A 45,237-nucleotide genomic window follows, 5' to 3' on the forward strand; every position below is an offset into this window, starting at 1 on the left:
TCGGACACATCCGCCCATAGTGCGAGGGGTGGACGTCACGGACCTCCATGCCCGCCCGCTCACGGGAAAGGCCGCCGGGGCCCAGGGCGTTCAGCCGCCGCTTGTGCGTCAGCCCGGCCAGCGGGTTGGTCTGGTCCATGAACTGGGAGAGCTGGCTGGTGCCGAAGAACTCCTTGATGGAGGCCACGACCGGCCGGATGTTGATCAGGGTCTGCGGCGTGATCGCCTCGACGTCCTGAGTGGTCATCCGCTCCCGGACCACCCGCTCCATCCGCGCCAGGCCGAGCCGGACCTGGTTCTGGATCAGCTCACCGACCGTGCGCAGCCGCCGGTTGCCGAAGTGGTCGATGTCGTCCACCTCGATCGGGACCGGTACCGCGCCGAGGGTGCCCTCCTCCTCGCCGGCGTGCAACCGCACCAGGTACTCGATGGTGGCGACGATGTCGTCCTCGGTCATCGTGCCCTGGTTCATCTCCAGGTCCAGACCGAGCTTCTTGTTCACCTTGTAACGCCCGACCTTGGCCATGTCGTAGCGCTTGGGGTTGAAGTACAGGTTCTCCAGCAGCGTCTGCGCCGACTCCTTGGTCGGCGGCTCACCCGGACGCAGCTTGCGGTAGATGTCCAGCAGCGCGTCGTCCTGGCCGGAGGTGTGGTCCTTCTCCAGCGTCACATTGATCGACTCGTAGGCGCCGAAGTGCTCGCGGATGCGCTCCTCGGTCCAGCCCAGCGCCTTGAGCAGCACGGTGACCGGCTGCTTGCGCTTGCGGTCGATACGCACGCCGACGTTGTCGCGCTTGTCGATCTCGAACTCGAGCCAGGCGCCGCGGCTCGGGATGACCTTGCAGCCGTAGATGTCCTTGTCCGAGGCCTTGTCGAGCGCGCGGTCGAAGTAGACGCCGGGCGAGCGGACCAACTGCGAGACCACGACCCGCTCGGTGCCGTTGATGATGAAGGTGCCCTTGGGACTCATGAGCGGGAAGTCGCCCATGAACACCGTCTGGCTCTTGATCTCACCGGTGGTGTTGTTGATGAACTCCGCCGTGACGAACATCGGGGCGGAGTAGGTCATGTCCTTGTCCTTGCACTCCTCAACGGAGTACTTGGGCGGCTCGAACCGATGATCCCGGAACGACAACGACATGGTTCCGGAGAAGTCCTCGATGGGACTGATCTCCTCAAAGATCTCTTCCAGGCCCGACTGGGTCGGGGCCTTGTCTCCGGCCTTCTGGGCCGCCTCGACCCGGGACTTCCACCTCTCGTTGCCCAGCAGCCAGTCAAAGGAGTTGGTCTGCAGCGCAAGGAGGTCCGGGACTTCGAGCGGCTCCTTGATGCGCGCGAAGGAGACGCGGTTCGGACCGGTTGCGGTATTCGAGGCGTTGCGCGAGGCTGCCAAGAGTGGTCCTTCCGAGGGCTCGCGGCGTAACTGACGACACGCACGCCAGACGATCCAGGTGCCGAGATCCGGCCAAAGAGCCCCAAAAAGGACAGGGCCGAGGGTCTCTCACACGTGGATAGTCAGAGGGCAGCGCAAAGGGGCAGTGTAGCCGACCACCACACCGCTCGCAACTCTAGCGCGTCAGTATGCATCACAGTTGCCATGGAGCATCGCCCCTGAACGCCGCCGAGTCAAGAGCGGACTTGGACTTTTCGGGCTCTGACCTGCAGTGAGGAAGGCCATAGTTTAGGATTCGGGCCCCCTACCCGCCGGTAGGCACTCCGAGACGCCCTGGCAAGGGCCCTGAAAGCCCCTGGAGAACGCGGATCCGGAGTCCCGACAGACCCCTGAAGAGGTGTGTGGTGGACGTGATTTTCGTGGAGGCGCTCCTGCGGCCTCCAGGGTCTACAACAGCCGGGCGGCCACCCTTTGTTCCAGGGTGGCGTGGCCTCCGCCCGGTCGCTCGTCCGCCCTCTCAGAGCCGCTGAGAGCCGCTGGGACGCCCTGAGAGCCGGCCGACTAGACCACCTCGACCTTGGAGACGAGCCAGCGATCGCCGACCTTGGTCATGGCCAACCGCAGCGTGAACTGGCTCGGCAGCCGCTGCGCCTCGCCCTTCTCGGAGTTCTTGACCGTCTGCTGGTTGAGGAACACCAGGACCGTCCCGGACTCGGGCGAGATGTCCTCGACGGCCGTCTTCACCGCCGTGCCGGTGACCATCGCCTGCTGCTGCGGCGCCAGCGTGCGCACGCGCTCGGCCTGGGTCTCGAACTGCTTGCGGAAGCCGCCGGTGGCGTACGCGGTGGCCTTGCGCATGTCCGCGTCGACCGTGCGGTAGTCGTATGAGGAGATGCTCTGGGCCGCTTGCGTCGCCGCGTACGTCGCCTGCCGGGTCGCGGTCTCGGTGGCGTCCATCTCGGACTTCTTCATCCACATCCAGCCCACGCCGGTCGCCGCGAGGACGGCCACCAGGCCCAGCGGCACAAGGCCGCGGAGCCCGCCTCCGGGCACCGAGACCCGGGGACGCCCGAACGCCCTCCTGCCCGCACCGACCTTCGCCGCCTTTTTCTTGACCGCCTTCCCGTCGTCGTCCGCGCCGTCCGCGTCCTTCTCGGAGCCGTCCTCCGCCTCGGCCTCGTCCTCAAGCTCGGCCTCGTCCTCGGCGCCGTCCTCGGTCTCAGGCTCGGCGTCGGACTCGGTCCCAGCCTTGCTGTCGAGGTCAGTGTCGGGCTCGGACTCGGGGTCAGGCACAGGCTCGGCCTTGGCCTTGGTCTCGGGCTCAGGTTCGGCGTCGGGCTCGGGCTCGGGCTTGACGAGCTCGGGCTTGGCGGCGGCGCGTGAGACGACCGACTTGGTCTTCTCGGCCGTCGGCTCGTCGTCCTCGGGCTCGGGCTCGTCGGTCTCGAGGGCGGCGGCGGCCTCGGCGGCTTCCTTGGCCGCCTGTTCGGCCAGTTCGGCCAGTTCGGCGGCCCTGCGGGCCTTCTCCTTGGCCTCGGCCGCGCGCCGTTCGGCGTTATCGGCGTTCGTTCTGCCGCGGGTCATGGGACCACCCCAAGCTTGGAGACGAGCCAGCGATCGCCGTCCAGGGTGAGCTCGAAGTCCCAGCGTCCCGTCATCGGCATGCCCTGCGGCACCTTCTCATTGGTGGAGATCGCCGACACCCACACGATGACCTCGGCGGAGTCGCGGTCCATGGAGACCAGGCCCGCCCGCGCCGTCTGCACCGACGAGGCGGTCTTGGTCTTGCTGACGGTGTCGGCGAGGGTCTTGGCCAGCGTGGCCCACTGGTCCTTGGCGGTGCCGGTCATCCCACCGGTGACCCGGTCGATGTCCTGCCGCAGGTTCTTGTGGTCCAGCGTCTGCATATTGATCGCGGTCTGCTTGGCGGACTGGAGCGCGGCGGCCCGCCTGCCCTCGTCCCGGTCCGCCGACCAGATCTGCTGGCCCAGCACGCCCGCGGCCACCGCCAGGGCGGCGATCACGGCGCCGAGCGTCCACACCCCGATCCGGCCGCGTGAGTTCGCGTCCGACTTCACTATCGCGCTGTTCCCTTCACCGCATCAGCGGGTCGAGTAGGAGCATCTTCCACGAGGCGTCTCCCAGCAGACGCTGCTGGCTGCCGGTGGCGCCCATCCGGTAGCGCTTGCCGTCCGGTCCGTAGACCACACCGGTCGATGGATCGTATCCGGCCAGTTCCACGGATTTGGATGGGAAAGGGATGTAGACGTTGTTGCCGGACTGCAGCGTGACCTGCCGTCCCGACAGCGACGAGGTCTGCCCGCCCGTCCCCTGCGCGCCGGGCTTCTGGGCGCCCTTGTCCGGCGACTTGCCGTTCGCGCCGCCCGGGGGGAACCCGGCGCCGTCGGTCGCGCCCGGCGGCACGGCGGGCGGCGGCTGGATCGCGTCCTTGGGGTGGTTGCGGGCGCCGCGGACGACCCGGCCGGAGTCCTTGGGCTCGGTGCAGCCGCGGTTCAGGTCCGGTTCCTTGCTCCCGGTGGACTGCGGCCAGCGCTGGTCCTTCTTGGGACGGAAGCCCTTGGTGCACGGCGGCGGCGAGTCCAGGTTGAGCGCCAGGCCGATGTGCTGGGTGCCGTCGCCGGGCGTCACGGTGTACCCGAGGCCCAGGCTGAGCGGGTACAGGACGAAGATCGACCGTAGCCCGTCCTTGTGGGATGCGATGACCTGGCCCGTCGTGGTCAGGTTGGCCAGCAGCACCGGCAGCGTCGGCGCGAGGCCGTCGATGGTCTTGTCGATCTCGGTCACCGCGCCCGGGGTGGCGTCGATCGCGGCGCGCAGTGCCGGGTCGTCGCGGCGCAGCTGCGTGGTCAGCACGTTCAGGTTGCGGGCGAAGCCGCGGATGTTGGCGGCCTGGGAGCGCTGGGTGTTCAGCACGGTCGCGCCGTCGTCCAGCAGCCGCTTGGTGTCGGGGTAGGCCTGGTCGGCGGTCTGGATGAGCCGGTCGGTGTCGTCCAGGATCGCCTGCAGGTCGGAGGCCGAGCCGGAGAACGCCTGGTCCAGTTCGTTCACGATGGTGCCCAGGTGCCGCGGGTCCACCGACGAGACCAGGCTGTCGACGTTGCGCAGCAGTTCGGCGGTGGACACCGGGAGCTTGGTGAGGTGCCGCGGGATGGTGTACGGCTTGCCCTCGTCCAGGTACGGCCCGGTCGCCTTGGCGGGCTGCAGGTCGATGTACTGCTCGCCGACCGCGGACCGGTTGGCGACGGTCGCGGAGGTGCCCTCGCGGGGGATCCGCTTGCCCCGTTCGAGCCGGAGTTCGACCTTGATGCCGTTGGGGGTGAGCCGGATCGGGCCGACCCGTCCGACGGGCACCCCGCGGTAGGTCACCTCGGCGTTGGTGAACACCCCGCCGGAGTCGCTCAGGTCCACGAAGGCGGTGTACTGGCGGCCGAGCAGGCCGCGGCCGACGCCGATGTAGTTCACCGAGACGATGGTGACGCCGATGACCGTGATGAGGGCGAACACCAGCAGCTGGAACTTGACGCCGCGCTTGAGGATCAAGACAGGCCCCCCGTCATCAGCGTGGACAGATCGCTGGAGCCGGACGGTGGAGCCAGGGAGCGCGGCTTGTTCGTGCCGTTCTGGGTGCCGTTCAGGCCCGGCAGCCCGCCGCCGCCCGGGGCGGGCAGTCCTGGCAGGCCCCCGCCGCCCCCGCCGGTGCCGCCGGTGCCGCCGGGCATCTCCGGAAGCACGCCCAGCGGTGTCTGCGGCAGGGTCACGTTCGGGACGGTCAGCATGTTGCGCATCTGCTGCCCGCCGCCCAGCAGCCCTTCCAGCGCGGTGCCGCCGAACAGGTTCTGCGCGACGTTCTGGAGGTCCAGGTCGAGGGTGACCCGCACGTTGGCGTAGTCACCCTTGATCACGTTGGTGAACGTGGGCGGGAACGGGTAGGTCAGCAGGCCCTCCAGTGCCTTGGGCAGATCGGCGCCGGCCCTGTTGAGGTTGCGCAGGATCGTGTCGAGGTCCTTGAGGTTGGCCAGCAGGTCGGCCTTGGACTTGTTGATCACATCGGTGGTGGTGCGGCTGAGCCGCTCCATCGCCTGCAGCATCTTGGTCAGGTCGGCCCGGTTGCGGTTGAGCACGGTCAGCGCCGGGCCGGTCTCGTCGACGGTGTCGGCGATGGTGCGCCGCTCGGCCGCCAGCTTGCCGGTCAGCCGGTCGATGCTGTCGATCGCCCGGGTGATGTCGTTGCGGTTGCGGTCCAGGGTGCCCACGAAGGTGTTCACCCGGTTCAGCACCGACTTGATCGTCGCGGTGCGGCCGTCCATCGTGGTGTTGAGCTCGCGGGTGATGGTGGAGACCTGTTCGAGGCCGCCGTGGTTCAGCAGCAGCGACATCGCCGACAGCACCTCTTCGACCTCGGTGCCGCGGGTGGTGCGGGCGAGCGGGATCAGGTCGCCGGACGCCAGTTCGCCCTGCGGGCGCTCGCCCGGCGGCGGGTTGCCCAGTGCCACGTACTTCTCGCCCAGCAGGCTGGTCTGGCCGATGGTGGCGACGGCGTTGTCGGGGAGCCGGGTGTCGCGGCGCACCTTCAGGGTGACCAGCGCGTGCCAGCCGCTCCGCCCGCCGGCCAGCTCGATCTTGTCGACCTTGCCGACGGAGACGTCGTTGACCTTGACCACCGACTGCGGCACGAGATCGAGCACGTTGCCGAACTCGACCTTGATCGTCTTCGGGGCGTCGCCCAGGTCGGGGCCGCCGGGGAGCGGGACGGAGTCGACGCCGCGGAACGAGCAGCCCGACAGGGCCGTCACGCCGGCCAGTGCGAGGGCGCCGAGCCGTCCCAGCCGCTTCACCGGGGATCTCACTGGCCACCTCCAGGGAGCAGCGCGCCGATGTCCCGGGGCTTGGACGACGGCCTGGCGGCGCCGTTGCCGCGCTTGCCGTTCGGCCCGTAGGCGTCCGGCGGGATCGGCTGGGGGTTGTAGTGCGTGGTCAGCGCGGTGATCCAGGACAGGTCCAGGCTCAGCCCGGTCAGCACCTTGCCGATCCCGTTGACCGGGGAGACGAAGTTCAGGCACTGCTTGGCGGGTGTGCCGACCGAGTAGGCCAGCGAGCAGACCCAGTCCGCCAGGTCGTTGAACTGCCGCAGGTCGGCCCGGTCGTGGATGGTGCCGCTGATCGGGTCGTAGGCCCGCGTCAGGTTGGACAGGCCCATCGGTGCCGTCTCCAGCAGCTCGCCGAGCTTGTCCTTCTCCTTCACCAGCACACCGGTGATCTGCGCCAGCTGCCGCACGTTGTCCGACAGTTGGCCGCGGTTGTCCTTGATGAACCGCTGGACGTTGCGCAGCGTAGGGCCGAGGGTGTTGAGCGCCGCGCTCAGCTCTTCCTTCTCCCCCGCCAGCTGCGCCGACACGCCGTTGAGGTCGCCGCTGAACCGCCGGATCTGCTGGTCGTTGGCCTTCATCGTGGCGGTGATGATCCGCAGGTTCTCGATCGTCTTGGCCACGTCGCCGCGGTCGGCGCTGAGCGTGCTCAGCATCCGGGAGGTGTCGGCGATGGTCTGCCGGATGTCGGTGCCCTGCCCCTCCAGCGTGCCTGCGCCGACCTGCAGCAGCCGCGAAAGCGCGCCCTCCTGGCCGTTCGGGCCGGGCGCGTTGGCGCCGTCGGGGCCGAGCGCCTTGCTGAGCTCGTTCAGGCCGGAGCCGACCTGGTCCACCTCGACCGGGATCTCGGTGCGGTTGACCGCGAGGGTCTGCCCGTCGGGCATCACCGGGCCGCCCTTGTAGACGGGGGCCAGCTGGATGTACCGGTCGGCGACCAGGGTCTGGTTGACGAGCATCGCCTTGGCGGTCGCGGGGACCTTGTACTTGGCGTCGTACTGCAGCCGGACCCGGACCGCGCCGCCGACGGGGGTGACGTCGGTGACCTTGCCCACCGGGATGCCGAGGATGCGCACGTCCGCGCCCGCGTAGAGGCCGACGGCCTTGGGGAAGTACGCCGTCATGTGCCGCTGCTCGGGCTCCCGCAGCAGCACCACGAGCGCGGTCGCCAGCAGGGCGACCGCGAGGGTCGCGCCTCCCAGGCGGAGGACGCCACCGGTTTTAACACTGCGCACTATGACCTGCCTGCTGCTACGGGAGGAACGGGAGCGGGTTGCCGTTGCCCGGCTGTCCGGGCCGGCCGCCCTGCCCCGGCCGCCCTTGGCCGTTGCCGGTCTGGCCGTTCTGGGACTGGCCGCCCTGCGCCGGCGGGTTCTGGATCGAGGCGGGGATCGGGATCAGGTTCTGGATGTAGCTGTCGAACCACCGCCCGGACCCGGTGACGTCGGTGAACTGGCGGGTGAACGGCGCGAACAGCTGGAGCAGCCGGTCCAGGTTCTGCTGGTTCCGCAGCAGCACCCCGTTGACCTTCTCCAGGTTGTCCAGCATCGGCCGCAGCTGCGCCTGGTTCTCCTTGATCAGCGCGTTCACCTGCTGCGAGAACACCACCGTGTTGATCAGCAGCTGGTGGATCACCTGCCGCCGCGCCCGGATCGCCTGCAGGATCCGGTCGCCGTCCTCGATCAGCTTGGCGAAGTCCTGGTTGCGGTCGGCCAGCAGCTGCGAGACGTCGCGGGCCCGGCCCGAGAGCTCGTGCAGCTGCTCGTCCCGGGAGGCGACGGTGTCCGACAGCCGGCGCAGCCCCTGCAGCGAGCCGCGGATCTCCTCCGGGGAGTTGCGGAAGGTGTCGGACAGCACGTCGAACGACTGCGCCACCCGCCTGTGGTCGATCTTGTCGACCCGCTCGGTCAGCTCGCTGATCGCCGGGACGATCTCGAACGGCACCGACGTCCGCTCCAGCGGGATCTGCTCGCCGAGCCGGCCCTTGCCGCGCGGGCTCAGCGCGACGTAGTGCGCGCCCAGCACCGTCTTGATCTTGATGTCGGCGCGGGTGGTGTCGCCCAGCCGCACGTCGTCGTTCACCCGGAAGGTGACCTTGACGTGGTCGCCCTCCAGCTCCAGGCCGGTGACCTGGCCGACCTTGACCCCGGCGACGCGCACCTCCTCGTCCGCCTTCAGCCCGGCGGCCTCGCGGAACGCGGCGCTGTACTCGCGTCCGCCGGCCAGGAACGGGATGCTCTGCAGGTTCATCGCCGCCAGCAGCGCGACGGCGATGAGGGCGAACGCGGTGATGCCGATGGGGACCGGGTTGCGCTCCCGGAACGGGACCCTCATCTACTTGCACCTCGCGTTCTCGTTCACGATCGCGGGTGTCTGGTAGACGGGACCGCCGGGCAGCCGCACGCGGGCGTCCATGCCGCAGATGTACATGTTGAACCAGGAGCCGTAGGAGGAGATGTTGATCAGCCCCTCCATCCGCTTCGGCGCCTCGCGCAGCGCCCTGTCGACGTCCTCGTCGTTCTCGTTGAGGGTGGCGGTCAGCTTCCGCAGCCCGGCGATGTCGTCCCGGATCGCGGGCCGGGAGTCGTTGAGCAGGTCCGCGGTGGTGCCGGTGAGCCGGTTGATCGCCTCGACCGACTGGAAGATCGCCTCCCGGTCGCCGGAGACCCCGCTCACGAACCCGCGCAGATCGGTGATCAGCCGGTTCACCTCGCCGTGCCGCTGGTCGATGGTGCCCAGCACGCTGTTCAGGTTGGTGATCACCTGGCCGATGACCTTGTCTCGGTCGGCCAGCGTGTTGGTCAGCGACGCCACGTGCGCCAGCAGGCTGTTGACCGTCCCGGCCTCGCCCTGCAGCGTCTGCACGATCTGGAAGGCCAGCTTGTTGACCTCGCCCGGCTGCAGCGCGACGAACAGCGGGCGGAAGCCGTTGAAAAGCGCGGTCAGGTCGAGCGCCGGCTGGGTCTGCGTGATCGGGATGGTGCCGCCCGGCCGCACGTAGGAGTTGGCCGACCCGGCCTTCTCGGTCAGCGCCAGGTACCGCTGGCCCATCAGGTTCCGGTAGCGGACGTTGACGTGCGTGGACGCGGGCAGCCCGGCCTCGAAGACGCCCTCCCGGGTCAGGCTGAAGGTGACCTTGGCCCGGTTGCCGGAGTACAGCCGGATCTTCTCCACCTGCCCGACCCGGACGCCGGCCACGCGGACGTCGTCGTTCTCCAGCAGCCCGGCCACATCGCTGAAGATCGCGTTGTAGTCGCGGGTGTCGGCGAACCGCATGTTGGAGATCGTCATCGCCAGCACGCCGGTGGCCAGCGACGTGGCCAGCACGAAGGCGAGCAGCTTGATCCCGGCACTGGTGGTCTTCACTGGACGTTCACCACCGATCCCTCCAGCAGCGGCCCGAACAGCAGCTGGGCCACGTCCGACACCTCGCCGGCGGGGGTCCGGGTCATCGGGCCCACCACGTTCTTGATCTTGTCGCGCTCGCTCATGCCGGGTCCGGGGTCGATGAACACGCCCGACGCCGCCCGGCCGCGGCCGCCCGCGGGCGCGGCGCCGCGCGGGTCACCGCCACCGGGCTTGCCCGGGGTCTTCCACCACTGGTCGTCCTGGGTGCCGTCCAGCGTCGGGTAGTCGGGAAACGGCACCTTGGGATTCGGCAGGTTGTAGCAGCGCGGGCCGCGCTGGTCCTTCAGCTCGGGCAGGTCCTGCGGGTACTTGTACGGCGGCCGCGGCTTGACGATCTCGACCGTGAGGTTGAACGTCGGCGTCTTGCCGCCGCCCGCCTCCTCCGCCAGCGGCTTGATCTTGAGCATGCCGTCGAACACGCAGGGCAGCTCCGGGGAGTAGCGGGCGACCACCGACAGGCCGTCCCGGTTCGCCACGTTCACCCCGATGATCTTCGGGGCGTTGGCGCGGACGAACCCCTCGCCCTTGGTGCTCACCCCGGTCACCATCGGGATCACCTGATCCTCGATGGCGGTCCGCCTGTCGTTGATCGTCTTGCTGGTCACGTTGAGGTTGCGCAGGGTGTTCAGCAGGTCGGGGGCCGCGGCGTTGTAGACGTCGGCCACGTCCGACAGCGCGCGCAGGTCGTACACGAGCGTGTCCAGCTCGGGATTGATCTTCCGCAGCAGCGCGTCGGCCTGCTCCAGGTTGCGGCCGATCTGGCCGCCGCGGCCCTGCAGCGCGGTGGCGATCGCGTTCAGCGTGGCGTTCAGCTTGTCCGGCCGGACCTCCCGCAGCAGCGGCAGCAGGTTGCCGAGCAGCTGGTCGATCTCGACCGCGGCCTGCGACCGGTCCTGCTGGATCACCTGGCCCTTGCGCAGCCCGAGCGGCCCGGGGTCGTCCGCCGGGATCCCCAGGTCGACGTACTTCTCCCCGAACAGCGTCTTGGGCAGCAGCCGGGCCTTCACCTTGCTGGGGATCTGCCCGGCCTTGTCGGGGTCCAGCGCCAGGTCGATGACGGCGCCGTTCGCGGTCGCCCGGGTGCCCCGGACCTCGCCCACGATCAGGCCGCGCACCTTGACGTCCGAGCGCGGCAGCAGTTGCAGCCCGGCCCGCTCGGCCTGGACCGTCACCTTCGTCACCGGGGTCAGCGCCTTGTTGAACAGCGCGACCGTCAGGGCCAGCAGCAGCGCGATGACGAGCACCATGGACAGGCCGAGCACGCGATAACGGATCCGCTGGGTCATGGCCGCCTCACCCCGCGATCCGTACGGTCGTGGTGGCTCCCCAGATCGCCATGCCGAGCATCAGGTCCGTCACGTTGATGACCACGATGCTGGTGCGCACCGCGCGGCCCACCGCCACGCCGACGCCCGCCGGGCCGCCGCTGGCGTGGTAGCCGTAGTAGCAGTGGATCAGCATCACCAATAGCGCGAAGATGATCACTTTGCCGAACGACCAGAGGATGTCGTACGGCGGTAGGAACAGCTCGAAATAGTGGTCGTAGGTGCCGGTCGACTGCTCGTAGAACATCGTCACGATCAGCCGGGTCGCGCCGTAGGACGCCAGCAGGCCCACGATGTACAGCGGGATCACCGCGACCATCCCGGCGATCATCCGGGTGGTGACCAGGAACGGCATCGACGGGACCGCCATGACCTCCAGCGCGTCGATCTCGTCGGAGATCCGCATCGCGCCGAGCTGGGCGGTGAACCCGCAGCCCACCGTGGCCGACAGCGCCAGCGCCGACACCAGCGGGGCGATCTCCCGGGTGTTGAAGTAGGACGCGACGAACCCGGTGAACGCCGCGGTGCCGATCTGGTTCAGCGAGTTGTAGCCCTGCAGGCCGACCTGGCTGCCGGTGAAGAAGGTCATGAAGCCGACGATCACCACGCTGCCGCCGATCACCGCCAGCCCGCCGGTGCCCAGGCTGACCTCGGCCAGCAGCCGCAGCACCTCGGTCCGGTAGCGGCGCAGCACCCGGAAGACCCAGGCGAAGGCACGCGCGTAGAACGACAGCTGGTGGCCGAAGTCCTCCAGCCGCTGGAGCGGGGCGTTCACCGCCTTGGCGACGGGCTTACCCGACTTGCCGGGAGCCGCCATGCCCTACATGCCCTTCTGCGGGACGAACTGGAAGTACAGCGTGGAAATCAGGAAGTTCTCCAGGAAGAGCAGCATGAAGGTGATGACCACGGTCTGGTTGACGGCGTCGCCCACGCCCTTGGGGCCGCCCTTGGCGTTCAGCCCCTTGTACGCCGCGACCAGACCGGCCGTGATACCGAAAATGAACGCCTTGATCTCGGCCTGCACCAGGTCGGGCAGCTGCGCGATCGCGTTGAACGAGGCCAGGTAGGCGCCGGGGGTGCCGTCCTGCAGCATCACGTTGAAGAAGTAGCCCCCCATCAGGCCGACCACCGACACCAGGCCGTTCAGGAACAGCGCGACGAACGCGCAGGCCAGCATGCGCGGCACCACCAGGCGGTGCAGGGGGTTGATGCCCAGCACCTCCATGGCGTCGATCTCCTCGCGGATCTTGCGGGAGCCGATGTCGGCGCACATCGCCGACCCGGCCGCCCCCGCCACCAGCAGCGAGGTCACCAGCGGGCTGGCCTCGCGGACGATCGCCACCACCGCGGTCGCGCCGGTGAACGACTGCGCGCCCAGCTGCCGGATCAGCCCGCCGACCTGCAGCGACAGGATGCCGCCGAACGGGATCGCGACCAGCATCGTGGGCACCACCGTGACGCTCACGATGAACCACGCCTGCTGGATGAACTCGCGCCACTGGAACGGCCAGACGAACATCGCCCGGAAGGTGTCCAGGCACAGCGCGAAGAAGCGGCCCGGCTCGCGGATCGCCACATTGGCCGCACCGTCGGAGATCTTTCGGAACCTGGTGGAACCTCCGTCGCCCTCTCGCTGGTCCGCGCCGATACCAGGAGTGGACATCAGGGTGCCGCACCCGCCCCCGGGCGGCCGCCGCCGGCCTGCCCGAAACCACCCGGGGCGGGCCCGCCGCCCACCGGGCTCATCGCGGCGACGTACCGCGGCCACTCCTCGACCCAGTTGCGGCCCAGATCGTCGATGAACGACCCGGGCGGCGGCACGACACCGTGCGCCGCGCACCACCCGCCGGGCGCGTGCTGGGTCGGACGGACCCGGCCGTCGCTCGGCATCAGCTGCGGCGGGATCGGCGGCAGCCGGCCCGGATCGTGGCCCATCTTCGCCTCGGCCTCCAGCTCGGAGACGTCCTTCTCCTCCGACATCCCGATCGGGCCGACCTTGCGGGCGTTGAGGAACTGCCGGACCACCGGCTCCTCGCTGGACAGCAGCATCTCGCGCGGGCCGAACATGACCAGCTCGCGGCGGAACAGCAGCCCGATGTTGTCCGGGACGGTCCGCGCGGTGTTGATGTCGTGGGTGACGATCAGGAACGTGGCGTTGATCTGCGAGTTCAGATCGACGATCAGCTGGTTGAGGTAGGCGGTGCGGACCGGGTCGAGGCCGGAGTCGGGCTCGTCGACCAGGAGGATCTCCGGGTCGAGCACCAGCGCGCGGGCCAGCCCGGCGCGCTTCTTCATACCGCCGGAGATCTCGCCGGGAAGCTTCTTCTCGGCGCCGAGGAGACCGACCATCTCCATCTTCTCCATGACGATCCGCTTGACCTCGCCCTCGGACTTCTTGGTGTGCTCGCGCAGCGGGAAGGCGATGTTGTCGTAGAGGTTCATGGAGCCGAACAGCGCGCCGTCCTGGAACAGCACGCCGAACAGCTTCCGGGTGTCGTACAGCTGCGCCTCGGGCAGGCGGGGAAGGTCCCGGTCGCCGACCCAGATGTGCCCGCGGTCCGGCTTCAGCAGCCCGACCAGGGACTTCAGGAAGACCGACTTGCCCGTTCCGGAGGGTCCGAGGAGAACACTGATCTCTCCCGCGGGAAGCGTTAGCGACACGTCCTGCCAGATGGTCTGGCGGCCGAAGGACTTGGTCAGGCCTTCGACCCTGATCTCGACGCCCACTCGTCACCTTTCGTCCAGGCCGGGGGTTCCGGACCAATGAGCGAGTAGCACACACTCAGGCCGCAGTGGCACCGTCACACCGGGTGTCGAGCCCGTTACTACCGTCCGGTAGCCATAGCGGGTGTCACTACCGTAGCGGCCCACCTGGGAATTGGAAGGGACGGAGGCTCAGATCAGTAGCAAAACCACGACGGTGTAAGACAATCGTTACTTACAACGCCGGAGACACTACTGCGAGCGAACCTGTCCCTCAAGTCAGGGGGGTCGGGGCCACGGCCGCGACGGGACGGACCCGTGTGGTCACGTCCCGAGAGGGGACGCTACGCGCAGCGCTCACCGCCGCACAACCCGCTCCCGCGCCCAGTCCGCGGCCGCGGTTTATCACCAGCGGACAAATCCCGGGAACGCGAGAAGGCGGCCACCTCACCTGAGTGAGGGGCCGCCTTCCACAACACCGTCACGCCCCGGAACCGATCCCGCGAGGCCGCTCCCGCGGGGACGTCCCGGAGGCCGCGCGGGCGATGCTCGCCCGACGCCGCGTGCCGGAGGGTCGTGCCCGTCCTGCCGGACGTGCCGGTACTACTTGACGGTCACCGAAGCGCCGGCCTTCTCCAGGGCCTCCTTGGCCTTGTCGGCGGTCTCCTTGTTGACCTTCTCCAGCAGCGCCTTGGGCGCGCCGTCCACCAGGTCCTTGGCCTCCTTCAGGCCGAGGCTGGTCAGGGCGCGCACCTCCTTGATGACCTGGATCTTCTTGTCGCCGGCACCCTCGAGGATGACGTCGAACTCGTCCTGCGCCGCGGCCTCCTCGCCGCCGCCGGCCGGGGCGCCCGGGACGGCCGCGACGGCGGCGACCGGAGCGGCGGCCTTGACGTCGAAGACCTCCTCGAACTGCTTCACGAACTCGGAGAGCTCGAGAAGGGTCATCTCCTTGAACGCGTCGAGCAGGTCGTCCGTGCTGAGCTTCGCCATGATGTGTTCCTCCGCTATGGCTGTGTGTCTGGGGTCTTACTGGAACCGCGGGTCCCGGGCCGCAGGGGCCGGGACTACTCGGCGGGCGCCTCGTCGGCGGCGGGTGCCGGCGCCTCGGCCGTCTCCCCGCCCTCCTCGCGCTTGGCGCGCAGGGCCTCGGCGAGCTGGGCGGCCTGGGTCGGCAGCGCGTTGAAGAGCGCGGCGGCGTTGGCCATGGAGCCCTTCATCGCACCGGCCAGCTTCGCCAGCAGGACCTCGCGGGATTCGAGGTCCGCGAGCTTGCCGATCTCGGTGGCGTCCATCGACTGACCGTCGATGAAGCCGCCCTTGATCACCAGCGGCGGGTTGGCCTTGGCGAAGTCACGCAGCCCCTTGGCGGCCTCGACCACGTCGCCCTTGACGAAGGCGATCGCGGACGGGCCCTCCAGCAGTTCACGGAACTGCTCGTCGACGCCCGCGTCGGTCGCGGCGATCTTGGTCAGCGTGTTCTTCACCACGGCGAACCTGGCGTTCTCGCCGAGGTTGGTGCGCAGCTCCTTCAGCTGCGCCACCGTGAGCCCGCGGTACTCGGTCAGCACGGCGCCACTCGAACTCTCGAACTCGTTCTTGAGGTCGGCGATCGCCGCGGCCTTCTCGGCCTTTGCCATGGGCCTCCTTCCGATTACCTGGGTGGTCGCGATCAGCGCCCGCCCGTACGGGCGAGCACCGATCCCTCGTTGGAAGCCGCCGGGGCGAGATCGCCCAGAAACAACGAACGCCCCGGCGCAGGCGCACGGGGCGGGGCACGACACTCGACAACGGAGGTCGCACGGAAGCTCTCGTCACACCTACGCGGGCCGCCCGAATCTCTTCGGGTCCTTCGGCCGCCCTCACGGGCGGCGACCGGCGGTCTTCGGCAGACAACAGAGTACGCGGTGGCGCCTCCCCGCGCCAACTCAATTGACGCGGAGAGACGCCAGAGGCCGGGAAAGCCCCTAGAACGGCGGAATGGACCCGACCCGGTCAGTTGCCGCCGAGGAAGCCGCGCAGGGACAGCTCGCCCACCTGGTCGGCGGGCGGCGGGTTCACGCTGAACGACTTGCCGTAGTCGCTGTAGACGACCGTCACCTCACCGGAACGGTTCTGGCCCCCGCTGCCCTTGGACGACAGCTTGCGCGGCAGCTGGTCCTTGTCGACCCACAGATCGAAGTTGATCTTCTCGCCGGTCGCACCCTGCGGGAACCACTTGCGGACGTTCTCGCGCGCCTGCGGGTCGAGCCGGTTCAGCGCGTCCTGCGCGGTCACCGTGCCGGTGTAGTGGGTGGTCTGGACACCGTCGATGCTCTCCGTGCCGACCCGCCGCACGTCCTTGGAGCCGGTGAACATCTTGGTCTGCTCGGCCGGGTTCACCTTGTTCACCTGGTCGACCAGCTGCTTGACGTCCACCCCGTACTGCCGCCCGGCCTGGTTGACGTCGACCTTCACCCACGGCTTGCCGCCGCTGACGAACTGCGCGAACTGCGGGATCTTCGCGTACAGCACGTTGTCGGTGAAGACCGCCTGGCCCTTGACGCCCGGCACAGCGCTCCCGCCCCGGCCGAACTCGTCCAGCCGCGCGCTGAAGGTCAGCTCGGGCTTGAGCCGGAACTGCCCGCTCGCCTTCAGCCGGCCGCCGCCGTTCGCGGTGTCGGTCACGGTGAGGTCGGCCTTGAAGGTGTCCGCCCGCGCGGTCTTGTTCGACGTCTTGATCAGCGCCTCGGCGGCGGTGAGCTTCATGGTGCCGGTCGTGGCGTCCGAGCCGGAGCCCGAACACCCCGACAGGACCAGCGCGGTGCCCATGGCGGTGCCGCCGGCGGCCACGACGAGTCGACGCTTCATGAGAGTGATGCCTCCCTTTCGCCTGATGCGTTCCAGTCTCGTGACACGCGCCGCGGGCCACATCCCCCGGAGGTACGAATGGGATAAACCGTAGTACGACTCAGGAGGTACTTCCGGAACGCCCGAACGGCGGGTGCGTCGACGCCTCGCAGCGGTCCGAGCGGAACTCCATCGAGCCGGCGAACCGCGAATCCGGGCCCGTTCACACAACGCCCCCGGATATGCGAAAAGGGGCGCCCCGTGGGGCGCCCCTGACAAATCGCGACGATCAGGCCTCGTCGAGCTCCTCGGTGAGGTTGCGGACCGCGTTGGGGTCGACCGGAATGCTCGGCCCCATCGAGGTCGTCACCACGGCCTTCTTGACGTAGCGGCCCTTGGCGGCGGACGGCTTGAGCCGCTGCACCTCGTCGATCGCGGCGGCGTAGTTCTCCACCAGCTGCCGCTCGCTGAAGGACGCCTTGCCGACGATGAAGTGCAGGTTCGCGTGCCGGTCAACCCGGAACTCGATCTTGCCGCCCTTGATGTCGGTGACCGCCTTGGCCACGTCCATGGTCACCGTGCCGGTCTTGGGGTTGGGCATCAGGCCGCGCGGGCCCAGCACCCGGCCCAGCCGGCCGACCTTGCCCATCTGGTCCGGGGTCGCCACGACCGCGTCGAAGTCCAGGAAACCGCCCTGGATCCTCTCGATCATGTCGTCCGAGCCGACCAGGTCGGCACCGGCCTCGCGGGCCTCCTCGGCCTTGGCGCCGCCGGCGAACACCAGCACCCTGGCCGTCTTGCCGGTGCCGTTGGGCAGGTTGACGGTGCCGCGGACCATCTGGTCGGCCTTGCGCGGGTCGACGCCCAGCCGCAGGGCGACCTCGACGGTCGCGTCGAACTTGCTGACCGAGGTCTGCTTGGCCAGCTTCATGGCCTCGGCCGGGCTGTAGAACCGCTCGCGGTCGATCTGCTCGGCCGCGCCGCGGTAAGCCTTGCTGCGCTTCATGACTGCTCCTCGATATGCCGGGAGTTCGTGGTACGGGCCGCGCCGGCCCTGCCACGCTGACGGAACGGTGCTTACTTGACCTCGATGCCCATGGACCGGGCGGTGCCGGCGACGATCTTCTCGGCGGCGTCCAGGTCCTTGGCGTTGAGGTCGGGCATCTTGGTGGTGGCGATCTCCCGGACCTGGTCGCGGGTGACCGAGCCCACCTTGGTCTTGTGCGGCTCGCCGCTGCCCTTCTCCACCCCGGCGGCCTTCAGGATGAGCTGCGCGGCCGGCGGCGTCTTGGTGACGAAGCTGAACGAGCGGTCCTCGTAGATGGTGATCTCTACGGGGATGACGTTGCCGCGCTGGGCCTCCGTGGCAGCGTTGTACTGCTTGCAGAAGTCCATGATGTTGACGCCGTGCGGACCGAGCGCGGTACCGACCGGCGGCGCCGGAGTCGCCTGCCCGGCCTGCAGCTGCACCTTGACGACCGCGCTGATCTTCTTCTTCGGAGGCATCTATACCCCTATGTCCCATTTGAGGTTGACCCCGACTCCCGGTCACCGGGCAACACGGCGGCGGGACTCGTCCACCGTGTAGGGATCACTGAAAACTCATACCCCCGCTCACGCGGGGAAGACCGGAGTCTCGCGACCGAAGATCGACACCAAGACCGGCTCACCCCCGCGCACGCGGGGACCCACCCAGGTTACGCGCTGATCCGAGCGGACTTGCTCAGATCTTCGAGACCTGGTTGAACGACAGCTCGACGGGCGTTTCCCTGCCGAAGATCGAGACCAGAACCTTAAGTTTCTGCTGCTCGGCGTTGATCTCGTTGACCGTGGCGGGCAGCGTGGCGAACGGGCCGTCCATGACGGTGACCGACTCGCCGACCTCGAAGTCGACGGCGGGCGCGGCGGCCTTGGCCTGCTCCTTGGTCTTGACCTGCTCCTCCGGCTCGGGGGCCAGCAGGTTGGCGACCTCGTCCAGGCTCAGCGGGGACGGCTTGTTCAGCAGCCCCACGAAACCGGTGACGCCCGGGGTGTTGCGGACCGCGGCCCACGACTCGTCGGTCAGCTCCATCCGGACCAGGATGTAGCCCGGCAGGACCTTCTCGTTGACCTTCTGGCGCTTGCCGCCCTTGATCTCGGTCACCTCGTGCTGGGGGACCTCGATCTGGAAGATGAAGTCCTCCATGTTCAGGGTCTGCGTCCGGGTCTCGATGTTGGTCTTGACCCGGTTCTCGTACCCCGCGTAGGAGTGCACGACGTACCAGTCGCCCGGCTGGAGCCGCAGCTGCATCTTGAAGTCGGCGTAGGGGTCGGACGGGGGCTCGGCGGCGGCCTCTTCGGCCTCTTCGGCCTCCTCGGCCTCTTCGCCGCCGGTCTCCTCGGCGTCCTCCCCGGTCACGGTGTCGGCGATCTCCGCGCCTGGGATCTCGGTGTCGGAGACCTCCGCGCCGTCCGGGGCCGCGCCGGCGGCGACCTCGTCCGCCTGGCCGGCGGGCCGGTCGGCCTGCCCGGCAGCGTCAGCCGCAGCGGACTGGGCCTCGTCGATGGCCTCGTCGTGGGGCTGTGAGGGCTCGGACACGGTGTCTCTTTCTCTCGAACGGACTGCGGTGATGGTCTTCAATGGCGACGACATCGCGCCGCCTGTGTCGGTACGGCCGCGGCTCGGCCCACCGGCGGAGCCGATCGCTCCCGCCGGCCTGCCTCGGCCGGACGCACCGGCCGGGACGGCTCAGCCGAAGAGCCAGAAGACGCCCCTCTGCAGGCCCCAGTCGAGGCCCGCGACGAGCGCCACCATGACCAGCACGAACACCAGTGAGACGGCGGTGTAGGTGATGAGCTCCCGCCGGGTCGGCCAGATGACCTTGCGAAGTTCGGCGATCACCTGGCGCACGAAAAGGACCGGAGAGGTCCGCTTGCGCGGTGACTTCCCCTTGCCTTCGTCCTTCGCCGCGGCCTCGCCGCGCGTCTCAGTCGCCATTGTGCCGCCGTTCACCTCATAGGTCGTGTTCAACCACCATGTGGTTGCCGCGCGTGCCCGCGCCGACGCCTGCCATGACGGCGCGCCATGACGTAACCGGTACGGGTGCGCGCACCGCACCTCGCAGGGCAGGAGGGACTCGAACCCCCAACCGCCGGTTTTGGAGACCGGAGCTCTGCCAATTGAGCCACTGCCCTTCGCCTGTGACGGCTCCAGCTTATCGGCCCTCCGCGGACATGGCCTTATACCGGGGCGCGTCACTAGGAAGGTGAGTCTACGTTGCCGACAGCCCCCGCGTCGAACCAGAACGCCGCGCGTCCGCGCACGAGTCCCGGGCCGATCGCACGGCTCCGGCCTCCAGCTGGGCGAATACCGCTGAAGTCACGCGGTGGTGTCTGTAACGATAGGGGTATGAACAACGACCGACCTCGCATCTCCAAGCGCATCGCCGCGATCTCCGAATCCGCCACGCTGGCCGTCGACGCCAAGGCCAAGGCGCTGAAGGCTGCGGGCCGTCCGGTCATCGGCTTCGGCGCGGGCGAGCCCGACTTCCCGACGCCGGGCTACATCGTGGAGGCGGCGGTCACCGCCTGCCGCGTGCCGCGCTTCCACAAGTACACCCCGGCGGGCGGGCTGCCCGAGCTGCGCACCGCGATCGCCGAGAAGACCGCGCGCGACTCCGGCTTCGCGGTCGAGGCGTCCCAGGTGCTGGTGACCAACGGCGGCAAGCAGGCCGTGTACGAGGCGTTCGCGGCGCTGCTGGACCCGGGTGACGAGGTCCTGGTCCCGACGCCCTACTGGACGACCTACCCCGAGTCGATCAAGCTGGCCGGCGGCGTCCCGGTGGACGTGGTGGCCGACGAGACCACCGGCTACCGGGTGAGCGTGGAGCAGCTGGAGGCGGCGCGCACCGACCGCACCAAGGTGCTGCTGTTCGTGTCGCCGTCCAACCCGACCGGCGCGGTGTACTCCCGCGACGAGATCGAGGCGATCGGCCGCTGGGCCGACGGGCACGGCCTGTGGGTGATCACCGACGAGATCTACGAGCACCTGGTCTACGGCGCCGCCGAGTTCCACTCGATGCCGGTGGTGGTGCCGGAGCTGGCCGACCGCACGCTGGTGCTGAACGGGGTCGCCAAGACCTACGCGATGACAGGCTGGCGGGTGGGCTGGATGGTCGGCCCGCAGGACGTGGTCAAGGCCGCCGCGAACCTGCAGTCGCACGCCACGTCCAACGTCGCGAACGTGTCGCAGGCCGCGGCGCTGGCCGCGGTGACCGGCGACCTGGAGGCCGTGGCGGAGATGCGCAAGGCGTTCGACCGGCGCCGCCAGACGATCGTGCGGATGCTGAACGAGATCCCCGGCATGGTCTGCCCCGAGCCGGAGGGCGCGTTCTACGCCTACCCGTCGGTCAAGGGGCTGCTCGGCAAGGAGATCCGGGGGAAGCGCCCGGAGACGTCGGTGGAGCTGGCCTCGCTGATCCTGGAGGAGGCCGAGGTGGCGCTGGTGCCGGGCGAGGCGTTCGGCACGCCGGGCTACTTCCGGCTCTCGTACGCGCTGGGCGACGACGACCTGGTCGAGGGCGTCTCCCGGGTCGCCAAGCTGCTCTCCGAGGCGAGCTGATCGAGGCGGGCTGATCGGGGGCGGCTGAGCCGTCCCGTGACACACCACGGCGGGGGCACCTATACGGGGTGCCCCCGCCGGAGTGGGTCGTGCGCGCAGCGCGCAGAGACGGAACAAGCGGACGATCAGGCGAAGCGAAAGCGGAACCGCTCAGGGGCGGACGCCCTCGGCGATGCGCATCAGCTGGTCGCGCGCGCCGCCGCCCGCGGCCACGATGACGCCCACGCCGGGACGTTCCATCCACGCGATCTGGCTGCCCGAATCGGGCCCCTCGGTGGTGATCGCGCGCATGCCCCGGACCGTCGACGGCTTGGGCACCCCGGGAGCCTTGATCATGTCCTCCGGCCCGCTCATCCCGGGTCCGCGCACGACCTTGATCTCCACCCAGCGGTCCCCGCCGCGCCACCGGCACCCGGTCACCCGGTTCTCGCCGTCGCGCGCGGTCGCGCACGGCTTCTCCACCTTGAGGCCGGACGGCAGGAACTTCACCCAGCCGGGCAGTTCGACCGCGCCGCCCCCGCCTCCGGACGGCTCGCGGCCGGGCTCGGCGTCATCGCGGCCGGCGGGCTTCTTCGGCCGGCCCGCCCCGGACGCGCCCGGCTTCACCGACGCCTCAGGAGGCCCTGGAGCCGCCGTCGTGGTGGGCGGCTGGGACGCGGCCGCGCCCCCTTTTCCCGCCGGCTCTCCTTTGGATCCGACCGTGCCCGCGCGAAAGGACTGGTAGCCGGGCGCCACCGCCGCGACGGCCACCGCGGCGGCCGCCACGCCCACCGTCACCCTGATGCGGGTCACGCGGCGGCGGTGCCGGCGGCGCACGTCAGTGACGAGCGTGGGCGGAGCCGCCGCCTCGGCCACCTGTTCTTCCATGGCCTTCCGCAGTTCACTCTCCAGGTCCATCGCTCATCTCCCCAGTGGTGCCAGATTGCTGTCGAGACGTTCCCGGAGTCTGGCGAGCCCCCGGGAGGCCTGGCTCTTGACGGTGCCGACCGAACAGCCGAGCACCCGCGCGGTCTCCGCTTCCGAGAGGTCCTCCCAGAAGCGCAGCACCAGTACCGCCCGCTGCCGCGGACCCAGCTTGCGCAGCTCCTCCATGAGGGCGCCGCGCAGCTCCACCGTGTGGGTCGCCGACGTGGTCGTCGGCCGCTCGGGCGGTCTGGCCATGTTGATCTCCCGCAGCACCTTCCACCGCCGGGACCGGCTGATCACCAGATTGACCAGGATCCGGCGGACGTAGGGCTCGGGATCGGAGTCGGGATCGATCCGTCCCCAATGCCGGTATGCCTTCTCCAGGGCGCTCTGCAGGATGTCCTCCGCGTCCTGGTTGGCACCGCACAGCAACGCCGCGGTCCGCAACAAGGCGTTGCCACGTGCCGTAACGAACTCGGCGAAGGACTGGTCGTCTCGACGGCCCACTGTGCTCCGTCCGGCTGTGAGGTTGTCGGCTTGAGGGTCGGCGGGTGGCCCCCCGCGCGGGGCCACCCCGCCACGTTGCTACTTCGGGCGCCGCTCTCAGCGAGCGATCTTGGTCGCCTCAGCGATCTTGGTGGCCACGTCCTGGAGGCCGGGGGCCACGACCGGGTTGCCGTTGACGAACAGCGCGTTACCCGCCGGGTCGATCATCAGCACGCCGTTCTGGCCGGCCGGGGCCTGCCACATGACGATGCCGTTGACGGTGCTGGTCCGGCCGCCCTCGGGCAGCTTGAGGGCCTGCCGCACCTGCTGGTGGGTGGTGTGCGCCGGGGTCTTGATGCGCTCGACCGTGATCCAGGAGCCGGTGCCGGCCCTGGAGACCCACTTCTGCGTCACCGAGCAGAGCTGCTGCTTGGCGCCCAGGGGCTTGGCGGCGACCTGGCTGGAGGCGTACTTCAGGCCCTTGGGCAGCATGATGGCGCGCTCGGCCGCACCGCCGACCGGGAGGGCCGGGGACAGCTTGTCGCAGTCGAGCTGGGGCACCGCGGGGACGGCCGGGGCCTGCGGCGCCTGGGGGGCCTTAGCGTCGGGCTTGGGCAGGGTCTTCGCGCCGGGGGTGGGCGGGCACTGGGGCAGGTTGGCCTGCGGCACGCCCGGCTTGGCCGGAACCTGGGACTGGACCTTGCCGGCGGGCGCGGTCTGGATGCCGGTGCCCGGCTTGGCCTCGGCGGGCAGCTTGTCCTTGACGTCGGGCGCCTGGCGCTGGGCGTCGGCGACGGCGCCCGAGCCCTGCGAGACGGTCTTCTCGCCCTTCTTGGTGACCTCCGAGGCCTTCTTCTTCAGGTCGGTGGAGGGCAGGCAGGTCGGGGCTGCCTTGGGGGCGTCCTTGGCCTTCTGCACGGCGGCGGGGAGCTTGCCGTGCGCGGAGGTCGGGGTCGCCTCGGGCTGGGCGACCGAGGCCCACGTGACGCCACCGGCGGCGACGGCCCCCACCGCGGAGAAGGCGAGCACTGCGGCCTTGAGCGAAATCATCTCTGAATCCCTTCTGCCCTTCTGAACTCTTGCGCCCCCCATATACGCGCGGCCCCCGAGGGGGGTTGCACGGGTTCCCAGAAGTTTTTTCAGACTCTTCGCGAGGGGTCCGACGCGCCGCGTGACGGCCCGTGCGGGAGTGCGCGTCCGTGCCGAAGGTTACGGACGTCCCGAACGGGCTGGGCGCGTACCCATGGGAGGACATGGCCGCCGCGTGCCATCGCGCATAGTCCGGACTGATGATCCTGGTGAGCCGGTGGTTCCGCGGACGGGCCGATCCGGCAACATTGGGTCATGGAGGCCCGTCTCGCATCACCCCGTCACGTTCACGACCATCCACGGCACGCCGCCCTCGACGGCCTCGACGCGCGAGGCGCCGCGCGCGACCTCGCCGCCCTCCCCAAGGCGCACCTGCACCTGCACTTCACCGGTTCGATGCGGCACTCCACGCTGGTGGAACTGGCCGCCCGGCACGAGGTGCACCTGCCGGACGCGCTGGTGGAGGACTGGCCGCCCAGCCTGCACGCCACCGACGAGCGCGGCTGGTTCCGGTTCCAGCGGCTGTACGACATCGCCAGGTCCGTCCTGCGCACCCCCGAGGACCTGCGCCGGCTGGTGCGGGAGACCGCCGAGGACGAGGCCGCGGAAGGGTCGGGCTGGCTGGAGATCCAGGTCGATCCGAGCGGGTACGCGGCCCGCTTCGGCGGCCTGACCCCGACCGTCGAGCTGGTGCTGGACGCCGTCCGCGAGGCGGAGCAGGCCACCGGCGTGGGCATCGGCGTGGTGATCGCGGCCAACCGCACCAGGCACCCGCTGGACGCCAAGACGCTTGCCCGGCTGGCCGTGCGCTACGCCGGGCGGGGCGTGGTCGGGTTCGGGCTGTCCAACGACGAGCGGCGGGGGCGGGCCTACGACTTCGAGGGCGCGTTCCGGATCGCGCGGCGCGGCGGGCTGCTGTCGGTGCCGCACGGCGGCGAGCTGCTCGGCGCCGGCAGCGTCCGGGAGTGCCTGGAGACGCTGTCGGCCGACCGGCTCGGGCACGGCGTGCGGGCCGTGGAGGATCCGCGGCTCCTGGAGCGGATCGCGGACCGCGAGGTGACGCTGGAGGTCTGCCCGGCGTCCAATGTGAGCCTGGGGGTGGCGGCCACGGCCGCCGACGTGCCGCTGCGCACGCTGTACGAGGCGGGTGCGCGGATGGCGCTGGGCGCCGACGACCCGCTGCTGTTCGGGTCGCGGCTGGTGCGGCAGTACGAGCTGGCCCGTACCGAGCACGGCTTCGGGGACGCCGAGCTGGCCGAGCTGGCCCGCCAGTCGATCCGCGGCTCCGCCGCCCCTGACGCGGTGCGGCGGAAGCTGCTGTCGGACGTGGACGCCTGGGAGCGCGGGACCCCGGCCGGAAGGTGACGGGCCCGGGCTCAGAGCTCGACGCCGACGAACACCGGCTCGTTGACCAGCTCGACGCCGAACGCGTCCCGCACGCCGTCGCGGACCTCGCGGGCCAGCGCGAGCAGGTCGGCGGTACGGGCGCCGCCCGGATTGGTCAGCGCCAGGGTGTGCTTGCCGGAAATCCGGACCGGGCCGAGCGTATGCCCCTTCGCGAACCCGGCCTTGTCGATCAGCCAGGCCGCCGAGGTCTTGGTGCGCGGCCGCCCGTCCGGCCCGGGACTCTCCGGATACCGGGGGAAGGCGGTGTCGGGGCCGAGTCGCTCGGCGACGCGGTGTTCCAGATCGGCCAGCCGCGCCGCGTCCAGGATCGGGTTGGTGAAGAACGAGCCCGCGCTGCGCGTGTCGGGATCGGCCGGGTCGAGCACCATGCCCTTGACGCGCCGCAGCTCCAGTACCGCGTCGCGGGCCTCCTTCAGCGGAACCGTCGCGCCCGGCTGGACGCCGAGCTTGCGGGCCAGTTCCCCGTACGCGATCGGCTGGGACTCCTCCGCCTCCCGCAGCTCGTAGGTCACCTCCAGCACCACGTACCGGTCGTGGCCCTTGAACGCGCTGTGGCGGTAGGTGAACCGGCAGGCCTCGCGGTCCAGCGACACCACCTTGCGGGCCTGCCTGTCGTAGGCGCGGACCTGCACGATCGTCTCGCTGACGTCCTGGCCGTAGGCGCCGACGTTCTGGATCGGGGTGGCGCCGACGCGGCCCGGTATGCCCGACAGGCACTCCACTCCGGCCAGGCCGTCCTCCACGCAGCGCTCGACGAACGGCTCCCACTCCTCGCCCGCCTGCACCCGCACGTACGTCCGGCCGCCCTCACCGGAGGAACGCTCGACGCCGCGCGTGCCGATCCGCACCACGGTGCCGGAGAAGCCGTCGTCGGAGACCACCAGGTTGCTGCCGCCGCCGAGCACCAGCACCGGCTCGCCCTCGTCGTCGGCGCGGCGGATCGCCGCGACCAGCTCCGCCTCGGTCGTGGCCTCGACGAACCGGCGGGCCGGGCCGCCCAGCCGCAGCGTCGTGTACCCGGCCAGGTTCACCTCTTCAGCGAACACCGCCACGTGGTCTTCCCTCCCGTGCGCGCGGACCGCGTGCGCCGCGGGGAGGGCCGGCCCGCCCGTCCCCGCGGCCCACGCGATCGGGGCCTGCCGCCCTCAGGCGAGCCGGACGACGGCCTTGGCGCGCGTGAGGACCTTCTGCTCGTTGGACCGGGCGGTGAGCGCGACGACGACCTTGTTGTCGTCGAGCTTGGCCTCCACCTGGCCGCTGATCTCCAAGGTCGCGCCGCCCTCGTCGGGCACCACGACCGGCGAGGAGAACCGTACCCCGTAGTCGACCACGGCGCCCGGGTCGCCCACCCAGTCGGTGACGAACCGGCCGCCCTGCGCCATCGTGAACATGCCGTGCGCGATCACGTCCGGCAGCCCGACCGACTTGGCGAACCGCTCGCGCCAGTGGATCGGGTTGAAGTCCCCGGACGCGCCCGCGTACATCACCAGGTTGGCGCGGTCGACCGCGAACGTCCGCGCCGGGATCTCGGTGCCGACCTCGACGTCGGCGTACTGCACCTTGGCGGTCATCAGGCCCCCCGCTCCACGATCGTGTTGTAGGTCTTGCAGACCAGCTCGCCCTCGACCGTCGTGACGTCGGTCTCGACGACCATCTTCTCGTTGTTCCCGATCGACCGGATCTCGGTGATCGTGGAGGTGCACGTCACCACGTCCCCGGCGCGCAGCGGTCGGGTGTACTCGAACCGCTGCTCGCCGTGCACGACCATCGCGTAGTTGAGCCCGAGGTCGGGGTCGGCCAGCCCCGGGTTGCCCAGCGACACCACGATCGGGAAGGTCGGGGGGGCGATCACGTCGGGGTGCCCGGCGGCCTTGGCGGCCTCGGCGTCACGGTAGATCGGGTTGTCGTCACCGATCGCCACCGCGAACTCGCGGATCTTCACCCGGCTGACCTCATAGGGCTCGCTGGGCGGGAAGCTCCGCCCGATGAAATCACGGTTGAGTGCCATGCGGTCCTGTCCCTCCACGGTCGAACGGGGCCGGTGCCGGGGCCGGCCGCGGCGGTGCCCCGCCGCGTCCGCGCCCGGCCCGTCGTTCCAGTCTGGGTCGGACGGTAACAGAATGACGTTCAGCCCGCCCTCGCCGGGTCTGTGCGAGAACGGGCTGAATTAAGAGGCAAGCCGAGATTCGACCACTTTCACCTACCGGAGCTACCGCTGACCAGCGGGCTGTGTTAATTGCAATCCCGGCCCAGGGCGCTCGCCTGGGCTCGCACCCTGACCGTGCTTGGTGCGAGCGCGACATCGCTTCGCGATCTGGCCGGTGACGCTCGCCTCCGGCATCGCCCCACCGGCCAGGTAGCGCGCTCGCGCGGTGCCTTGGGCAACGTCGAGACAGGCCATAGGGCGCACCGTCACACAGGAGACCGGCTACCCAGCGGGCCGGAGGGGGAAGTACTGCTCGCTGCGCTTTCACGCAGGGCGGACTCCCGGCGAACCAGGGTCCGGACCGGGGAAGCGCTGCTTCAACGCGTCGCAGGCAGTACTTCGCCGTCCAAGGCTCTGGTTAGCGGGTTTCCTTGTGTGCGCGGTGGGTCCGGCAGTTGGGGCAGTACTTCTTGATCTCGAGCCGGTCGGGGTCGTTGCGCCGGTTCTTCCGCGTGATGTAGTTGCGGTGCTTGCACTCCTGGCAGGCCAGCGTGATCTTCGGCCGGACGTCGGTGGCAGCCACGATGGAGTGCCTTTCTGACTAGGGACTGGGACAGACGTACGATCCTCGGCCGCCCGGTGAAGGAGGGCCGCGAATTCGAGCACCGGCCAGCCCGCCCCGGAGGGGCGAGTGGTCGGATAGTAGCGAGGGCCGGACTTGAACCGGCGACACAGCGATTATGAGCCGCTTGCTCTGCCTGACTGAGCTACCCCGCCGTGATGGTCGGTGTCGACCGGAATGCAAGGATACCGGATGTACACCGGGGCCTGGAAACGCGAAGATCGGGATCGAAGCGTCGAGGCCGGTCGCGCGCACCGCACCCCAGGCCGTCGACCGGGTCGATGACCTGGGAAGTCCGCTGGGACCGGTGGGACCGTATCACAGGCCCACGCACGGTGCGAATCCGGCCGCGAACGGCTTCGACCCGTGTCCCGGAGGACCGCGGGCCACGCGTGGTGGCCGGAAACGATCGAAGGCCGCTCCGAAGATCCTTCAGAACGGCCTTCTCGCTACCGAGCCCCTTTACGGAATCGAACCGTAGACCTTCTCCTTACCATGGAGACGCTCTGCCGACTGAGCTAAAGGGGCTTGCGTCGTTCGCGCAGTGAAACCATACACGGCTCGGGCACCACATGCGAAATCGTTTGGCGGCGCCCACGCGGGCCGCTTCGCCGGGGTTCGCACGGCGGGACGACGGCGCTGGTCAGCGCAGCGATTGGCGGGCGATGACGAGCTGCTGGACCTGGCTGGTTCCCGCGTAGATGCGGAAGAGCCGGACGTCGCGATAGAAGCGCCCCGTGAGTCCAGGCGGAGATTCTAGAATCCAATTCTAGGAATGTGTCCGATCTGCCCGCTTGTGCCAGGGTGATCCCCCATGAGCGACACCTTCCTCCAGCGCGTCGACGCCATGGTCCGGGCCGCCACCGCCGAGGACCAGGCGTTCAGCGACCTGATGCCCCAGATCATGAGCGAGTCCCAGGGGCTGCCCCCGGTCGTGCTGAACATGGCGATGATGAAAATGGGCGAGGGCATCGCGGCCGCCCCGCCCAACCTCGGCTGCTGGCTCGCGATCATGGCGGGCGCCTGGGTCGAGAACGGCGCCACCACCTTCGGCGTGGCCGAACCCGTGCTCGCCAAGACGATCGAGGTCGCCACCGCCTCCGGCGAGTTCGCCGACGCCTGGCGCACCGCCACCGGGAACGAGCCGCCGGGCCCCGACGGGCAGCCGTCCCAGGAGATCGTCGACACCGTCGGCCCGCACCTGCGCGACCCGGTGGGCGCGATGATGGCGTGGTTCTCCATGGAACGCTTCGCCCTCAGCGCCAACACGATGCTGTCCAAGACGCCCGACCTGCGCGCGGGCGTCACCGACCGCGAGCACAAGGCGAAGGTCATCGACCGGCTGGCCGGCCACTGCGAGCAGATGGGCTGGGTGGGGCTGCTGCTGCGCGTCCTGGACGGCGAGCGGCTGCTGGTCCTGGAGCGGGAGAGCCGGCGCGGCTGGACGGTCACCATCGGCGGCATCGGCGACAACTTCCAGCTGCACACCCTGCTGGCCGGCGCGCTGATCGGCCGTCCCGGCGGCCTGCCCGGCACCCCGCCTTCGCCCGAGGTCATCGCCTGCTTCCAGGACGCCGACACCCCGCCCGACCGCCCGGTCATCTCCAGCCCGTGGAACCTGGTCGACGCGCACGGCGAATGGATCTACAACGAGGGCGTGCCCTACGACATCCCGGCCGTCAACGGCACCCGCGTCGTCGTGCTGGACCCGCCGTCCTACACCCGGCACTTCCCGGCCGGACGCAAGCACCCCTTGATGACGGGCAGCCTCACCCTCGACGGGATGCACGAGCCCGAGGACCTGGCGGGCTGGTGGCCGCACATCGCCCCCGCTCGGAACCCCGTCGGCGCCTAACCGGAGAAGTCGACGAACACGGCCGTGGCGTCGTCGAACCGCTTGCCGCGCCCGTCGGCGCGGATCTCGCGCTCCGCCACCCGGGTTCGCCGGATGACCCCGCCGGGGCCTTCGGTGCCCAGGAGATCGAGAAGACCGTCCCATTCCAGGAGACCGAACCGTTCGACCAGGCGGGCCGCGCCATCGCTGAGCAGGGCGGCCCGCCTCACCCCCTGGGCCTCCCCGGCCAGTGCCTCGTACGCCGCCTCGGGCTTGGTACTCGCCACCCAGAACCCGCCCGGACTGTTGCGCGCCGCCCGCACCGCCTCGATCGTGTAGCTCGGGAGGTGCTCGACGCGGTCGTCCCGTATGGCGTGCACTTCGTCCCCCGTATCGAGCAGCACGGGCGAGTCCGCCAGCACCAGCCACTGCACCGTCCGGCCCCAGCGCAGCATCGCCACAGTCGCCGATGGGCTGTCCCGGTTGTCCAGGTCGCACTCCCCCGAGTGCGCCCCGGCGACGCTCTTGATGGACTCCGCCAGCAGATCGGCCAGCGGACGGCCGTCCTCCGATGCGAGCCGCCCCGCCAGCGCCCCGCCCAGCCGCCGGACGAGCCACCCGGGCCCATGCGCACAACCGCTGTCCACACCGGGCCTGGACGTCGCCCCGTCGAGCACCACCGCCCAACCCGGCCCCGCGACGACGTGATCCTCGTTCACCAGGCCAGGCGTGGCCTCGGTCGCATAGCTCACCCGCACGCAGAAAGGTCTACCCCAGCGGAACCCCCGGCGGTGCCCACGAGTCCAAAGCCGGTATCCCGATCAAGATAGGAGAACGATGACCCCCGACATCATCGGCGACGCGCTGGTCCAGGCCTTCGCGGAACGGGGATACGAGGCCAGGCTCGCAGCCCCCGAAGCGCTCGTCGTGACGCTCCCCAGCGGCCCCACCGACGCCCTCGACATCGGCGAATGGCGCGCCTTCGCCGGCCGCAACTCCCGGGCCGAGCTGCCCGAGCACGCCGCGGCCTTCGTCCGGGGCTTCCTCCGCAAGGTCGAGCCCTTCCAGCGCATCGAGGAGCACTCGGAGATCGGCCGCCTGATCTCCGAGGAGCGGCTCCGGATACGGCTCTACACCGAGGAAGAGCTCGACTCCGTCCCCGGCATGCGCGAAGCCCTGCTCAACCGCCCGCTGGCGCCCGGCCTGCTCCAGAGCGTCGTCGTCGACTACCCGGACTCGATCATGCCGCTCAACCGGTCCTCGATCGGCGACGCCCCGGAGAACGAGATCTTCGCCGCGGCCCTGCGCGCCTCCATCGAGAAGGAACCGCACTACACCAAGACCGACACCGTCTGGGACGTCCCGATCCTGCACGTCGGGGAGACGCACCGCTACGTCGGCTCCCATGCGCACGTCCTCAAGCGGTACGTCGGCGCCGTCCCCTACGGCGCCCTGGTCTCCTTCCCCATCCCGGAGTACGTGATCGTCCACGAGATCGGCGACACCCACCTCTTCGCCGCGATGGAGACCATGCAGGCCCTCGCCCGCACGCACGTGGAGCAGGGCGAGAAGCCCCTCACCTCGAAGGTCTACTGGTGGCGCCCCGGCGCGTACGAGAACCTGCCCGAGCAGGAGGCCCTCGGCAGCGGCCTGGTGCCCGACCTGCGCCCCGTCGGGATCGAGGTCGACCACGAGGAGAAGAGCGTCGCCGCCCTCACCGCCGAGAGCGACGAGCTCATCAACCTGTGGATGCGCGACCACAGCTGAGACCGCGGCGCCCTGGCGCCCGTCCGGCGGGACGGGCGTCAAGCCGGGCGCAGCGGGCTCTCCACCTCGGAGACCTCCCGCTTCACCAGCGAGAAACGCCGCGTCCCGAGCCCGAAGACGTCCTTCTCGAGCCGGAGCACGGTCACGCCCACGTCGTAACCGGTCACCACCGTCTGCTCCGCCAGGACGATCTCCAGCATCCCCGGCTCCGTGCCGCGCCAGGTGAACCCCATCGCCTCCGACCCGGCCGCGTTCGCCCACTCCCACCAGCCGCCCCCGTCCGGCAGGAAGGCGAGCCACTCCCCTTCCATCGCACCGAACGGGGCGTCCTCCCAGTAGCCGACCGGCGTCACGACCCCACCTCGTCCGGCGTCGCCTCATGCCCGGGACGCCCCTTGCTGCGCCGCTGCTCCTTGAGCCGCGCCTCGTACAGATGCCGCCGCCCACCGGCGAGATCGTCCCGCACCCGCTGTTCGAGCCGCCGGAACGCCTCGTAGTAGAGGTCGTCGAACTCCTCCACCACCTGGTACGTCCACCGGCCCGGCAGCACGTTCCGGCCGACCAGCTCCCGCTGCAGCTCCTCGGCCCACGCGCGGTGCCCCGCCTCGGCGAGATGGTCGGCCGCGTCCCCGAGCGTGAAGTCCGCCGTCCCGATGAGCTGGTGAAACGCGTACAGGTGACCGCGCGCCCGCTCCACCGTCTCCCGCGCCTTGCTCAGCTCGCCCAGCGCCTCCACCGTCGCCCCGTCCGGCTCCACCTCAAGATCACTAGACATGCCTGTTCCTGTACCCGCCGATCCGGGCCTCCTCACCAAGGTAAACCACTGAGTGCAAATCCAGCTTGAAAAGTAAACCGCTCAGTGCAATCCTGCTGGACATGAACGACCGCCGGCCGGCCGCCCGGCGCACCGGCAGACCCGGGAAGCGCCAGGCCATCACCGAGGCCGCCCGCGGGGTGTTCGGCCGCGACGGCTACACCCGCGCGAGCGTCGACACGATCGCCGTCGAGGCGAACGTCTCCAAGCGCACCATCTACAACCACTTCGCCGACAAGGAGGAGCTCTTCCTCACGGTCGCCGTCGAAGGCGCCGACGCGGTCACCGAGGCCATCTGGGTCCTGATGGAACGCCACCTGTGGAACGTCACCGACCTCGAGAGGGACCTCATCGCGTTCAACCTCGACCGGGCGCGCACGATCACCGAGTTCCCCGACCACTTCGCCCTGGTGCGCACCATCCACCAGGAAGTGACCCGGCTCCCCGAGAAGGTCCTGGAACGCTGGCTCGCCCACGGCCCCCCTTCCGCGCACCGGCGGCTCGCCCCGTACCTCCAGAAGATCGCCGACCGCGGCCTGCTCGCCCTCGACGACGCGGAGAAGGCCGCCAACGTCCTGAACATGCTGACCATCAACGACATCCTGACCCGCTCGTTCCACGGCGCGATCCCGCTCCCCGACGACGAGACCAACGAGATCATCACCGATGGCGTGCGCGCGTTCCTGCGCCTCTACGCGAAGGAGTGACCCTGTCCTTCCTCTCCCCCGGCTACCCCGAGATCCGCCACCCCGGCGATGAGGGCGAGGTCAGCGCCGCCTACCGGCCGTCCGGCACCGCGCCCGACCTCACCACCCCGGGCGGAGGCCACTTCCACTACCTCTCGACGCACCTCACCACCGACGGGCTCTTCGGCCTCTACAAGAACCGGCTGGGCCCCGCCGCCGGCACCGGCACGCACTTCCACAAGACGATGTCAGAGGCCTTCTACGTCCTCTCCGGGGAACTCCACGTCTTCGACGGCGAACGCTGGTTCGACACCTGTACGTCCTGCCGGGTGGCCTGCACGCGTTCGGCAACGTCTCCGGCGAACCCGCCGACTTCCTCATGCTGTTCGCCCCCGGCGGCGCCCGCGAGGGCTACTTCGAAGGCCTGGCCGACCTGGCCGACCTGGCCGACGCCGAACGCGCCGCCTTCTTCGTCCGCCACGACAGCTTCTTCCGATGAGCCGTCGCCGCGGCCCCGGACGCCCGGTCTTCGGCTGAGGACTACCGCTTCGACTCGAAGTGCAGCACGGTGATCCCGCAGTCGAAGGGCCGCGCCGTGACAAGCCGGAACCGCTGAAGGCCGGGGAACACAGGCATCCCGGCACCGATCGCGGTGGGGTTGACGTACAGGCGGAGATCGTCGAGCAGCCCCCTGGAGACCAGGTCCCGGACGAGCGTGCCGCCTCCGTACGCGATCAGGTCCCCGCCGGGCTCCGCCTTGAGCCTGTTCACGCTCTCAGTCAGATCACCGCCGGCGACGACGGCGTTCTCCCAGGGCGACTCGGTGAGGCTGTTGGAGATGACCACCTTGGGCATGTTGTTCATCCAGTCGACGGTCTCCTTCGTCTCCCCCTCGGGCCTGGACTCCCAGGCCGGGATGAACCCCTCGGCAAGCTTGCGCCCCAGCACGATGCAGTCGACCGACTCGGTGGACGCGCCGACATAGGAGTTCAGATCATCGCTCCACGGCATCGTCATCCAGTCCATCTCCCCGTTCGGGCCGGCCATGTAGCCGTCAACGGTGACCTGGACCTGCAGCATGAACTTGCGCATGACACTTCCTCCCGGCGTCGAGTGCCTTAACCATGCCGGGCACCCATTACGGAATGTTTACGGCGCCCCTGTCAGCGAGCACGGATGGACAACAACCGATCACCGACTGCAAGAATAGCTCCGGTGACCGGCTCGACACTGAAGGTGCTCGGCGTTCATCGCCGCGGCTTCCATTGGGCGCACGCCCTGGACGGGGCATCGGCACCGCACTCACCTGCGAAGTCATGGCCGTCCCACCGGTGATCCCCGTGGCCATGCGCGCTGGGGCCGTCGGCGCCGTCGCACTCGTCCAGATCGTCTACACGCTCAGAAGCAAAGGCCGACATGGCACATTTCATGGTCTTGGTATTCGTTGAAGCACGCGCGACAGACCCGGGGGCGGTGGCGGAGGAGGCGATGATGCCGTATTTCGAGAGCAGGACCGACGGATTCGTCATCGGTGGCCGGTACGACGGGGTGGTGAAAGGGCAGGAGCAGGAGTTCAACCTGCCGCCTGCGGAGTTCCAGCGGCGATACGGGCTGGACGTGGTACGTCCGGAGAACAACATCGTGCCGGTGACCGCGTTGCCCCGGACGGTGGTGCCGCTTGCAGTGGTGACCCCAGACGGCGTGTGGCACGAGTGGGGCGACGATCAGGAGGAGGACGCGTGGGCGGCCGAGTTCCGGAAGCTGGCCGCCGCCCACCAGGACGCGCTGGCCGTGGCGATCGACTGCCACTGCTGAAGGCATCACCCGGCTGGGCTGTTCCGCACCGCCTTCAGCCATTCTTCGCCGGGCTGGACGGTGGGCAGGGTGCCGGAGGCCGTGATTCCGGCGCGGACACCAAACCAGTTCCCTCCGTACGGCTCCTCGGCTCGGCTCCGACGAGGCGTATGCGGTCACCGCCGAGTGAGTCGAATCACCGGGTATTCCCGGTCGGATTTGCCTTGGTACTTCGCGTAGCGGGGCTGGGCGTCGGTGATCCGCTGCCATGCCTGCTCACGGTCGGCGCCGTCGAGCCGTTGCGGCGTCACGGGCACGGCGTCGCGGCCGGGCGATTCGATCGACACCCGGTCGGGGTGCGCCATCAAATTGACGTACCAGTCCGGGTGCCGGGTACCGCCGCCCGATGCGACGATCAGCCGGGCGTCCTCACCGTCGGCGAACCACGCCAAAGGTGTTTGCCGCGGCTGCCCGCTTCGGCGCCCCACCGTGTGCAGGATCAGCACGTCCATCCCCATGAACCTGCTGCGGCCACGTCGGATACGGGTGTTCGTACGGGCGTTCATCCGCCGCTGCACCCACCGTGACAACGCCCCGGGCGAACCGGGCCGGCGCCCTCCACGACTGCCTGCCTGCTGGTCCTGTGTCATCGGCAACCTCCAGTCAGTCCCCTCCGTCCCGCGACACCGATGGCCCAGACACTCGCGATAGAACGTCAGAGCACGTTGTGCGAAAAGAAAGGTCGTTTGAACGGCGATGACGGTCACGCTAGGTGCGGCTCGGGGACCGGCGCTTCTCCGTTCCTGATCGGTCCTGCCACGCACAACGGCATCCCTGCCTCGTGAAGCGAGTGCCGCAGGTCCCCACGACTGACCGCCTCGAACGCAGCCGCCCGTCGGGCAGTGCACCTCCGCCGAGGGGGTCAGGCGCCTGGAGACCAATCTCAGGACACCGTCTGACAGGACGGCTGGACACGGCCGCCTGCGGGGCGAACGCATCTACGCGACTCTCAGAGGTGAATCTTCGCCACTGATCTCACTTCCCGACGGAGGATGGGCGAGATGCGGCTCACGCCGAGCCACGTGGCGGTTCGAGACGACCACTCAAGCCGACCGGACAGCAGCAAGACGACCCTTCACCCGTGTCTTCCCTGGTGAAGGACCGTTCTGTCTGGTGGTGGAGGCGCCCACAGGCGCTCGACCAGCAGGCCGAGCACGGCGATCCGCAGCGGGCCCTCCTCCGTCGATGCGCCTGTGAACCGGGAAGCAGCGCAGCGATTCAGCGATTACAAATGATCAAATGTTCTTACGAGGAGCCGCTGCGGCGATCCGACAGTTCGGCGCGGACGTCTTGGGCGCGGGCACAACGTCCATCACCTGTTACCCCGAAAGGGAAAGCTGTTCCGGTACAGCACGACCGCAGCAAGCAAAGGTTGTGATCCAGGGCGCGTCTGTCAACTTGTCCGTTCGGGTCGGCTGAGGTTTGGCCTCGTCGGGTTCGGCCCAGCGGCGCGGGTCGGTGAGCGCGTCCACCGCGGCCAGGATGGCCCGGGTCTCGGCCAGAACCCGCGTGCCCGCCGGGGTCAGAGTGACCCGCGGCTGGTCCGTTCGAACAGCCTGACACCCACCTCACGCTCCAGGCCCTGGATGTTCCGGCCGAACGGCTGCGCGCCGGTGTAGTGCCGCCGCGCGGCGCGGCCGAAATGCAACTCTTCCCAAGCGCAATGGCGTAACGAAGTGACCGGATGTCCATGCATTCCCCTCCGTGAATGCGGCTGAGGTCCTGGTGGAGGCGAGTAAGACACCTGGGACCTGGTGTTAAGGCGTCAGGCGCGCGAGCCGTCGTGTCGGTTGATAGTCAGCCGGATGAGCCGCACGGGCTTGACGCGACCGCTGCCGAAGCGCTCGCCCACGGCGACTCCCCGGTAGTGAGGTGCTGGTCTCGACGCCCTGGCCGGGCCCCGGCGTCCTGGTGCTCGACGGCGAGGGCCGCACCCTGGTCGCCAACGAGATGGCGCGGCGCTGGCTAACGAGATCGGCACGCTGGCCCCACGCGAGGTATCGGCGGCGGCCCGAGCCGGACGGGGCGACGAGGCGTATCTGCGGGTACGGTCCCGCACCGGGCGTTGGCTGTCGCTGTGGGGTTCGCCGCTGGACGGTGATCCGCACAGCGGCGCCTCGGTCGCCATCCAGCCGACCCCGGCCTCCGACATCACCGAGATGCTGGCCCTCGCGTATGGGCTGACGGAGCGGGAGATCCTGGAGCAGGTGATCTCCGGCCGGTCGTCGACGGGGATCGCCTAGGTGCTGACCATGTCCCACTACACCGTGCAGGACCATTAGAAGTCCATCTTCGCCAAGTTCGGCGTGCGCAGCCGCGGGCAGCTGGTGGCGCACGCCCTGGGCATTCTGTCCATGGACGTTTCGCCTTATTGAGCCGGTTGGCCTCGACATCTTCCAGGCTCTGAGCATCGCGGGGCCGCGGATCTGGCGCTTGCCCGCTTGCGGTGCCGTTTGAACAGGCTGCGCACCCTGCCGCGGACACCCTGGTAGCCCTTGTCGGCGAAGGTCATCATGCACGTCGATGACGCCGTGAGCCCGCCGGCACCAGTAAAGGCGGCATCGCTCGGGATAGGCGTGCCAACGCCCCTACATCTTGTGGTCTATTGCTTCGTCGGCGTCGGCTTCGCGACTCCGCAGTTCGGCGTCCCCGCCTGGCCGCGTCGCCGGGCGCAGAGCACTGTCGCGCCCACGCCGGTGGGCATCGGCGACGTGGAGTCCTCGGCCTGCCCGGACAGTCGCCGGTCGCCGGCAGCTCGACGATCCCGTTTGACGTTCTTGTGCGTTAACGACAATCTATGGCTAACCGTTAGCGGTGACGCCTGGCCCGCGGGACGCGGCACCGGGTGACTCGACGACCTGCATCGGGCTGGAGGACTGACCGTCATGGGCCGCATCCTGCTGGTGTTCCGACTCGTTGTGGCCGACGTGCGCCGCCATCCCGCTCAGGCTGCGATGCTCCTTGTCTCGATCACCGCCGCCACCGCCACATTGGCCCTGGGCATGTCACTGGGAGAGGCGACCGACACGCTCTACCGGCAGACCCGCGCGGCCACGGCCGGACCAGACGTGGTGGCGCTTACCCCTGGCAGCGGCCGGACCGCGACTTCGGCGATGGCAGCGTTGGAGCATGCTCCCGGGGTCGCCGGCTACAGCGGACCGTACCGCCAGTACTACACAACGCTGAAGGCGCACGGCTCCACGTCGCGCGCGGTGGCGCAAGGCGCCGACGCGACACCAGGCCGGATCGATCGCCCGCTGGTGACCTCGGGCACCTGGGTACGCCCCGGCGGCGTCGTGGTCGAACGCGGCTTCGCCACCGCCCTGGGCGTCCGGGTCGGCGACCGCGTCACCGTCGCCGGCCGCTCGCTTCCCGTCATCGGGATCGCCGTGACCGCAGCGCACACCATCTATCCATGGGCGGGAATGAACGGCCCGGGCGGCGGGCCGAGCGACTACAACGGTCTGGTCTGGGTGAGTGAAACCGACACCCGAGCGCTGGCGGCCGCCGACCTTCCGGTGACCTCCCTCCTCTACCTGAAACTGCGGGACCCCGCCGCCACTCAAGAGTTCGTGGTCTCCCGCCGTCCCTTCAGTGACGAGTACCCAACGAACTTCTTCACCTGGCAGTTCATGGCTCGGCAGGACGAGGTCATCCTCAGGATCAGCCAGCCGATCCTGGTCATCGGCAGCTGGCTGCTCAGTTTCCTGGCCATCGCCGGCGTGGCCACACTGGCGGCGGGACGTGCCGCCAAGCAGACCCGCCGGGTCGGGCTGCTCAAGGCCGTCGGTGCCACCCCCGGCCTCATCGCCGCCGTCCTGTTCGCCGAATACCTGACGGTGGCGCTGATCGCCGACGCGCTGGGCCTGGCGATCGCCCGGCTGGCCGCGCCCGCCGTCGTCAATCCCTCCGCGAGCCTGCTCACCACCGCCACCGGTCCGAGCGGCGACACCATCTTCTTCACGACCGTCGTCGCCCTGGCCGTGGCGGTCCTGACCACCCTCGGCCCGACCGTGCGGGCCCTGCGCACCGAGACCGTCACCGCGCTGGCCGACACCGCCCGCCGGCCAAAGCATCGGGCTTTGCTGAACGGATTGTCGGCGTTGCTGCCGACCCCGTTGCTGCTCGGGCTGCGGCTGATCGCACGCCGTCCCGGCCGCGCCGTCCTGCACGCGTGGAGCATCGCGATCATGCTGATCGGCGCCACGGCCCTGCTGATGCTCTACGCCCAGCCCGTCAGGAGCTACGGCCTGGGCTCGCCCGACCTGGGCAATGTGCAGGTCGAGCAAGGACGCCACACGCTGCTGGCCGTCACCGTCGCGCTGGCCGCGCTCGCCGCCGTGAACATCATCACGATCACCTGGACCACCGCCCTGGAAGCCCGCCGCACCATGGCCATCGCACGCGCCCTCGGCGCCACCCCCGGGCAGATCACGGCCGGCCTGTCCACCGCCCAGCTCCTGCCCACCGTGCCCGGCGCCATCGTCGGCATCCCCTTGGGCATCTTCGTGTCCGGAGATGTGATCATGCCGCCCGCCTGGTGGCTGTTCACCGCGGCGCTCGTGTCGCTCCTGGTGACGGCGGCGCTCACCGCCTTGCCCGCGCGCATCGCGGCCCGCCGTCCCGTGGCACGAACCCTCAGCGCCGAAGCACCATGAGCAAATCAGCGATGCGGCAGGCTCTCAGTCCCGCTTCGGGCACGCCTTGCCGAGGGGACAGTCAGTCCTATGGGAAAGGGCTCTGGAGCATCGATGTGTCACCCACGCTGTAGTGGGTGACATCCATCGTGAAGGGCTGGATGCCGCGGCAGTCCAAGACCGAGCCGTATGCGGCGGGACGTGCGGGCGGACCTGACGGTCTGGGCTGATCACGCGGACGCCTGACCCGTATAGCCACGAAAGCAGCGCTCCTGGGCCTTCACACTGGGCTCAGACCGCTGAGGCGTTCGCACAGCGACCACACCGCTTCTTGCCCTCGCGCATCAAGCACGCCTGACGGCCAGGCTACGCGGCGTACCTTGGCGTCGAAGTACGCACCCGTAACCCCCTCCACCTGGGGGCTGGACGCTAGATAGATGCTGGAACGCGAGGCTTTGGCCATGTCCGCCAGCAGCAGGGGCCCCAGCAATCTGATCAGCGGGGCGACGGGCCGGTAAAGATAGGGGAACGCGCGCATCGGAGTGGCTTGGTTCCCTGGCGTGTAGGCGTGTCCTGGGTAGGCCACGTTGACGGCCACCCCCTCCAGTTGGGACGCGAACCGGTGGCTCATCGCCATCAGCGCCGTCTTGGCGTGGTTGTACTGCGCGAACGTCCACCCTACGAATCTCTTCTCGCCCTGCAAGTTGGCCGGATCGATCGTCCCGTCGGGCATGCCGCCGGTCACGTTGATCACCCGTGCCGCGTCCGCGGCGCGCAGCATTGGCAGCAGCAGGCAGGTGAGGGCGTACGCGGCGAGCACGTTGACGGCGAACGTGGCCTCGACGCCGTCCCGGGTGAGCCGCCGCTCGGCGTTCATGCCTCCCGCATTGTTAATCAGGACGTCGAGGCGGTCGTATCGCTCGGCGACCTGCTCGGCAAGGCGCCGCAGCCCGGTCATGTCCGATAGGTCCGCGGTCAGCGCCGTGACCTCACCGGCGGCCTCTCGCGACAGCTCACCGGCGGCGGTCCCGGCACGATCCGGGTCCCGTCCGACAAGGGTGACGTGGGCGCCACGGAGGGCCAGTGCCCGCGCGGTCTCACGGCCGATTCCCGCCGTGCTTCCGGTCACCAAGACGGTTTTGCCATGCATGTGTCGTCTCCTCACGAACCCGCCGTCGCGTTAGCAGGACCAAAATATGTCATCCAGTGCCACAAGCAACTCACAATGCCGTAACCTATCCGCAGTGCAAGACAACTGGGGAGACCATGGGGCTGAGGGAACGGACACGCCGCGCCGTGCGGGCCGAGCTGGCTGAGCTGGCGCTGGGACTGTTCGTCGAACGCGGCTACGAGCGGACCACGGTGGAGGACATCACCGCCGCCGCGGGCCTGTCCAGGCGCAGCTTCTTCCGCTACTTCCCGACCAAGGAGGACGTGCTGTTCGGCGACGTCGACGACCTTGCCGAACAGATCGCCGAGGACATCCGCGCACGGCCCGGCGGCGAGGACGCGTGGGCCTGTCTGCACGCCGTGCTACGCGACTGGGAGCCACGCATCCACGCCGCCCAGCGGGAACTCACCGGTTTGCGCCTCATCGAGACGACCCCGGCACTACGCGCGCGCCTGCACCAAAAACGCGACGAACTACGCGGACGAATCGCCGCCGCTCTGCAAGAACGACCCGGCGCCTCACTCGACACCTTCACCGCCGACCTGCTCACCGCCGCCGCCGGCGCCGCCCTGGACGCGGGTGCCCGCGCGTGGCTGCGCTCGGACGGCACCGCCGACCGCACCGAGCTCATCGACCAGGCTTTCACTCTGCTAACCCCGCGTCTCTGAGGCTGCGTCTCGCCAGGTGTTGGGCTTACCTGCCCGGCACGCAGCCCAGGAAATACGGTGACGCGGCACTGCAGCAGACGCAGAGGCGATCCGAAGGGCGGCTACCACCGCTCCTTGCCGGCCTGAACGCCGTGGCGACCGTTGTCGAATCTCACCGGCATCCCAGAGCCGGACTCCCGCCTGCCGTTGACCGACGCACTCACCTTGGCTGGAATCTGCCCACGGCGCTGGCTACCCTCTTCGGTCGCTTCTCTGGGGTGGCCTTCGTCCATGACCGGTCCCACCCAGCCAGCGCGAAGAGGGAGCCCCGGCGTCGACGAGGCCCTTCCCGATGAACCTGCGAAGGCGGAGCGGTATGCCTCTGAGGAGGAACCACCGGCCACGACCGCCGGAAGAGGGCAAGGAGAACCCACTCCCAGCCGATCCGGGCGACCAGAAGCGCAATCAGCCTCATCCCGACCACGCTCGGAGCGGCAAGCCACATTGCCCAGCCATCCAGGACGCCAAGGACCACACCCACAGCAGACAGAAGAGGATCCCGAAGCCGACCACGCCCAGCGCGCCGACGTAGACCATCGGACGAGGATCGGGGTCACCTCGCGCTCGAACTTCAGGTCGACCAAAGCAGCGAGCAACGAGGCAGGGCGCCGCGAACGGACACGGTCGCCGGGAGGCGCCACGAAGTCAAGATCACCGCATGAGATCAGCGCCGGTCAAGCACGCCCGAGCAGTCCGCCGCGCGTACCCCAGTCGTGCCCCACGCGTGCCCGTAAGGGCGGTCAATCAGGGGTATTCAGGGGGACTCACGGTAAGAAAGCAAAGGACCTTCCCCGGCGTGTTACGCCTGGTGGGAAGGCCCTTTTGCTGGTGTGGCGGGTCCAGGATTCGAACCTGGGTAGGCTAAGCCGACGGATTTACAGCCCGCCATGGATTGCGGCGTTGCTCCTCCGATGACCTGCACGGGAACCGGCATCGTCACCCCGTGAGCGCTGAGCCATCCCGCGCATATCCCGTGAGGCGGCGGCCCGCTGTCGCGTGGTGTGCGGTCCCCGTGAGGCCCTGGGCGTGTGTTACTCGTCGCTCGGCATGAGCATGAGACGTCACTGCGATTGAGCACGTCAGGGACCGAAACTCAGTTAAGACCGGCGACACGATCGTGAGCACAGCGAAGCGTTCAACATCGCGGTGCCTGCCTGCTCATGCGCACTGCTGGCAAAGCGATCCTGTCCGGGGCTGGACGGGCCGAGTTCGTCCGCTGTTGGCCGATGAGAGGACGTTGCAATCTCTTGTATGAGCGGGCTAATGAGTATCGCAGGCAGTAGGTTCCTCATCTGCACAATGCACGGCGTCGTGCAGGACAGGGCTACCCGGCTACCGGCTCGATTGATGACAAGAACTCGTCCCACGAGTTCGAGAGACGCTCGTTCTGAACCGGCGTGAGGTGACCGGAGTCGTCCTCCTCAAGTTCGTGGCTGTGGTACCAGACTGAGCCACGGTCGTGGCCAGTGACGGCCAGCAGGAACAGGCTGCCGCCGGCGTCGGTGCCGACGGGCACGTAGCCGTGGGGGATCACATCACCCCTCGAGTTCAGCGCGGGCCACAGGCTCGCCCATTCCGGAACGTCGCCGATGCCGAAGATGATCTCGATTCCTTGGTTGTTGTAGCTGGCCAGCGTGCCGCCGTCCTGCGCCTGTAGATACTTGCGATACGACTCAGGGAGCCTCGCGCCCAGGCGCTCCTCGAGTTCGGCCAGGCGCCTGGGGGGAGCCGCCGGATAGGTCTCGTCGTAGATCAGGGTCATTGGCCTTCGCTTCCCTTCACATCGGACACACTCAAGTAGCCACGAAGAGCGCGCCGTCGACGACGGCACGCGACTCGTGAAAGCGTGGCCGCCATGACGAGCATCGCGTCGTCAAATGAGCATGGCCAGGGATTATCGGTCAGGACATATCCCCGCGTTGATGCTCATTGGCGATGACGCTCTGTGCTCATGATGAGTGACGCTCCACAGGCGTGCGGCGTAGCCGCTGTTCTTCTCCCCACCTTCCTCCCCCCGGCCCCGACGAGACCTGCACTTAGCGACGGACACGGTTCCGTCAAGGGTGGCCGTAGGCCATCGGCGCAGCCGACGCGCAGCGCCCTTGACGGGTTCTGGCCGTCGCCATCCTCAACCGATCGGAGTCGGGGGGAGCCCCGCACCTTTCCAGGCCCGCCTGCAACTCTCCTGGTGCGGGAAGCTCTTGGCGTGAAGCTAGAGGGACATCCAGCAGTACAGATGTCTGCGTTGCTCGCGTGCTCGCTGGGCGATGTCGCGTAGTCCGCGCATGATCTGCTCCAGTTCGATGGGGTCGGCCGCGCCCCAGAACTCCTCTGTCTGTGACCAGGGCGGGGCCGCGGCAGCGAACTGGTCGTCGCTCGCATCTGCCATGAGGGTCACGAAGTCGTCGGAGACGGTCACGACCCATTGCTCGGTGTCGCTCTCTTCGTTGGGAGCGATGAGGTCGGCATGGCGGGGCCTGCTGCTGACCTGTTCGTAGGGGCGTCCCGTGAGGATCGCCTCAAGGGTGCCTAGCTGAACAGCCGGATCAATGCCGCCTTCTACGTGCTCTTTCGGTGGTTGCCCTTCAGGCGGGTGGCCGGGACCCGCACCCCAGTCGATGATCTGGGCGGCCTCGTCGTCGGTTGTCGCGATGAAGTAGTCGTAGAGAATCCCCATGCGGAGCAACATTGCCAGACGCTTTGCACAGGTCGAAGCATCCTGCGGCTCGCCGGGAGGCGGCGCGACCCCGTGACCGCCGGCGGCCGGGTGGCAAGGCTTGGGCTGCGCGATGCGCGGCCGGGCGCGTGGCGCCGGTGACCGGCGCCCACGCCGCACGCTCCGGCGGCGCTGGCGGCGGGCCGCGCCAACGGCGCGAGCGCCGCCGCCCTTGATCTATAACAGCTGAATCCGGCAGCGGTGGCGAAGCGACTCCGTGCTGTCAGCTTTGGGAATCATTCGGAACTTGCCTGTTAGGGCTGCTGACCTGGCGTTCCGAGTTTCCGTTAGTGACCGTGAATGCCCCTTGATCACCATGGCTAATCGTTCGCTAATCGCTCGTCGCCCGCCGTCTGACCTGGGGTAGCGGTCAGGTCTTGTCGCTCGTCCGGCTGGCGCCAAGGCATCGTCGGTGTACGTCGACACAGCGCCATCCGCAACGCTCCGGGGTGCTCGTTCGCGCGAACGGCGAGAAGGTGTGACAGACAGTCTCGCGCGAACGAGCACCCCGGCCCGCGGGGGGCTGGGGGCTGCGAAGCCCCCGCTTCGAGCACGCCAAGCCCGTTCGGGCGACCAACCAGGCCCCATGGCGGATTGCCTGTCAGAGCTCGGAAAGCAGGTCTTCGCCCGGAAATAGGGGCAGGTACCCCCGGCGCTTCATCTCATCAACAATCCATCGTTCACGCTGTGTCAGCTCCACCAGATGTCGAAAGAGATCATCGACGTGCTGTGCGGTGCGCTCGTCATGCTCACGCAGTCTCCCCAACGCCGCGTTGACCTTGTCTCGGAGGGCTCGAAGAGACTCACGTGCCTCTGGATCGTCTCCAATCCGTGTATGGAACTTGGCTAGTGCCTCGCCGTAGGTCTCCGCAAGCTTGGCGTCTGAGTCTGCTGAATTCTTCTGATGACGTTCGACCCTCTCTAGCTCGGCCCTTGCCTGCTCAATCTGGCTTCGAAGAAGCGGCAGCAGCGCCAGAAGAGTGCTTGCATCGGCCGCACAGAAGAGCTTCTCGGTAGTCGCGTCAAGGGCCATGGCTCCCAGTATGGCGGCCTTGCAATCCGTCGTGATGGCTTCTGGGCTGCTGTGCTCACTAGGGCGGCCGTGACCGGGCTGCGAGACGGGACCGGACGGAACAGGCCGCATGCCCGGCTCGCAGAGCCGGGCGCGGCCGCCCGGCGACCGCGAAGCGGGCGCCCTTGAAGACGTAAAGAAAGTCCTCATCCGGGGCTGTTTGCCCTGGTGTCCTTCCTCGG

The 45,237-nt window shown here is 69.1% G+C and carries 44 protein-coding genes, 3 tRNA genes and 1 pseudogene; 8 read left to right on the forward strand and 40 right to left on the reverse strand.

Annotated elements, in window-relative coordinates; all coding sequences use genetic code 11:
• The 20 genes and pseudogenes from ABD340_RS37545 to ABD340_RS37640 form a co-directional block, all read right to left on the reverse strand.
• A pseudogene (locus tag ABD340_RS37545) lies at positions 1-1,393 on the reverse strand (DNA-directed RNA polymerase subunit beta); the annotation flags it as partial.
• A 561-nt stretch (positions 1,394-1,954) separates the two neighbouring features.
• Entirely contained in the window at positions 1,955-2,977 is a 1,023-nt protein-coding gene (locus ABD340_RS37550) for a hypothetical protein (RefSeq protein WP_344595663.1), read from the reverse strand.
• Positions 2,974-3,471 (reverse strand): hypothetical protein, encoded by a 498-nt coding sequence (locus ABD340_RS37555; RefSeq protein WP_344595665.1) that lies wholly within the window; start codon positions 3,469-3,471, stop codon positions 2,974-2,976. Before ABD340_RS37555 ends, ABD340_RS37550 begins: the two co-directional genes overlap by 4 nt.
• A 16-nt stretch (positions 3,472-3,487) precedes the next feature.
• Positions 3,488-4,954, reverse strand: a complete 1,467-nt coding sequence (locus ABD340_RS37560; RefSeq protein ID WP_344595667.1) for an MCE family protein — start codon at positions 4,952-4,954, stop codon at positions 3,488-3,490.
• Entirely contained in the window at positions 4,951-6,261 is a 1,311-nt protein-coding gene (locus tag ABD340_RS37565; RefSeq protein ID WP_344595668.1) for an MCE family protein, read from the reverse strand. Before ABD340_RS37565 ends, ABD340_RS37560 begins: the two co-directional genes overlap by 4 nt.
• Positions 6,258-7,511, reverse strand: a complete 1,254-nt coding sequence (locus ABD340_RS37570) for an MCE family protein (protein WP_344595670.1) — start codon at positions 7,509-7,511, stop codon at positions 6,258-6,260. The genes ABD340_RS37565 and ABD340_RS37570 overlap by 4 nt, the downstream gene beginning before the upstream one ends.
• Positions 7,512-7,527: 16 nt before the next feature.
• The gene (locus ABD340_RS37575) at positions 7,528-8,610 is read right to left on the reverse strand and encodes an MCE family protein (protein WP_344595672.1); all 1,083 of its coding nucleotides are present in this window, start codon (positions 8,608-8,610) and stop codon (positions 7,528-7,530) included.
• A complete protein-coding gene (locus tag ABD340_RS37580) occupies positions 8,611-9,642 on the reverse strand; it encodes an MCE family protein (protein WP_344595674.1) in 1,032 nt (343 codons plus the stop codon). It lies immediately after the preceding gene.
• Positions 9,639-10,970: an MCE family protein gene (locus ABD340_RS37585; protein WP_344595675.1), complete on the reverse strand. Its 1,332-nt coding sequence runs from the start codon at positions 10,968-10,970 to the stop codon at positions 9,639-9,641. The genes ABD340_RS37580 and ABD340_RS37585 overlap by 4 nt, the downstream gene beginning before the upstream one ends.
• A 7-nt stretch (positions 10,971-10,977) precedes the next feature.
• Entirely contained in the window at positions 10,978-11,826 is an 849-nt protein-coding gene (locus ABD340_RS37590) for an MlaE family ABC transporter permease (protein ID WP_344595677.1), read from the reverse strand.
• A 3-nt stretch (positions 11,827-11,829) separates the two neighbouring features.
• Positions 11,830-12,672, reverse strand: coding sequence for an MlaE family ABC transporter permease (locus ABD340_RS37595; protein ID WP_425547510.1), 843 nt, complete (start codon positions 12,670-12,672; stop codon positions 11,830-11,832).
• A complete protein-coding gene (locus ABD340_RS37600; RefSeq protein ID WP_344595678.1) occupies positions 12,672-13,736 on the reverse strand; it encodes an ABC transporter ATP-binding protein in 1,065 nt (354 codons plus the stop codon). The genes ABD340_RS37595 and ABD340_RS37600 overlap by 1 nt, the downstream gene beginning before the upstream one ends.
• A gap of 579 nt (positions 13,737-14,315) precedes the next feature.
• Entirely contained in the window at positions 14,316-14,705 is a 390-nt protein-coding gene (gene rplL / locus ABD340_RS37605) for a 50S ribosomal protein L7/L12 (protein WP_344595680.1), read from the reverse strand.
• A gap of 74 nt (positions 14,706-14,779) precedes the next feature.
• Positions 14,780-15,352: a 50S ribosomal protein L10 gene (gene rplJ / locus ABD340_RS37610; RefSeq protein ID WP_344595682.1), complete on the reverse strand. Its 573-nt coding sequence runs from the start codon at positions 15,350-15,352 to the stop codon at positions 14,780-14,782.
• Positions 15,353-15,707: 355 nt separating this feature from the next.
• Positions 15,708-16,562, reverse strand: coding sequence for an SCO4651 family lipoprotein (locus ABD340_RS37615; protein WP_344595684.1), 855 nt, complete (start codon positions 16,560-16,562; stop codon positions 15,708-15,710).
• Between the two features lie 268 nt (positions 16,563-16,830).
• Complete coding sequence (gene rplA / locus ABD340_RS37620) at positions 16,831-17,547, reverse strand: 50S ribosomal protein L1 (protein WP_344595685.1); 717 nt, start codon at positions 17,545-17,547, stop codon at positions 16,831-16,833.
• A 71-nt stretch (positions 17,548-17,618) separates the two neighbouring features.
• Positions 17,619-18,047: a 50S ribosomal protein L11 gene (rplK, locus tag ABD340_RS37625; RefSeq protein ID WP_344595687.1), complete on the reverse strand. Its 429-nt coding sequence runs from the start codon at positions 18,045-18,047 to the stop codon at positions 17,619-17,621.
• A gap of 217 nt (positions 18,048-18,264) precedes the next feature.
• Positions 18,265-19,119: a transcription termination/antitermination protein NusG gene (nusG, locus tag ABD340_RS37630; protein WP_344595689.1), complete on the reverse strand. Its 855-nt coding sequence runs from the start codon at positions 19,117-19,119 to the stop codon at positions 18,265-18,267.
• A 150-nt stretch (positions 19,120-19,269) separates the two neighbouring features.
• Positions 19,270-19,518 (reverse strand): preprotein translocase subunit SecE, encoded by a 249-nt coding sequence (gene secE, locus ABD340_RS37635; RefSeq protein WP_344595691.1) that lies wholly within the window; start codon positions 19,516-19,518, stop codon positions 19,270-19,272.
• 124 nt (positions 19,519-19,642) lie between these two features.
• A tRNA-Trp gene (locus ABD340_RS37640) sits at positions 19,643-19,715 on the reverse strand.
• A 214-nt stretch (positions 19,716-19,929) separates the two neighbouring features.
• Here ABD340_RS37640 and ABD340_RS37645 point away from each other — a divergent pair.
• On the forward strand, positions 19,930-21,141 hold the full coding sequence (locus tag ABD340_RS37645) for a pyridoxal phosphate-dependent aminotransferase (RefSeq protein ID WP_344595692.1): 1,212 nt from the start codon (positions 19,930-19,932) through the stop codon (positions 21,139-21,141).
• Between the two features lie 150 nt (positions 21,142-21,291).
• Here the strand turns inward: ABD340_RS37645 and ABD340_RS37650 are convergent, their stop codons facing one another.
• The 3 genes from ABD340_RS37650 to ABD340_RS37660 all read right to left on the reverse strand — a co-directional run bounded on the left by ABD340_RS37650 (position 21,292) and on the right by ABD340_RS37660 (position 23,583).
• Positions 21,292-22,038 (reverse strand): hypothetical protein, encoded by a 747-nt coding sequence (locus ABD340_RS37650; protein WP_344595694.1) that lies wholly within the window; start codon positions 22,036-22,038, stop codon positions 21,292-21,294.
• A 3-nt stretch (positions 22,039-22,041) separates the two neighbouring features.
• Positions 22,042-22,554 carry a SigE family RNA polymerase sigma factor gene (locus ABD340_RS37655; RefSeq protein WP_344595696.1) on the reverse strand — a complete coding sequence of 171 codons (513 nt, stop codon included), beginning with the start codon at positions 22,552-22,554 and terminating at the stop codon, positions 22,042-22,044.
• Between the two features lie 96 nt (positions 22,555-22,650).
• The gene (locus ABD340_RS37660) at positions 22,651-23,583 is read right to left on the reverse strand and encodes a hypothetical protein (RefSeq protein ID WP_344595698.1); all 933 of its coding nucleotides are present in this window, start codon (positions 23,581-23,583) and stop codon (positions 22,651-22,653) included.
• A 294-nt stretch (positions 23,584-23,877) separates the two neighbouring features.
• On the opposite strand from ABD340_RS37660, the gene ABD340_RS37665 reads away from it, so the two are divergent.
• Positions 23,878-24,987: an adenosine deaminase gene (locus ABD340_RS37665; protein WP_344595700.1), complete on the forward strand. Its 1,110-nt coding sequence runs from the start codon at positions 23,878-23,880 to the stop codon at positions 24,985-24,987.
• A gap of 11 nt (positions 24,988-24,998) precedes the next feature.
• Here the strand turns inward: ABD340_RS37665 and ABD340_RS37670 are convergent, their stop codons facing one another.
• The 7 genes from ABD340_RS37670 to ABD340_RS37700 all read right to left on the reverse strand — a co-directional run bounded on the left by ABD340_RS37670 (position 24,999) and on the right by ABD340_RS37700 (position 28,560).
• The gene (locus ABD340_RS37670) at positions 24,999-26,081 is read right to left on the reverse strand and encodes a UDP-N-acetylmuramate dehydrogenase (RefSeq protein WP_344595702.1); all 1,083 of its coding nucleotides are present in this window, start codon (positions 26,079-26,081) and stop codon (positions 24,999-25,001) included.
• Between the two features lie 93 nt (positions 26,082-26,174).
• Positions 26,175-26,600 carry a MaoC/PaaZ C-terminal domain-containing protein gene (locus ABD340_RS37675; RefSeq protein WP_344595704.1) on the reverse strand — a complete coding sequence of 142 codons (426 nt, stop codon included), beginning with the start codon at positions 26,598-26,600 and terminating at the stop codon, positions 26,175-26,177.
• On the reverse strand, positions 26,600-27,037 hold the full coding sequence (locus ABD340_RS37680; RefSeq protein WP_344595705.1) for a MaoC family dehydratase N-terminal domain-containing protein: 438 nt from the start codon (positions 27,035-27,037) through the stop codon (positions 26,600-26,602). Before ABD340_RS37680 ends, ABD340_RS37675 begins: the two co-directional genes overlap by 1 nt.
• Positions 27,038-27,593: 556 nt before the next feature.
• Entirely contained in the window at positions 27,594-27,758 is a 165-nt protein-coding gene (gene rpmG, locus ABD340_RS37685) for a 50S ribosomal protein L33 (protein WP_344595707.1), read from the reverse strand.
• A 120-nt stretch (positions 27,759-27,878) separates the two neighbouring features.
• Positions 27,879-27,952 (reverse strand) — tRNA-Met (locus tag ABD340_RS37690).
• Positions 27,953-28,252: 300 nt separating this feature from the next.
• Positions 28,253-28,325 (reverse strand) — tRNA-Thr (locus ABD340_RS37695).
• Positions 28,326-28,440: 115 nt separating this feature from the next.
• Positions 28,441-28,560 carry an acyl-CoA dehydrogenase family protein gene (locus ABD340_RS37700; protein ID WP_344595736.1) on the reverse strand — a complete coding sequence of 40 codons (120 nt, stop codon included), beginning with the start codon at positions 28,558-28,560 and terminating at the stop codon, positions 28,441-28,443.
• A 51-nt stretch (positions 28,561-28,611) separates the two neighbouring features.
• On the opposite strand from ABD340_RS37700, the gene ABD340_RS37705 reads away from it, so the two are divergent.
• Entirely contained in the window at positions 28,612-29,652 is a 1,041-nt protein-coding gene (locus ABD340_RS37705; protein ID WP_344595709.1) for a hypothetical protein, read from the forward strand.
• Here the strand turns inward: ABD340_RS37705 and ABD340_RS37710 are convergent.
• Entirely contained in the window at positions 29,649-30,389 is a 741-nt protein-coding gene (locus ABD340_RS37710; protein WP_344595711.1) for a protein phosphatase 2C domain-containing protein, read from the reverse strand. The genes ABD340_RS37705 and ABD340_RS37710 overlap by 4 nt on opposite strands.
• Positions 30,390-30,468: 79 nt before the next feature.
• Here ABD340_RS37710 and ABD340_RS37715 point away from each other — a divergent pair, with 79 nt between their 5' ends.
• Complete coding sequence (locus tag ABD340_RS37715; protein ID WP_344595712.1) at positions 30,469-31,398, forward strand: hypothetical protein; 930 nt, start codon at positions 30,469-30,471, stop codon at positions 31,396-31,398.
• A 38-nt stretch (positions 31,399-31,436) separates the two neighbouring features.
• On the opposite strand, the gene ABD340_RS37720 is transcribed toward ABD340_RS37715, so the two are convergent.
• Both ABD340_RS37720 and ABD340_RS37725 read right to left on the reverse strand, forming a co-directional pair.
• Positions 31,437-31,751, reverse strand: a complete 315-nt coding sequence (locus tag ABD340_RS37720; RefSeq protein WP_344595714.1) for a hypothetical protein — start codon at positions 31,749-31,751, stop codon at positions 31,437-31,439.
• A complete protein-coding gene (locus ABD340_RS37725; protein WP_344595716.1) occupies positions 31,748-32,173 on the reverse strand; it encodes a hypothetical protein in 426 nt (141 codons plus the stop codon). The genes ABD340_RS37720 and ABD340_RS37725 overlap by 4 nt, the downstream gene beginning before the upstream one ends.
• A gap of 101 nt (positions 32,174-32,274) precedes the next feature.
• On the opposite strand from ABD340_RS37725, the gene ABD340_RS37730 reads away from it, so the two are divergent.
• A complete protein-coding gene (locus tag ABD340_RS37730; RefSeq protein WP_344595718.1) occupies positions 32,275-32,919 on the forward strand; it encodes a TetR/AcrR family transcriptional regulator in 645 nt (214 codons plus the stop codon).
• 519 nt (positions 32,920-33,438) lie between these two features.
• Here the strand turns inward: ABD340_RS37730 and ABD340_RS37735 are convergent.
• On the reverse strand, positions 33,439-33,990 hold the full coding sequence (locus tag ABD340_RS37735; protein ID WP_344595719.1) for a dihydrofolate reductase family protein: 552 nt from the start codon (positions 33,988-33,990) through the stop codon (positions 33,439-33,441).
• 399 nt (positions 33,991-34,389) lie between these two features.
• Between ABD340_RS37735 and ABD340_RS37740 the strand changes: the two genes are divergently transcribed.
• Complete coding sequence (locus tag ABD340_RS37740) at positions 34,390-34,713, forward strand: hypothetical protein (protein WP_344595721.1); 324 nt, start codon at positions 34,390-34,392, stop codon at positions 34,711-34,713.
• 155 nt (positions 34,714-34,868) lie between these two features.
• Here ABD340_RS37740 and ABD340_RS37745 read toward each other — a convergent pair whose 3' ends face one another.
• Both ABD340_RS37745 and ABD340_RS48200 read right to left on the reverse strand, forming a co-directional pair.
• Positions 34,869-35,342, reverse strand: a complete 474-nt coding sequence (locus tag ABD340_RS37745; RefSeq protein ID WP_344595722.1) for a nitroreductase family deazaflavin-dependent oxidoreductase — start codon at positions 35,340-35,342, stop codon at positions 34,869-34,871.
• 932 nt (positions 35,343-36,274) lie between these two features.
• Positions 36,275-36,448: a LysR family transcriptional regulator gene (locus ABD340_RS48200; RefSeq protein WP_425547511.1), complete on the reverse strand. Its 174-nt coding sequence runs from the start codon at positions 36,446-36,448 to the stop codon at positions 36,275-36,277.
• A gap of 1,189 nt (positions 36,449-37,637) precedes the next feature.
• On the opposite strand from ABD340_RS48200, the gene ABD340_RS37750 reads away from it, so the two are divergent.
• Complete coding sequence (locus tag ABD340_RS37750; protein WP_344595724.1) at positions 37,638-39,410, forward strand: ABC transporter permease; 1,773 nt, start codon at positions 37,638-37,640, stop codon at positions 39,408-39,410.
• 259 nt (positions 39,411-39,669) lie between these two features.
• Here the strand turns inward: ABD340_RS37750 and ABD340_RS37755 are convergent, their stop codons facing one another.
• Positions 39,670-40,539 carry an SDR family NAD(P)-dependent oxidoreductase gene (locus tag ABD340_RS37755; protein ID WP_344595726.1) on the reverse strand — a complete coding sequence of 290 codons (870 nt, stop codon included), beginning with the start codon at positions 40,537-40,539 and terminating at the stop codon, positions 39,670-39,672.
• A gap of 116 nt (positions 40,540-40,655) precedes the next feature.
• Here ABD340_RS37755 and ABD340_RS37760 point away from each other — a divergent pair, with 116 nt between their 5' ends.
• Entirely contained in the window at positions 40,656-41,228 is a 573-nt protein-coding gene (locus ABD340_RS37760) for a TetR family transcriptional regulator (RefSeq protein WP_344595727.1), read from the forward strand.
• Between the two features lie 1,363 nt (positions 41,229-42,591).
• Here the strand turns inward: ABD340_RS37760 and ABD340_RS37765 are convergent.
• The 3 genes from ABD340_RS37765 to ABD340_RS37775 all read right to left on the reverse strand — a co-directional run bounded on the left by ABD340_RS37765 (position 42,592) and on the right by ABD340_RS37775 (position 45,016).
• On the reverse strand, positions 42,592-43,029 hold the full coding sequence (locus ABD340_RS37765; protein WP_344595729.1) for an SMI1/KNR4 family protein: 438 nt from the start codon (positions 43,027-43,029) through the stop codon (positions 42,592-42,594).
• 450 nt (positions 43,030-43,479) lie between these two features.
• On the reverse strand, positions 43,480-43,944 hold the full coding sequence (locus ABD340_RS37770; RefSeq protein ID WP_344595731.1) for a hypothetical protein: 465 nt from the start codon (positions 43,942-43,944) through the stop codon (positions 43,480-43,482).
• A gap of 640 nt (positions 43,945-44,584) precedes the next feature.
• Entirely contained in the window at positions 44,585-45,016 is a 432-nt protein-coding gene (locus ABD340_RS37775; RefSeq protein ID WP_344595732.1) for a hypothetical protein, read from the reverse strand.
• Positions 45,017-45,237: the final 221 nt, after the last annotated feature.

Origin of the sequence: Actinomadura vinacea, assembly GCF_039532545.1 — a bacterium.
Taxonomy (GTDB): domain Bacteria; phylum Actinomycetota; class Actinomycetes; order Streptosporangiales; family Streptosporangiaceae; genus Spirillospora; species Spirillospora vinacea.

Coding starts and splice junctions, on each gene's coding strand:
- ABD340_RS37550 (WP_344595663.1), bottom strand. CDS start 2,977: ATGACCCGCGGCAGAACGAACGCCGATAACGCCGAACGGCGCGCGGCC.
- ABD340_RS37575 (WP_344595672.1), bottom strand. CDS start 8,610: ATGAGGGTCCCGTTCCGGGAGCGCAACCCGGTCCCCATCGGCATCACC.
- ABD340_RS37585 (WP_344595675.1), bottom strand. CDS start 10,970: ATGACCCAGCGGATCCGTTATCGCGTGCTCGGCCTGTCCATGGTGCTC.
- ABD340_RS37590 (WP_344595677.1), bottom strand. CDS start 11,826: ATGGCGGCTCCCGGCAAGTCGGGTAAGCCCGTCGCCAAGGCGGTGAAC.
- ABD340_RS37595 (WP_425547510.1), bottom strand. CDS start 12,672: ATGTCCACTCCTGGTATCGGCGCGGACCAGCGAGAGGGCGACGGAGGT.
- rplL (WP_344595680.1), bottom strand. CDS start 14,705: ATGGCGAAGCTCAGCACGGACGACCTGCTCGACGCGTTCAAGGAGATG.
- rplJ (WP_344595682.1), bottom strand. CDS start 15,352: ATGGCAAAGGCCGAGAAGGCCGCGGCGATCGCCGACCTCAAGAACGAG.
- ABD340_RS37615 (WP_344595684.1), bottom strand. CDS start 16,562: ATGAAGCGTCGACTCGTCGTGGCCGCCGGCGGCACCGCCATGGGCACC.
- rplA (WP_344595685.1), bottom strand. CDS start 17,547: ATGAAGCGCAGCAAGGCTTACCGCGGCGCGGCCGAGCAGATCGACCGC.
- rplK (WP_344595687.1), bottom strand. CDS start 18,047: ATGCCTCCGAAGAAGAAGATCAGCGCGGTCGTCAAGGTGCAGCTGCAG.
- secE (WP_344595691.1), bottom strand. CDS start 19,518: ATGGCGACTGAGACGCGCGGCGAGGCCGCGGCGAAGGACGAAGGCAAG.
- ABD340_RS37645 (WP_344595692.1), top strand. CDS start 19,930: ATGAACAACGACCGACCTCGCATCTCCAAGCGCATCGCCGCGATCTCC.
- ABD340_RS37650 (WP_344595694.1), bottom strand. CDS start 22,038: ATGGACCTGGAGAGTGAACTGCGGAAGGCCATGGAAGAACAGGTGGCC.
- ABD340_RS37660 (WP_344595698.1), bottom strand. CDS start 23,583: ATGATTTCGCTCAAGGCCGCAGTGCTCGCCTTCTCCGCGGTGGGGGCC.
- ABD340_RS37665 (WP_344595700.1), top strand. CDS start 23,878: ATGGAGGCCCGTCTCGCATCACCCCGTCACGTTCACGACCATCCACGG.
- ABD340_RS37675 (WP_344595704.1), bottom strand. CDS start 26,600: ATGACCGCCAAGGTGCAGTACGCCGACGTCGAGGTCGGCACCGAGATC.
- ABD340_RS37680 (WP_344595705.1), bottom strand. CDS start 27,037: ATGGCACTCAACCGTGATTTCATCGGGCGGAGCTTCCCGCCCAGCGAG.
- ABD340_RS37705 (WP_344595709.1), top strand. CDS start 28,612: ATGAGCGACACCTTCCTCCAGCGCGTCGACGCCATGGTCCGGGCCGCC.
- ABD340_RS37715 (WP_344595712.1), top strand. CDS start 30,469: ATGACCCCCGACATCATCGGCGACGCGCTGGTCCAGGCCTTCGCGGAA.
- ABD340_RS37725 (WP_344595716.1), bottom strand. CDS start 32,173: ATGTCTAGTGATCTTGAGGTGGAGCCGGACGGGGCGACGGTGGAGGCG.
- ABD340_RS37730 (WP_344595718.1), top strand. CDS start 32,275: ATGAACGACCGCCGGCCGGCCGCCCGGCGCACCGGCAGACCCGGGAAG.
- ABD340_RS37735 (WP_344595719.1), bottom strand. CDS start 33,990: ATGCGCAAGTTCATGCTGCAGGTCCAGGTCACCGTTGACGGCTACATG.
- ABD340_RS37740 (WP_344595721.1), top strand. CDS start 34,390: ATGCCGTATTTCGAGAGCAGGACCGACGGATTCGTCATCGGTGGCCGG.
- ABD340_RS37745 (WP_344595722.1), bottom strand. CDS start 35,342: ATGACACAGGACCAGCAGGCAGGCAGTCGTGGAGGGCGCCGGCCCGGT.
- ABD340_RS48200 (WP_425547511.1), bottom strand. CDS start 36,448: ATGCATGGACATCCGGTCACTTCGTTACGCCATTGCGCTTGGGAAGAG.
- ABD340_RS37750 (WP_344595724.1), top strand. CDS start 37,638: ATGGGCCGCATCCTGCTGGTGTTCCGACTCGTTGTGGCCGACGTGCGC.
- ABD340_RS37755 (WP_344595726.1), bottom strand. CDS start 40,539: ATGCATGGCAAAACCGTCTTGGTGACCGGAAGCACGGCGGGAATCGGC.
- ABD340_RS37760 (WP_344595727.1), top strand. CDS start 40,656: ATGGGGCTGAGGGAACGGACACGCCGCGCCGTGCGGGCCGAGCTGGCT.
- ABD340_RS37765 (WP_344595729.1), bottom strand. CDS start 43,029: ATGACCCTGATCTACGACGAGACCTATCCGGCGGCTCCCCCCAGGCGC.
- ABD340_RS37770 (WP_344595731.1), bottom strand. CDS start 43,944: ATGGGGATTCTCTACGACTACTTCATCGCGACAACCGACGACGAGGCC.
- ABD340_RS37775 (WP_344595732.1), bottom strand. CDS start 45,016: ATGGCCCTTGACGCGACTACCGAGAAGCTCTTCTGTGCGGCCGATGCA.